Origin of the sequence: Rhizobium laguerreae, from assembly GCF_002008165.1 — a bacterium.
GTDB classification, from domain to species: Bacteria; Pseudomonadota; Alphaproteobacteria; order Rhizobiales; family Rhizobiaceae; genus Rhizobium; species Rhizobium laguerreae.
Genome location: NZ_MRDM01000020.1, coordinates 171,570 through 228,250, shown reverse-complemented (window position 1 = coordinate 228,250; position 56,681 = coordinate 171,570). Strand labels below are relative to the sequence as shown.

52 protein-coding genes and 2 pseudogenes (2 of these 54 cut by a window edge) are annotated in these 56,681 nt (G+C 62.8%); 26 read left to right on the top strand and 28 right to left on the bottom strand.

The window, feature by feature from the left end; all coding sequences use genetic code 11:
* The 5 genes and pseudogenes from BS630_RS26965 to BS630_RS26945 all read left to right on the top strand — a co-directional run.
* On the top strand, window positions 1–625 hold the final stretch of the coding sequence (locus tag BS630_RS26965; protein ID WP_077979828.1) for an amidase. The gene continues 788 nt to the left of window position 1, outside the view; 625 of the gene's 1,413 nt are visible here — the last part of the coding sequence; the start codon falls outside the window, past its left edge; its stop codon occupies window positions 623–625.
* Window positions 622–2,154 carry an ABC transporter ATP-binding protein gene (locus BS630_RS26960; RefSeq protein WP_077979827.1) on the top strand — a complete coding sequence of 511 codons (1,533 nt, stop codon included), beginning with the start codon at window positions 622–624 and terminating at the stop codon, window positions 2,152–2,154. The genes BS630_RS26965 and BS630_RS26960 overlap by 4 nt, the downstream gene beginning before the upstream one ends.
* Window positions 2,144–3,193, top strand: a complete 1,050-nt coding sequence (locus tag BS630_RS26955; protein WP_077979826.1) for an ABC transporter permease — start codon at window positions 2,144–2,146, stop codon at window positions 3,191–3,193. Before BS630_RS26960 ends, BS630_RS26955 begins: the two co-directional genes overlap by 11 nt.
* A pseudogene (locus BS630_RS26950) lies at window positions 3,190–4,133 on the top strand (ABC transporter permease). Before BS630_RS26955 ends, BS630_RS26950 begins: the two are co-directional and overlap by 4 nt.
* A 26-nt stretch (window positions 4,134–4,159) precedes the next feature.
* Complete coding sequence (locus tag BS630_RS26945) at window positions 4,160–5,449, top strand: amidohydrolase family protein (protein WP_077979825.1); 1,290 nt, start codon at window positions 4,160–4,162, stop codon at window positions 5,447–5,449.
* A gap of 61 nt (window positions 5,450–5,510) precedes the next feature.
* On the opposite strand, the gene BS630_RS26940 is transcribed toward BS630_RS26945, so the two are convergent.
* The gene (locus tag BS630_RS26940) at window positions 5,511–6,209 is read right to left on the bottom strand and encodes a ribonuclease activity regulator RraA (protein WP_077979824.1); all 699 of its coding nucleotides are present in this window, start codon (window positions 6,207–6,209) and stop codon (window positions 5,511–5,513) included.
* Between the two features lie 27 nt (window positions 6,210–6,236).
* Window positions 6,237–7,022 carry an SDR family oxidoreductase gene (locus tag BS630_RS26935; protein ID WP_077979823.1) on the bottom strand — a complete coding sequence of 262 codons (786 nt, stop codon included), beginning with the start codon at window positions 7,020–7,022 and terminating at the stop codon, window positions 6,237–6,239.
* 97 nt (window positions 7,023–7,119) lie between these two features.
* Here BS630_RS26935 and BS630_RS26930 point away from each other — a divergent pair, with 97 nt between their 5' ends.
* On the top strand, window positions 7,120–7,992 hold the full coding sequence (locus BS630_RS26930) for a LysR family transcriptional regulator (protein WP_077979822.1): 873 nt from the start codon (window positions 7,120–7,122) through the stop codon (window positions 7,990–7,992).
* Window positions 7,993–7,998: 6 nt separating this feature from the next.
* Here BS630_RS26930 and msrA read toward each other — a convergent pair whose 3' ends face one another.
* A complete protein-coding gene (gene msrA, locus BS630_RS26925; RefSeq protein WP_018448987.1) occupies window positions 7,999–8,508 on the bottom strand; it encodes a peptide-methionine (S)-S-oxide reductase MsrA in 510 nt (169 codons plus the stop codon).
* 185 nt (window positions 8,509–8,693) lie between these two features.
* Here msrA and BS630_RS26920 point away from each other — a divergent pair, with 185 nt between their 5' ends.
* The 4 genes from BS630_RS26920 to BS630_RS26905 are packed head-to-tail and all read left to right on the top strand — an operon-like array spanning window position 8,694 to window position 12,655.
* A complete protein-coding gene (locus BS630_RS26920) occupies window positions 8,694–9,839 on the top strand; it encodes an extracellular solute-binding protein (RefSeq protein WP_077979821.1) in 1,146 nt (381 codons plus the stop codon).
* Complete coding sequence (locus BS630_RS26915) at window positions 9,839–10,729, top strand: ABC transporter permease (protein WP_077979820.1); 891 nt, start codon at window positions 9,839–9,841, stop codon at window positions 10,727–10,729. Before BS630_RS26920 ends, BS630_RS26915 begins: the two co-directional genes overlap by 1 nt.
* Window positions 10,726–11,553 (top strand): ABC transporter permease, encoded by an 828-nt coding sequence (locus tag BS630_RS26910; RefSeq protein WP_025398571.1) that lies wholly within the window; start codon window positions 10,726–10,728, stop codon window positions 11,551–11,553. Before BS630_RS26915 ends, BS630_RS26910 begins: the two co-directional genes overlap by 4 nt.
* 25 nt (window positions 11,554–11,578) lie before the next feature.
* A complete protein-coding gene (locus BS630_RS26905; RefSeq protein WP_077979819.1) occupies window positions 11,579–12,655 on the top strand; it encodes an ABC transporter ATP-binding protein in 1,077 nt (358 codons plus the stop codon).
* Between the two features lie 28 nt (window positions 12,656–12,683).
* Here the strand turns inward: BS630_RS26905 and BS630_RS26900 are convergent, their stop codons facing one another.
* The 16 genes from BS630_RS26900 to pehA form a co-directional block, all read right to left on the bottom strand.
* Entirely contained in the window at window positions 12,684–13,517 is an 834-nt protein-coding gene (locus BS630_RS26900) for an inositol monophosphatase family protein (RefSeq protein WP_077979818.1), read from the bottom strand.
* A 104-nt stretch (window positions 13,518–13,621) separates the two neighbouring features.
* Complete coding sequence (locus tag BS630_RS26895; RefSeq protein ID WP_077979817.1) at window positions 13,622–14,515, bottom strand: ribokinase; 894 nt, start codon at window positions 14,513–14,515, stop codon at window positions 13,622–13,624.
* Window positions 14,516–14,642: 127 nt separating this feature from the next.
* Complete coding sequence (locus tag BS630_RS26890; RefSeq protein WP_077979816.1) at window positions 14,643–15,290, bottom strand: TenA family protein; 648 nt, start codon at window positions 15,288–15,290, stop codon at window positions 14,643–14,645.
* A 2-nt stretch (window positions 15,291–15,292) separates the two neighbouring features.
* Entirely contained in the window at window positions 15,293–16,135 is an 843-nt protein-coding gene (locus BS630_RS26885; RefSeq protein ID WP_077979815.1) for a BtpA/SgcQ family protein, read from the bottom strand.
* 34 nt (window positions 16,136–16,169) lie between these two features.
* Entirely contained in the window at window positions 16,170–16,943 is a 774-nt protein-coding gene (locus BS630_RS26880) for a glutamine amidotransferase (RefSeq protein WP_077979814.1), read from the bottom strand.
* Window positions 16,944–16,980: 37 nt separating this feature from the next.
* Window positions 16,981–18,060 (bottom strand): phosphotriesterase family protein, encoded by a 1,080-nt coding sequence (locus BS630_RS26875; RefSeq protein ID WP_077979813.1) that lies wholly within the window; start codon window positions 18,058–18,060, stop codon window positions 16,981–16,983.
* Between the two features lie 4 nt (window positions 18,061–18,064).
* Window positions 18,065–19,069 carry an ABC transporter permease gene (locus BS630_RS26870; RefSeq protein ID WP_077979812.1) on the bottom strand — a complete coding sequence of 335 codons (1,005 nt, stop codon included), beginning with the start codon at window positions 19,067–19,069 and terminating at the stop codon, window positions 18,065–18,067.
* Complete coding sequence (locus tag BS630_RS26865) at window positions 19,066–19,887, bottom strand: ATP-binding cassette domain-containing protein (protein WP_065284918.1); 822 nt, start codon at window positions 19,885–19,887, stop codon at window positions 19,066–19,068. Before BS630_RS26865 ends, BS630_RS26870 begins: the two co-directional genes overlap by 4 nt.
* Window positions 19,884–20,837, bottom strand: a complete 954-nt coding sequence (locus tag BS630_RS26860) for an ABC transporter substrate-binding protein (RefSeq protein WP_077979811.1) — start codon at window positions 20,835–20,837, stop codon at window positions 19,884–19,886. Before BS630_RS26860 ends, BS630_RS26865 begins: the two co-directional genes overlap by 4 nt.
* Window positions 20,838–20,874: 37 nt before the next feature.
* Window positions 20,875–21,897, bottom strand: a complete 1,023-nt coding sequence (locus BS630_RS26855; protein ID WP_077979810.1) for a LacI family DNA-binding transcriptional regulator — start codon at window positions 21,895–21,897, stop codon at window positions 20,875–20,877.
* 133 nt (window positions 21,898–22,030) lie between these two features.
* Entirely contained in the window at window positions 22,031–22,900 is an 870-nt protein-coding gene (locus BS630_RS26850) for an ABC transporter permease (protein WP_077979809.1), read from the bottom strand.
* 11 nt (window positions 22,901–22,911) lie between these two features.
* Window positions 22,912–23,841, bottom strand: coding sequence for an ABC transporter permease (locus tag BS630_RS26845; RefSeq protein WP_017957478.1), 930 nt, complete (start codon window positions 23,839–23,841; stop codon window positions 22,912–22,914).
* Between the two features lie 3 nt (window positions 23,842–23,844).
* Entirely contained in the window at window positions 23,845–24,846 is a 1,002-nt protein-coding gene (locus BS630_RS26840) for an ABC transporter ATP-binding protein (protein WP_077979808.1), read from the bottom strand.
* Complete coding sequence (locus BS630_RS26835) at window positions 24,837–25,844, bottom strand: ABC transporter ATP-binding protein (RefSeq protein WP_077979858.1); 1,008 nt, start codon at window positions 25,842–25,844, stop codon at window positions 24,837–24,839. Before BS630_RS26835 ends, BS630_RS26840 begins: the two co-directional genes overlap by 10 nt.
* 186 nt (window positions 25,845–26,030) lie before the next feature.
* Window positions 26,031–27,665 carry an ABC transporter substrate-binding protein gene (locus tag BS630_RS26830; RefSeq protein WP_077979807.1) on the bottom strand — a complete coding sequence of 545 codons (1,635 nt, stop codon included), beginning with the start codon at window positions 27,663–27,665 and terminating at the stop codon, window positions 26,031–26,033.
* Between the two features lie 34 nt (window positions 27,666–27,699).
* Window positions 27,700–29,244 (bottom strand): phosphoric/sulfuric ester hydrolase PehA, encoded by a 1,545-nt coding sequence (gene pehA, locus BS630_RS26825; protein WP_077979806.1) that lies wholly within the window; start codon window positions 29,242–29,244, stop codon window positions 27,700–27,702.
* 325 nt (window positions 29,245–29,569) lie between these two features.
* On the opposite strand from pehA, the gene BS630_RS26820 reads away from it, so the two are divergent.
* The 4 genes from BS630_RS26820 to BS630_RS26805 all read left to right on the top strand — a co-directional run bounded on the left by BS630_RS26820 (window position 29,570) and on the right by BS630_RS26805 (window position 32,500).
* On the top strand, window positions 29,570–30,319 hold the full coding sequence (locus BS630_RS26820; RefSeq protein WP_077979805.1) for an AraC family transcriptional regulator: 750 nt from the start codon (window positions 29,570–29,572) through the stop codon (window positions 30,317–30,319).
* Window positions 30,320–30,446: 127 nt separating this feature from the next.
* Window positions 30,447–31,409 (top strand): alpha/beta hydrolase, encoded by a 963-nt coding sequence (locus tag BS630_RS26815; RefSeq protein ID WP_077979804.1) that lies wholly within the window; start codon window positions 30,447–30,449, stop codon window positions 31,407–31,409.
* A gap of 20 nt (window positions 31,410–31,429) precedes the next feature.
* Window positions 31,430–31,954, top strand: a complete 525-nt coding sequence (locus BS630_RS26810) for a nuclear transport factor 2 family protein (protein WP_017957471.1) — start codon at window positions 31,430–31,432, stop codon at window positions 31,952–31,954.
* A gap of 45 nt (window positions 31,955–31,999) precedes the next feature.
* On the top strand, window positions 32,000–32,500 hold the full coding sequence (locus BS630_RS26805) for a nuclear transport factor 2 family protein (protein ID WP_017957470.1): 501 nt from the start codon (window positions 32,000–32,002) through the stop codon (window positions 32,498–32,500).
* Window positions 32,501–32,502: 2 nt separating this feature from the next.
* Here BS630_RS26805 and BS630_RS26800 read toward each other — a convergent pair whose 3' ends face one another.
* From BS630_RS26800 to BS630_RS26775, 6 genes are all read right to left on the bottom strand, one after another.
* A complete protein-coding gene (locus BS630_RS26800) occupies window positions 32,503–33,573 on the bottom strand; it encodes an ABC transporter ATP-binding protein (protein ID WP_077979803.1) in 1,071 nt (356 codons plus the stop codon).
* Window positions 33,570–34,397 (bottom strand): carbohydrate ABC transporter permease, encoded by an 828-nt coding sequence (locus BS630_RS26795; protein ID WP_020047677.1) that lies wholly within the window; start codon window positions 34,395–34,397, stop codon window positions 33,570–33,572. The genes BS630_RS26800 and BS630_RS26795 overlap by 4 nt, the downstream gene beginning before the upstream one ends.
* Window positions 34,394–35,296 carry a carbohydrate ABC transporter permease gene (locus BS630_RS26790; RefSeq protein WP_072642402.1) on the bottom strand — a complete coding sequence of 301 codons (903 nt, stop codon included), beginning with the start codon at window positions 35,294–35,296 and terminating at the stop codon, window positions 34,394–34,396. The genes BS630_RS26795 and BS630_RS26790 overlap by 4 nt, the downstream gene beginning before the upstream one ends.
* 305 nt (window positions 35,297–35,601) lie before the next feature.
* On the bottom strand, window positions 35,602–36,834 hold the full coding sequence (locus BS630_RS26785; protein ID WP_017957466.1) for an ABC transporter substrate-binding protein: 1,233 nt from the start codon (window positions 36,832–36,834) through the stop codon (window positions 35,602–35,604).
* A 62-nt stretch (window positions 36,835–36,896) separates the two neighbouring features.
* Window positions 36,897–37,799: a sugar phosphate isomerase/epimerase family protein gene (locus tag BS630_RS26780; protein ID WP_077979802.1), complete on the bottom strand. Its 903-nt coding sequence runs from the start codon at window positions 37,797–37,799 to the stop codon at window positions 36,897–36,899.
* Between the two features lie 11 nt (window positions 37,800–37,810).
* A complete protein-coding gene (locus BS630_RS26775) occupies window positions 37,811–38,845 on the bottom strand; it encodes a Gfo/Idh/MocA family protein (protein ID WP_077979801.1) in 1,035 nt (344 codons plus the stop codon).
* Between the two features lie 215 nt (window positions 38,846–39,060).
* Here BS630_RS26775 and BS630_RS26770 point away from each other — a divergent pair, with 215 nt between their 5' ends.
* Window positions 39,061–40,104, top strand: a complete 1,044-nt coding sequence (locus tag BS630_RS26770) for a substrate-binding domain-containing protein (protein ID WP_077979857.1) — start codon at window positions 39,061–39,063, stop codon at window positions 40,102–40,104.
* Between the two features lie 40 nt (window positions 40,105–40,144).
* Here the strand turns inward: BS630_RS26770 and BS630_RS26765 are convergent, their stop codons facing one another.
* On the bottom strand, window positions 40,145–41,479 hold the full coding sequence (locus BS630_RS26765; protein WP_077979800.1) for an LLM class flavin-dependent oxidoreductase: 1,335 nt from the start codon (window positions 41,477–41,479) through the stop codon (window positions 40,145–40,147).
* 319 nt (window positions 41,480–41,798) lie between these two features.
* Here BS630_RS26765 and BS630_RS26755 point away from each other — a divergent pair, with 319 nt between their 5' ends.
* Window positions 41,799–43,016: an SfnB family sulfur acquisition oxidoreductase gene (locus tag BS630_RS26755; RefSeq protein ID WP_077979799.1), complete on the top strand. Its 1,218-nt coding sequence runs from the start codon at window positions 41,799–41,801 to the stop codon at window positions 43,014–43,016.
* A gap of 79 nt (window positions 43,017–43,095) precedes the next feature.
* Here BS630_RS26755 and BS630_RS26750 read toward each other — a convergent pair.
* Window positions 43,096–44,303 (bottom strand): annotated as a pseudogene (locus BS630_RS26750) (acyl-CoA dehydrogenase family protein).
* 78 nt (window positions 44,304–44,381) lie between these two features.
* Window positions 44,382–45,428, bottom strand: coding sequence for a substrate-binding domain-containing protein (locus tag BS630_RS26745; RefSeq protein WP_077979798.1), 1,047 nt, complete (start codon window positions 45,426–45,428; stop codon window positions 44,382–44,384).
* Window positions 45,429–45,663: 235 nt separating this feature from the next.
* Here BS630_RS26745 and BS630_RS26740 point away from each other — a divergent pair, with 235 nt between their 5' ends.
* From BS630_RS26740 to BS630_RS26695, 10 genes are all read left to right on the top strand, one after another.
* Window positions 45,664–47,148, top strand: coding sequence for a sugar ABC transporter ATP-binding protein (locus BS630_RS26740; protein WP_025398548.1), 1,485 nt, complete (start codon window positions 45,664–45,666; stop codon window positions 47,146–47,148).
* A complete protein-coding gene (locus tag BS630_RS26735) occupies window positions 47,145–48,206 on the top strand; it encodes an ABC transporter permease (RefSeq protein ID WP_025398547.1) in 1,062 nt (353 codons plus the stop codon). Before BS630_RS26740 ends, BS630_RS26735 begins: the two co-directional genes overlap by 4 nt.
* Window positions 48,207–48,223: 17 nt before the next feature.
* Window positions 48,224–49,621 (top strand): LLM class flavin-dependent oxidoreductase, encoded by a 1,398-nt coding sequence (locus BS630_RS26730; protein WP_077979797.1) that lies wholly within the window; start codon window positions 48,224–48,226, stop codon window positions 49,619–49,621.
* Between the two features lie 217 nt (window positions 49,622–49,838).
* Complete coding sequence (locus BS630_RS26725; protein WP_077979796.1) at window positions 49,839–51,449, top strand: ABC transporter substrate-binding protein; 1,611 nt, start codon at window positions 49,839–49,841, stop codon at window positions 51,447–51,449.
* A 40-nt stretch (window positions 51,450–51,489) separates the two neighbouring features.
* Complete coding sequence (locus BS630_RS26720) at window positions 51,490–52,479, top strand: ABC transporter permease (RefSeq protein ID WP_025398544.1); 990 nt, start codon at window positions 51,490–51,492, stop codon at window positions 52,477–52,479.
* Entirely contained in the window at window positions 52,476–53,309 is an 834-nt protein-coding gene (locus BS630_RS26715) for an ABC transporter permease (RefSeq protein WP_025398543.1), read from the top strand. The genes BS630_RS26720 and BS630_RS26715 overlap by 4 nt, the downstream gene beginning before the upstream one ends.
* Complete coding sequence (locus tag BS630_RS26710; RefSeq protein WP_077979795.1) at window positions 53,306–54,097, top strand: ABC transporter ATP-binding protein; 792 nt, start codon at window positions 53,306–53,308, stop codon at window positions 54,095–54,097. Before BS630_RS26715 ends, BS630_RS26710 begins: the two co-directional genes overlap by 4 nt.
* Window positions 54,097–54,879, top strand: coding sequence for an ABC transporter ATP-binding protein (locus BS630_RS26705; protein ID WP_077979794.1), 783 nt, complete (start codon window positions 54,097–54,099; stop codon window positions 54,877–54,879). The genes BS630_RS26710 and BS630_RS26705 overlap by 1 nt, the downstream gene beginning before the upstream one ends.
* Window positions 54,880–54,890: 11 nt before the next feature.
* Window positions 54,891–55,985 carry an aminotransferase class V-fold PLP-dependent enzyme gene (locus BS630_RS26700; RefSeq protein ID WP_077979793.1) on the top strand — a complete coding sequence of 365 codons (1,095 nt, stop codon included), beginning with the start codon at window positions 54,891–54,893 and terminating at the stop codon, window positions 55,983–55,985.
* 71 nt (window positions 55,986–56,056) lie between these two features.
* Window positions 56,057–56,681: the 5' portion of a glycerophosphodiester phosphodiesterase gene (locus BS630_RS26695; RefSeq protein ID WP_170269305.1), read on the top strand. The gene runs 239 nt beyond the window's last position; 625 of the gene's 864 nt are visible here — the first part of the coding sequence; it begins with the start codon at window positions 56,057–56,059; its stop codon lies off the right edge, out of view.

The window sequence follows — 56,681 nt, the reverse complement described above, 5'->3', positions numbered from 1 at the left end:
CTATCCGACCGAGGGTGATCGGCTCGCAGCCGTCGAGGCTGCGGCCCGTACAATTGAGGGCGACGGACACGAGATCGTTCCGCTGAGCTGGGCCGACTTCGAATGGAGCGTCGCTGCTGGCGGCCGCGCCTTCGCCGATATCGTCTCCGTCAACCTTGCAGCACTCATCAAGGCGGCGGCACTTGATGAGAGCAAGGCCGAGCCTCTGACGCAGGCCTTCGCCGCACGCGGACGGGCGCTTCCAGCGACTTCGCTCTGGAACACGCTGAATGAGGCCGTTCTGGTGAGCCATAAGCTCTGGGCGCTGTTCGATAGGGTCGATTGCATCGTCATGCCGATGCTATCCTCCGCGCCTCTTGCGATCGGCTCCTTTCCATCAGATCATGCCAACACGGATCTGCATCTCGAGCGGATGACGGCATTTGCGCCGCTTGCCTGCTTCGCCAATATTTCGGGTTTTCCTGCTTTGACACTGCCTTTCGGACAGGATGAGCACGCCATGCCGCTGCCGGTGCAGATCATGGCGCCGATGGGGAACGAGCCGCGTCTGCTGTCGCTTGCCGCTCGCCTGGAGGCCGAGGGGCGGTGGCAGCATCGTTTTCCGGTCGCAGGACTGCCGTCATGACCGGGCCTGTGCTGGAAATTATCGGCGTCAGCAAGCGCTTCGGCGACAATCTCGCCAATGACGATATCTCCATGACGCTTGCAAAGGGGGAGGTCGTCGCCCTGCTCGGCGAAAACGGTGCCGGCAAGACTACGCTGATGAGTATCCTTTTCGGCCATTACATGCCGGATGCCGGCCGCATTCTGATCGAGGGCGCGGAGGTGCCGCAGGGCAAGCCGCGTGCGGCGATCCGCGCCGGCGTCGGCATGGTGCATCAGCATTTTTCGCTCGCACCCAATCTGAGCGTTCTCGAAAATGTCATGACCGGCACGGAAAGATTGTGGTCCTGGCGCTCGGGAACGTCGGCGGCGCGGAAGAAGCTGCTCACAATTTCCGAGCGCTTCGGCCTCAAGGTCGATCCGGATGCCCGCCTTGGCGACCTGTCGGTCGGCGAGCAGCAGCGCGTCGAGATCCTCAAGGCGCTCTACAACGACGCCCGCATCCTGATCCTCGACGAGCCGACGGCGGTATTGACCAATATCGAGGCCGAACGGCTGTTCACGACGCTGAGGGAAATGGCCCGCCAGGGCCTGTCGCTGATCTTCATCTCGCACAAGCTCGACGAGGTGATGGCAGCGGCCGACCGCATCGTGGTCTTACGCGGCGGCAAGATGGTTGCCGAACGCAAGGCGTCGGACAGCAGCAAGGCGGAACTCGCCGAACTGATGGTCGGGCGTCGCGTGACCAGACCCGTGCGCGAGCCGTCGACACCGGGTGCCGTTGCCCTTGAAGCGGCCGATGTGACGGTGCGTATCGGCGGCGTCGACCGGTTGAAATCGATCAGCTTCCGGCTTCACCAGGGCGAGATCCTCGGCATCATCGGCGTTTCCGGCAATGGCCAGGCGGCGCTGGCGCATCTTCTCTCCGGTATCCTGGCGCGCAGTGCCGGCGATCTCATGCTGTTTGGCGAAGCCGTCGGCAATCTCAGTGTCGAGGATGTTGTCGACGCCGGCATCGGCCGCATACCCGAGGACCGCAACGAAGAGGGCGTGATCGGCGAAATGGCGATCTGGGAAAACACCGTGCTGGAGCGCATCACCTCACCGGCCTTTTCGCGCCATGGTCTCGTGAACCGCAAGGCGGGCATGGCCTTCGCGAGCGAAATTATCGACGGCTTCGATGTCCGTGGCGGCGGCCCTGCCATTCGCACCCGGCTGCTCTCCGGCGGCAATATGCAAAAGCTCATTCTCGGCCGCAACTTGCATCGGCGGCCGCGCATCCTGATCGCCGCGCAGCCGGCGCGCGGTCTCGACGAAGGGGCCGTGGCGGCCGTGTACGCACGCCTGCTCGAAGCCCGCCGGCAGGGTACCGCCGTGCTGCTGATCTCGGAGGACCTCGACGAGGTGATCGCGCTTGCCGATCGCATACAGGCAATCGTCGGCGGCCGCCTGTCGCCGCCTGTCGCGGCCGAAGACGCCGACGCCCGCAGGCTGGGGCTGATGATGGCCGGTGAATGGCAGGAAAGCCCAGAGGCCGGCCATGCGATTTGAGCGCCGCGAGCACCGTCCGCTTTACCTGCTGATCGTCACGCCTGTGATCGCGGTGATCGCAGCGCTGGCGTTGGCCGGCATCCTGATATCAATCGCCGGCGCGCCAGTGCTCGATGCCTATTGGCGCATCCTGACCGGTGCTTTCGGCTCGCGGCTGTCGGCGACGGAGACGCTGACGCGAGCAACGCCGCTGATGCTGACGGGGCTTGCCGCCGCCGTCGCTTTCCGGGCGCGGCTCTGGAATATCGGTGCTGAGGGCCAGTTCTACCTCGGCGCCATCGCCGTTGCGGCGGCAAGCTCGAAACTGTTCGGCAATCTTCCCGCCCCTATCCTCATTCCGCTGCTGCTGCTGGTCGGCGCCATTGCCGGCATGGTGCTGATCCTGATCCCGCTCTGGCTCAGGCTGCGCTTCTCGGTCGATGAAGTCGTCACCAGCCTGCTGCTGAATTTCATCGCCGTGCTCTTCGTCTCGATGCTGATCGATGGCATCCTCAAGGATCCGCTGGCCTTCGGCTGGCCGCAGTCGCAATCCGTCAGCGATCACGCCATGCTGCCGAAGCTGATCGCCCGCTCGCGCCTGCATATCGGTTTTGCGATCGCGATCGCACTGGCTGTCGTCGTCCATTTCATCCAGTCCCGCACCGTGTTCGGTGTGCAGTCGCGCGCCGCGGGCCTCAATCCCGGCGGTGCAGTCTTTGCCGGCGTTCCACTCGGCAGAACGTTGGTGAAGGTCGCCTGTCTCTCGGGTGGGCTTGCAGGGTTGGCGGGAGCGATCGAGGTGATGGGCGTCAAGGGTTATGTGACGACCGACCTGTCGCCGGGCTTCGGCTATGCCGGCATCGTCGTCGCCATGCTCGCCAACCTCAATCCACTCGGCGTCGTCTTCGCCGCCATTTTCACCGCCACCATGTTCGTGGGCGCGGACGGCATGAGCCGGGGTCTCGGCATCCCGACCTATATCGCCGATGTCACGGTGGCGCTGTCGCTGCTGACGATGCTGATTGCCTTGTTCTTTACCCAATACAGGATCCGGCGATGATGCAGCTGTTCGACATCATCGCTTCCGCCGGGCTCTGGGCGGCAATCCTGCGGATCGCCACGCCGCTGATTTTCGGCACGCTCGGCGCCTTGCTCTGCGAACGGGCCGGCGTGCTCAATCTCGGCATCGAGGGCATCATGACCTTCGGCGCGATGATCGGCTGGCTTTCCGTGTATCATGGGGCCGATCTCTGGACCGGCCTGTTGATCGCGGCAATCGCCGGCGGCGTCTTCGGTCTGCTGCATGCAGGCCTGACGGTGACGCTCGGTCTCTCCCAGCACGTCTCCGGTCTCGGCGTCACGCTCTTTGCCTCCAGCTTCAGCTATTATGTCTTCCGGCTGATCGTGCCGCTTGCCAATACTCCGCCCACCATCGTGCCGTTCCAGCCGATCACCATTCCCGGTCTCTCGACATTGCCCTTCATCGGGCCAGCCTTCTCACGCAGACGGCGCCGACCTATCTCGCGATCATGATCGCCCTGCTGATGGCCTACATCATCTTCCGCACGCCCGTGGGGCTTGCAATCCGCATGACCGGCGAGAATCCGCATGCGGCGGAGGCCCAGGGCGTCAATCCGATGAAAGTGCGCTACGGCGCGGTCATCGCAGGAAGCGCGCTGATGGGAATGGGCGGCGCCTTCCTGACATTGTCGGCGTTCAACAGCTTTTTCCCGACCATGGTGCAGGGGCGTGGCTGGATCTGCATCGCGCTTGTCGTCTTCGCCTCCTGGCGGCCGGGCCGCGCGCTGTTCGGCGCCCTGCTCTTTGCCTTCTTCGATGCCTTTCAGCTTCGGCTGCAAACCGCGCTGAGCGGGCTTTTGCCCTATCAGCTGTTTCTGATGACACCCTATATCCTTTCCATTGCCGCCCTTGCCGTCATGGCCCGCCGCGCCCGCGTTCCACAGGCGCTGATGCAGCCCTATCGCCGCGGCGAACGCTGAAACCGCCCACATCCAATGAGGCTCCGATGTTCGATCTGATCGTCAGAAATGCAAATCTCCCCGATGGCCGAAAGGGTATCGATATCGGCATCCAGGGCGGCAAGATCATCGCTCTTGAGCGCAATCTCCCGGCGCAGGCGGGGGAAGAAATCGACGCAACCGGCCGGCTGGCCAGTCCGCCCTTCGTCGATCCGCATTTCCATATGGACGCCGCCCTGTCGCTCGGCCTGCCGCGCATGAACGTCTCCGGCACCCTGCTAGAAGGCATCGCGCTCTGGGGAGAGCTGCGCCCGATCGTGACGAAGGAGGAACTGGTCGATCGCGCGCTGCGCTATTGCGATCTGGCGGTGACGCAAGGGCTGCTCTTCATCCGCAGCCATGTCGATACCAGCGATCCCAGGCTTGTGACCGTCGAGGCGCTGATCGAGGTTCGGGAAAAGATCGCGCCCTATATCGATCTGCAGCTGGTCGCCTTCCCCCAGGACGGCTACTACCGCTCGCCGGGCGCGATTGATGCACTCAACCGCGCCCTCGACATGGGCGTCGATATCGTCGGCGGCATTCCCCATTTTGAACGGACGATGGGCGAAGGCACGGCGTCGGTCGAGGCGCTCTGCCGCATCGCCGCCGATCGCGGTCTGCCTGTCGATATCCATTGCGACGAAACCGATGATCCGCTCTCGCGCCATATCGAAACGCTGGCTGCGGAAACCATCCGCTTCGGCCTACAGGGACGCGTCGCCGGCTCGCATCTGACTTCGATGCATTCGATGGACAATTATTATGTTTCCAAGCTTATTCCGCTGATGGCGGAGGCCGAGATCAACGTCATTCCCAATCCGCTGATCAACATCATGCTGCAGGGCCGGCACGACACCTATCCGAAACGCCGCGGCATGACCCGCGTCAGGGAATTGATGGATGCGGGGCTCAATGTTTCCTTCGGGCACGATTGCGTCATGGACCCCTGGTATTCGATGGGATCGGGCGACATGCTCGAGGTCGGCCATATGGCAATCCATGTCGCGCAGATGGCCGGCATCGACGACAAGAAGAGGATCTTCGATGCGCTGACCGTCAACTCGGCAAAGACGATGGGACTTGCAGGCTACGGCCTCGAAAAGGGATGCAATGCCGACCTCGTCATCCTCCAGGCCAGCGACACGCTGGAAGCGCTGAGGCTGAAACCCAACCGGCTGGCGGTGATCCGCCGCGGCAAAGTCATCGCCAGATCGGCGCCGCGCATCGGCGAGCTTTTCCTCGACGGACGCCCGGCACGGATCGACGGCGGGTTGGATTATACACCTCGGTATTGAGGTGCGGTGAAAGCAAAAGGGCCGCGAAGCCGCGACCTCCTCAATCCGCTTGGCCTGGAGCCTACTTCTTCGAGGCCTCGTAGAGCGCCTTTGTTTCCGCGTTCATCGGGTAGAGGCCGGGCAGCGGTACGCCCTCATCGATCCTGGTCATGATCCAGGCTTCCATGCGCTCCTGTTCCGGCGCTTCGGCCAGCACCACCTCGAGCAGATCGGCTGGGATCAGCACCGCGCCGTCCTGGTCGACGACGATAATGTCGTCAGGGAAAACAGCCACGCCGCCGCAGCCGATCGGCTGCTGCCAGGCGACGAAGATGAGGCCGGCGACCGACGGCGGTGCTGCGACGCCACGGCACCAGACCGGCAGGTTGGTGTCAAGCACGCCGGCAAGGTCGCGTACGACGCCGTCGGTGACGAGGGCGGCAACGCCTCTCTTCTGCATGCGGGCGCAGAGGATATCGCCGAAGATGCCGGCATCGGTAACGCCCATCGCGTCGACGACGGCGACACAGCCTTCCGGCATCGCTTCGATCGCGGCGCGCGTTGAGATCGGCGAGGCCCAGGATGCCGGCGTCGCCAGATCTTCGCGAGCCGGAACGAAGCGCAGGGTGAAGGCCGGGCCGACGATGCGCGGCTGGCCGGGCTTCAGCGGAACGGCGCCGCGGATCCAGACGTTCCGCAGGCCCTTCTTCAGAAGAACGGTCGTCAGGGTCGCCGTCGAGACGGTCTTGAGAATTGCTATCGCTTCAGCGCTGAGGGCCATCGGTGTTCGGTTCCAATTCGGTTTCTGTCAGATGCTCTGGATCATGCCGCCATCGACGCGGATCACCGATCCGGTCAGATAGGAGGCAGGCTCGCTCGCCAGGAAGGTGACGACATTGCCATATTCTTCCGGCCGGCCATAGCGGCCGAGCGGAATGCTGCCGGTGCTCTCAGTGACGACGTCATCGATGGAGCGGTTTTCGCGTTTGGCCTTCTGCTCGTCGAGGAAGGTGATGCGGCCGGTGGCGATCCGGCCGGGCAGGACGATGTTGACCGTGATGCCGTCGCGCCCGACCTCGCGCGCCAGCGTTTTCGACCAGCCGACCAATGACAGACGCAGCGCGTTGGAGATGCCGAGATTGGGGATCGGCGCGACCACGCCCGACGAGGTCGAGGTTACGATGCGTCCCCATTTGCGCGCCCGCATCTGAGGCAGCACGCGATCGGTAATCGCGATGACAGAAAGCACCATGCTCTGGAAATACTGGTTCCAGATCGTCGGATCCTGGCCGGAGACGGTGGTCGGCGGCGGACCGCCGGTATTGTTGACGAGGATGTCGACCGGTCCGAACTGGCGCTCGATTGCAGCGACATGCGCATCGATCGAACCGAGATTGGAAAGATCCCATTGCAGTGCCAGCGCCTTGCCGCCTTCGGATTCGATCGCAGCCGTGGTCTTCTCAGCGGCGGCGAGATCGATATCAGCCGCGGCAATTCTGGCGCCTTCGCGCGCAAGCTTGACGGCAATCGCGCTGCCCAGTCCGCCACCGGCGCCAAGCACCAGGGCCGTCTTGTCCTTCAAGCCGAAATCCATTTCATTCATCTCCTCATAGGGTCGGGCCATCTTTCGGAGCAATGGATCGTAAATAAAATATCGCTTTTGCTTCGTTCAGGAGATAGAAAAACTATCGATGGACACCCGCTTTCTCGAAACCTTTATTGTCGTTGCCGAGCGGCACTCGCTGGCGGAGGCCGCCCAGCGGCTGAACCTCACGCCTGCGGCCGTTGCCCAGCGCATCCGCGCATTGGAGGCCGAGCTCGGGGTGCGGCTGCTGGTGCGCTCCGGCCGCGTCATGCGGCCGACGGAGGCGGGTTTTGCCATTCTCGAACGCTGCAGGGATCTGGTTCGCGATACACGCGACCTGAAGGCGATGGCCGGCACCGCGACGATTTCGGGCGAGATGCGGATCGGGGCGATCAATACGGCGCTGACCGGTCTCGTTCCCGACATTCTCCACCGTCTCGCCCAGGACTATCCGCTGATCGAGATCTTCCTCAAGCCGGGCGCGTCGATGGACCTCTATGCCGAGGTTTTGAACGGCGGGCTGGATGCGGCCTTCATCATCGAACCGCGATTTCCGATGCAGAAGACGCTAACCTTCAACAAGCTGCGCCAGGAACCCCTGGTGTTGATCGCGCCGCGGGACCGTGAGGGGGCGGATCCGCTCCAACTGTTGAAGACCCTGCCCTTCATCCGCTACGACCGCAACCAGTGGGGTGGTCACATCGCCGACGAATATCTGCGCGAGACCGGCATCCATCCGGTCGAGCGTTATGAGCTCGACGCGCTGGAGGCGATCGCGGTGATGGTAGACCGCGGTCTCGGAATCTCGATCGTGCCGGATTGGGCGCCGCCCTGGCCAGCGGGACTAGATGTCGTCAAGCTGCCCCTGCCCCGCTCGTCCGCTGTGCGCACCGTAGGCATCGTGGTGACGCGATCCTCGCCACGGGCAAACCTCGTCGCCGCGCTTCTGGAAACCAGCCGCGCGGCGATGGGAGCCTGATCAATTTCAGGCGATCTTCTGACGAACCGGCAGTTTCCAGCCGGGCCGGACAAAGTGGCAGGTATAGCCGTTTGGAATCCGCTCCAGATAATCCTGGTGCTCGGGTTCCGCCTCCCAGAAATCGCTAACCGGCACGACTTCGGTGACGACCTTGCCGGGCCACAGGCCTGATGCGTCGACATCGGCGATCGTGTCTTTGGCGACGCGCTCCTGCTCAGGGGTGACGTAGAAGATTGCCGAGCGGTAGCTCAAGCCAACGTCGTTGCCCTGGCGGTTGCGCGTGCTCGGGTCGTGGATCTGGAAGAAGAATTCGAGGATTTCCCGATAGCTGATCCTTGAGGGGTCGAAGATGATCTCGATCGCCTCGGCATGGGTTCCGTGGTTGCGATAGGTGGCATTCGGCACATCGCCGCCGGTATAGCCGACGCGGGTCGAGATCACGCCCTTGTATCGGCGGATAAGGTCTTGCATGCCCCAGAAGCAACCGCCGGCGAGGACTGCACGTTCTTCGGTCATTGGATATCTCCTTTTCCGCAAGAGATAGTATTTCCTGCCGCCGATTTCCACAGGGTGCAAAGAGCACAGCTGTGCAATTTCCCCCAGATACGCCCGATCTGTCATGTCGATGTTACGCGCCGGCGCTAGCAAGGCCTCAGACAATCCTGCGGAGGCTGAGCCTCGACACCTGATGGAGACGGGTTATGAATAGACGCGAATTTCTGATCACATCGTCAGCTGCAGCCGGTCTGCTGGCGCTTCCGCGTTTCGCATCGGCTGCGGCCGGCACGATCGACCTCTACAGCGGTTCCGATGCCAATATCGTCGACCTCTGGAACAACGTCATCCGCCCGGCCTTCGAAAAGGCACATCCCGCCGTCGCCCTGAAGGTGACCGATGCCGGCGACAATAATGGTCTGCGCGCCATCGCCGACCGTGCGCTCGCCGCGCTGAAGACGAAGACCGATCCGCAAGCCGACCTTTTCGAGCAGTTCGATCCGCGCCTGCCATCCGGCGGCATCGATGCCGGCCTCTGGGTGAAATTCTCCGCCGAGAACATCGAGGGCTATGACCATATCAACCCGCTTGCCTTCGATACCCCCTTCTCCCTTCCCTATCGCGGTTCGCAGGTCCTTCTCGCCTACGACACGACCAAGCTTGATCCGAAGGATGTGCCGAAAAGCTGGGATCAGCTAACCGCCTGGATCAAGGCCAATCCGGGCCAGTTCATCTACAACCGTCCCGACAAGGGCGGTTCGGGCGGAAATTTCGTGCGCCGCGCGATCCATGAAGCGAACGGCCGCGATCCGAAGAAGTTCAAGATCGACAATTTCACCGCCGATTTCGCCATTGAAACGCTGACGCCGGCCTGGAAGATCCTCAACGACCTCGCGCCTGCGCTCTACGACAAGGGCGCCTATACGGCTGGCAACACCCAGTCGATCCAACTGCTCGCCCAGGGCGTCGTCACCATGGTGCCGGTCTGGTCGGACCAGGTGCTGCAGGCAATCTCCCAGGGCGTACTGCCTGACACGACCGGCCTCGTGCAGCTTAGCGATCTTGCCCTTTGCGGCGGCTTCTCCAGCATCACCGTCTTCTCGAACGGCGCCAACAAGGATGCGGCCCTGAAGCTTGCCGCATTCATGCTGACGAAGGAAATGCAGGAAGCGATCATCACCAATATCGGCGGCTTCCCTGCCGTCTCCTGGGATCACATCTCCGACGATCTCCGCAAGAAATATGCCGACGTCATTCCGTCAACCATTCCGACCTTTCCGGGCGGCGACTGGGAAAAGGCGATCGCCGACGGCTGGTACCGCAACGTCGCGCCAAGCATCAGCCGCACCTGATGTCCACTGACACTGCGCCGGCGGTTCTGCGCCGTCACCGGTCCATCAACAGGGGGAGCTCTATCGGGCTCCTCCTCGTTGCCCTGCCGGTCCTCCTGCTCGCATGGCTGATCGTCTTTCCGATCTTTTCGGCGGTCGTCGGCACGATCTTCGTTCGAGGCCCTGACGGCGCGACGGAATTCTCGCTTGCCTCCTACCGCTTCTTCTTCACCGACAGCTACAGCCTCGGCAATTTGTGGCTGACGCTCTGGACCACCGCCGTCTGCGGCATTCTGCTTCTAGCGATCGGCCTTCCGATCGCGCTTTACCTGCGGTTCTCGCAAGGGCGTCTTGCCGCCTATGTGCAGGCTCTTGCGATCTTCCCGATGTTCGTGCCGTCGATCATCCTTGCCTATGCACTGATCAGGACGATCGGGCCGAACGGCACCGTCGACCTGTTGCTGAACGCTGTCAGCCTGCCGAAGCTGCGCACGCCCTATCTGACGCCGTGGGGACCGGTCATCGGCCTCGTCTGGGACAATCTTCCCCTGACGGTGCTGATGCTGACGGCCGGGCTCTCCTCCGTTTCGAACAGCGCTATCGAGGCCGCCCGCGATGTCGGCGCAGGCCCGCTCCGGGTGTTCATCTCGATCATCCTGCCGCGCATGGGCAATTCCATGCTGGTGACCGCGTCCTTCGCCGTGCTCGGCATCTTCTCCGCCTTCACCCTGCCCTATGTGCTCGGCTCGGCATCGCCGGAGATGATGGGGCCGTTCATGCAGCGCACTTTCGCCGACATGAACGACCCGCTAAACGCCATGACCCAGGCCGTCATCACCTTCGGCTTCTGCCTGGTCTTCGGTATCTTCTATATCAGGTCGATCGCCCGCAACCGCGAGGCCCAGCCATGAGTGCCGGCAGATCGGGCACGGATCTTCGCTTCGACTGGATCGGCATGCTCTTCGCCTGCCTGCTGACGCTGTTCATCGCGCTGCCGCTGATCGTCGTCGGAACATGGGCTTTCACCGAGGTCTGGCGTTATCCATCGGTGATCCCGCAGCAGTTCGGCCTGCGTTTCTGGGGCCAGACGCTGGCGCGTCCGGATGTCTGGGACGCGCTCTTCCTCAGCCTGCGGCTGACGACGACGGTCACCATTCTTTCCGCCGTGATCTGCCTTCCCGCGGCTTACGCCTTCGCGCGCATGCGCTTTCCCGGCAGGAACATCCTGTTCCTGTCGTTCCTCGCATCGCATGCCTTCCCGAAATTCGGCCTGCTCGTCGCCATTGCCGGCATCTTCCTGCAGCTCGGCCTGATCAGCACGTTCTGGGGCGTCGTGCTGATCCAGCTTGTCGGCACGCTGATGCTGATGATCTGGATTCCGGTCGCAGCCTTCCAGAATGTCGACCGGCGCATGGAAGAGGCGGCGCGCGATGCGGGCGCCACGCCGCTGCGCGTCTTCTGGTCGATCACCCTGCCGCAGGCTGGACCCACGATCGCCGCCGCACTGCTTTTGACTTTCGTCGGCACCTTCTACGAGACCGAAGGCGCCTGGTTGATCGGCGCGCCTCAGGTTCGCACCATGCCGGTGCTGATGATCAGCTTCATCAACAACCAGATCGTCGTGCAATACGGTGCCGTACTGTCAGTCATGCTGTGGGTGCCGTCCTTCATCGCGCTGATGTTTGCGCGCCGCGTAATCGGCACCGGCGCATTCGCACGAGGCTTCGGCGCGTGAGGTTAATTCAGGGAAGGGTTTGAGAATGGCACATCTTTCGATCGAGGGCGTTTCGAAGCTGTTCGGGACGACCTTTGCCGTTCGCGACTTCTCGCTCGAAGTCGGCGACGGCGAGCTGGTCTGCCTGCTCGGCCCATCCGGCTCCGGCAAGTCGACGCTTCTCAGGATGATCGGCGGCTTCGAGCGACCGAGCGGCGGAACCATCCGCATCGATGCGAAGGATGTGACGACGCTGCCGCCCGAGCGGCGCCCGACCGGCATGGTGTTCCAGAGCCATGCGCTCTGGACGCACATGGACGTCTTCAACAATATCGCTTTTGGCCTGAAGCTTCGCCGGCTGCCGAAAGCGGAAATCCGTGAGCGTGTCGAGGCTGCACTTAATCTGGTCGGCCTCGCTGATTACGGACGCCGGATGACGACGCAACTGTCAGGCGGCCAGCAGCAGCGTGTCGCCCTTGCCCGCTCGCTCGTGCTCGAGCCGAAGATCCTTCTTCTCGACGAGCCCTTCGCCAGCCTCGACCAGCATCTGCGCGAGAGGCTGCGGGAGGAGGTGCGCGATATCCAGCAGCGCCTCGGCATCACCACGCTCTTCGTTACCCATGGGCAGGATGAGGCCTTAGCGCTCGCCGACCGCATCGTCGTCATGCGCGACGGGTGCACCGAACAGATCGCGCCGCCGAGCACCATCTACCGGCAACCGCAGACGGCTTTCGTCGCAGGCTTCATCGGCTCGATGAATTTCGTCCAGAGTCATACCAGGAACGGTGTCTGCGAGCATCCGCTCTTTTCGCTTGCGGTTCCGGTCGAGGATGGGCCGGTGACGCTGGCCGCCCGCCCGGAAGCGCTGACGATCCGTCCCTCGGATCGGGCGGATGCCGCGACAGTCCATCGCACCGTCGATTTCGGCACCCACAAGATGGTCGATGTCGATCTTGCCGACGGCGCCCGCCTGAAGGCGATGGTGGCGCCGGACGATCGCACCCGGACCGGGATGAGGGTCGAGCCGAGCTTCGCTGGCTTTTTCGTCTTCCGCGACAACGAGCTCGTCCATCAGTCGATGCCGGCAAAGGGCGATACCGAGGTCGAGCTGTTGCCAGTCTAGGCAGCCGGATTCTATCGGGCGCGCCCGTTCACGCCTTGCTCCGAAAACCTTCCAGCAGCCAGGGATGCAGCGCCTTGCTGGCGGCCAGGATATCGCTCTTTCCGACAACCGCAGCGCCGGAAAAACGGGTGACGATGCCGCCCGCCTCTTCGACCATCAGCGCCGAGGCGCCGAAATCATGGATCGCGAGCCCGTCTTCGAAGAATCCGTCCAGGCGGCCGCAAGCGACGTAGGCGATCGACAGGGCTGCCGAGCCGAGGCGGCGCACACCCGCCGTATTCGCCATCAGGCGTTTGACGGCTTCGAAATAGGTCTCTTCCGCAACCGCCGTGACCTGGCCGGGGATCGGCAGACCGGCGCCGACAAGTACGTTCTCGATGTCGCCGACATCGGCGCAGCGGATACGCTCGCCGTTCAGATAGGCGCCGCCACCGATCTCGGCGCTGAACAGCTCGTCCTGCATGGCATCATAGACGACGCCCATGACGAGCCTGCCGCTTTCGACGATCGAGATCGTCATGCCGAAATGCGGAATGCCCCAGGCGTAATTGGTCGTGCCGTCGATCGGGTCGATGTAGATAACAGGCGTTTCCGGACCCGCCGTGCGGTTGCCGACGGCTTCCTCGCCCTGGATGGCATAGTCCGGGAAGGCCTTCGCCATCTCGTCGACGATGATCCGCTCGACGGCGACATCGATTTCGGTCTGATAATCGCGCGGCGCCTTGGCTAGCATTTCTGCCGACGTTCGTCGCCGCAGGGAGCCGCGGGCAGTTTCGCCCGCCTTCAATACCGTTTCGGCAAGCACGACGAGGCGGGACGATGCGGTCGGGGAAAGACGCGCGGAAATCGGGGAAGATGTCATGAGAAAAGTCCGGATGCTGCTGATATGACGGGATGAATCGCGAAGAGCCCATCCCTTCGCAGAGGCCGATGATGATTTTATGAAGCGCGCCCATGCCGAGCGGATTATCTCAGGATCGCTTCAAGCTCGGAAATGGTCGGAAATGCCTTTCTTGTTCCATGTCTTGAGACGGTGATGGCTGCGGCTGCAACTGCGTGTTCGATGGCTAGCCTGTCCAGGCGCTGCCCGCGCAGCGCGCAGGATGCCAGTGCTGCGGCCATGAAGGTATCGCCTGCGCCCGTTGTATCCACAACCTCGCAGACCTGGGCGGGCACTTCGATGCTATCGTGCCGGTTCACGAGCGTCGCGCCGTCGCCGCCCAGCGTCAGGACGATTTCACGCAGGCCTCGGCTCAGCAGATATTCGGCAGCATCCCTGCCCGTCGTTCCCGTCAGGGCCTGCGCCTCGCCCTTGTTGAGGAAGGCGATGTCGATCAGATCCCAGAGATCGGAGAAATAGGAGCGCACCGGTGAGGGATTGAAAGCGGTGACCATGCCGATCGCTCTCGCATGCTCGAGAATGTCGCGCGTCGTCCGGTCGGAGAGGTTGCCTTGTAGTATCATCAGATCGCCGGAACCGGCCGTCGACAGGATCCGCCTGACATCGGACAGGGACAGGCTCTGCGCCGATTCCGTCGTCGTGACGATGGCATTCTCGCCGCCCGGCAGCCGGAAGATGATCGAGACGTCGCTCGATGCATCTTCCATTTCGATCAGTTCGCTTTGAAGCGGTTCGTCCGCGAGGTAATGGCGAATGGTATCGGCTCTCGCATCCCTGCCGACGGGCGCCACCAGCGTTGTCGGAACGCCGCAGCGGGCCATGACGACCGCCTGGTTCGTGCCCTTGCCGCCGAGATCGCTGCCCCCGGCTTTGCCCAGGATGGAGGCACCGATGAGGGGAAGTTCGGAAACCGCGATGGTTTCGTCGATGGCGACGTTACCGATTATGTAGGCGCGCATGCATCCGCTTTCGCAAGGTGGAGCTTAGAACGGTTCAGCTTTTCGTGAAAGCGCAGAACCGTTCTAACCTTTTGTTTTTACGCAATTCCGGACGGAAAAACCGCTTCGCACTTTTCCTGGAATTGCTCTAGAGGTAAGGCGCATCGTGAAAATCGATCTCGAGCTGCATCGCCCGGCCGAAGATCGCGCTGAGCCGCGCTTTTTCATCCTCTTCCAGCGTTTCTCCTGTCATGTCGAGTTCATTCTTCAGCCATTGCGCCTGGGCGGCGAAATTCGGATCAACATGCAGGTCGACCCATTCCTTCAAGAGCGGATCGCTGATTGAACGGGTCGCCGCTTCCTTCGACCAGGTCCAATACATCCACTCGGCCGCAAACATCGCCGCAACCGTGTCAAGGAAGCCGCCCTGGCGGGCGATCTCCAACATGCCGGCGCGAAAGGCCTCGACCTCGGCGATGCCGGTATCGAAGGACGAGGGATCGATGCCGCGGCTGGCGAAGGTACGCTCGAAATAGGCGATCTGCTCGTTGGCAAGCGCATCGAGAACCGCGATCACCCAGCGCTTCTGCGGCATCGTCTCAGCGGTCGCCGCCGCATAGGCAAAGATCGAGATAGCGCTGTCGACGAAGGCGCCTTCATAGACGAGATAACGCTCGAAAGCCTCCTTGCTCAGCCTGTCGTTCTTGACGTCCTCGACGAAGCGGTGGCTCAGCATCGTCCGGAAGACGGCGTCGTTCTCGCGCAGGATGCGGTCTGAAAGGCTCTCTTCTGCCATGCTCAACCCTCCAGTCCAGGTTCGGCCGCGGCCCGGAAGGCGCGCACCCGCTCGATATCGACGGGGTTCCACCAGACGCCGCCATGCTTCAGCGAGGAAGCGACGATGACGCCATTGGTGCGGCTCAGAATATCGACGATATTGTCCTTGTTGACGCCGGAGCCGACGAGCAGCGGCAGGTGCGTCGCCGCGCCGATTTCCTCGATCTCCTCCATCGTTGCCGAATTGCCGGTCCGCTGGCCGGTGGCGATGACGCCATCGGCATCGAAGAAGGCGAGATCGCGCGTCAGCTCCTGGATCGAGCGGTCAGCGACGATGGCGTGGCTGCCATGCTTGACGTGGCTGTCAGCAAAGACCTTGATGTGTTCGGCCCTCAGCAGCGAGCGGTAGCGCATGGCTTCGGCGGCCCTGCCCTCCATGAAACCTTCATTGGCGACATAGGCATTGGCCCATTGATTGACGCGGATGAACTTGGCGCCACCCGCCATGGCGATGGCGAAGGCCGGGATCGGCGCGTTGGCCAGCACGTTGACGCCAAGCGGAATGCCGGCCGCGCGCGCGATCCGGTCGGTGACGACAGACATGAAGCCGGTCGTCTCGGGGCCGATCTCCTCGGGCTTCGAAAACGGCACGTCGCCGTGATTTTCGATGATCAGGCCATGCAGGCCGCCTTCCACGCAAGCTTCGGCGTCGCGCATGCAGGCGTCGTAAATCGCATCCATCGCAGCCCCCCGGTAGCGCGGCGCGCCCGGAAAGGCCGGGCAATGGATCATGCCGATCAGAACCTTGTCCCTGCCGAAAATATCCCTGATGGCGTTGGACGGCCTGTCCGAAATTTCCTGCATGTCATTCCCTTTCCAATTCTTGCCGGCGCTGACATCACGCCTGCTTTTCCGTGAGCCAGCCGAGGATGTTCTTCCAGAGCCGTCCATAACCCTCCCATTCGCAGAAAGCGGGTGAGAGCCAGTGCGGGCCGATATCCGACGTCCAGGCTGCCGTCCGGCCAACGCCATGCGTGCCGACGACGAGCAGCGGGTGGCCGCCCTGATTCTCGGGCAAGCGGGCGACGATCTCGACATTGGCACGATCTCGCACTTCGACCTCATTGACGCCGAGAAGCACCGGCCAGGCGCCTTCGAGACCCTGCATCGTCGGATGATCAGGCTTCACCACCTCGGCAACGGTGCCCTCAGGGATTTCGACGCGGTCGTCATAAGGCAGGCATGTCACCGGCAGCGTGTCTTCGACGGCTGTACGCCGCCAGCGCGCCTTGCCGTCGATGCCCTGGAAGGAGAAATAGCCGCCGACCATCAGCAGACCGCCGCCCTTCTCCACCCAGGCCTTCAAAAGCTTCAGCCGGTTCGGCACGGTGCGCGAATGCAGCCACACATCCGGCGGCAGCAGCAGCGAGTTGGCGCCGATATCGGAGAGGATGATGGCGTCATAGGCATCGAGCCCCGCCATATGGAAGGGGAATTTCTCCACCGCCTCATGCGCCGGCATATAGGTGAGTTCGAAGGCGCTGCCGGCGAGCGCCTTGACCAGCGGTTCGGCGCCGAGATGGAAGGTGACGCTGCCGAACTGGTCGAAGCCTTTGTAGTGGGTGGCGGAGCTGACCCAGCTCTCGCCGACAAGGAGGATTTTCTTGGTCATGGTCTGCGGTTACCTGTGATCGATTGAATTGATGGGGTTAGGCTTCGGCATGAAAGACGCGGCGCGGATTGCTGCGCATCATTTCGTCGAGAACTGTCCTGTCGAGGCCGTGCCGCCCCAGACGGGGAAGGAAGTGGCGGAGGATGTAGGCGTAGCCGTTGCCGCCGTAATGCGTCAGCATCATCTTCAGAAACACGTCGTGCGACAGAAGAATCCGGTCGAGACAACCGGCCTCGACGAGACGCACGATCGCGCGCGCTGCCTCCTCGTCGCTCGGGCACTGCACCTGCTGGTCGGCATAGAAGAAATCCATGCCGATCATGTCGTATTCGATGAAGGCGCCGCGCGCCGCCAACTCGCTCTGATAGGTAATGTCGTCATGCGACGGGTTCATATGGCAAAGCACGGTGTGCCTGAGATCCGCCCCCTCTTCGGCCACCACGTCGAGCACGCGATGGCCGAGACGGAACCAACCCGGCAGATGTACCATCAGGGGAAGCCCGGTCAGCACTTGCGCCCTGGCAGCGCCGCGCAGCGATTTTTCTTCCTCGGCGGTGAAATCTGCGGAGACGCCGATCTCGCCGATCAGGCCGATCCTGACGCCGGTGCCGTCGACGCCTTCTCTTGCCTCGCGGACGATCTCCCGTGCGATGTCATCGACGCTCATTGCCGCGACGCCTTCCGGATGTGAAGAGCCGAGGTAATACCCCGCCCCCATCACGACGTTGAGACCGGATGCTTTCGAGATGCGCTGCAGCGCCAAGGGATCACGGCCGATGCCCTTGCAGGTCGGCTCCACCACCGTGCGACCGCCTTCTGCTGCGAAATCCTGGAGTTCGGAGATCGCCAGATGTTCGTCGTCGAGCGTGATATTGTGCTTGTTGACGAAGGGATCCTGCCTGAGTTCGCCGAGGATCTCCATGCAGACGAAGCTTTCGGCGAGATATTGCCGTTCCGGCGTCTTCGGCGCATGCCACCAGCAGCGGCAGTCGTTGAGGATATGCTCGTGCATCAGCGTCACGCCGAGTGCATCCGCCGAAACGGGGCCGGTAACGGTCATCACCTTGCCGGATCGGACATGCGCTTCGGACAGGCTTTCTGCTGTCTGTTCGCTCATCGCTTCATCCTTTCCTGCCCAGCCGGAAATGGAAATTGGCCGTGAAGATGCGCGTGTTCAGCCAGATGGCGACGAGGATGATGGCGCCGGTGACGATCTGGGTGAAGAACGGCGATATATGCATCAGGATCAGGCCGTTGCCGATGACGGCGATGGTCAGCGTGCCGAGCACGGTGCCGAGGATGGTGCCGCGTCCGCCCATCAGCGACGTTCCGCCGAGTACCACGGCCGCAATCACCTGCAGCTCGAAACCGACGGCGGCATTGGACGAGCCGGAACCGAGGCGGGCGGCGATCAGCAGCCCGGCGACCGCGCAGGCGATACCGGAGATGATATAGACCGAGGCGATGATCCATTTGGCGGGCATGCCGACGCGCCGCGCCGCCTCCGCATTGGAGCCGACCGCCACGACCTGCCGGCCATATTTGGTCGCGGTGATGACGACATAACCGAGAATGGCGATGATGACGGCGATGATCGCCGGGATCGGGAAGCTGAGGATTTCGCCCCGGCCGAGCGCGAAGAAGCCCGGTGCATCCTTGATCGGGATGGAATAGCCCTGGGTCAGATAGAGCGCCAGGCCGCGCAGGATCGACAGGCCGGCAAGCGTGACGATGAAGGCCGGAATACCCTGATAGGCGGTAAACCAGCCCTGGACCAGGCCCATAAAGGCGCCGAGCACGAGCATGCCGATGACCACCAACGGCCAGGGAACGCCCATCGCCATAACGATCGCCGCGACCGCATTGACGAGGGCGACCTGCGAGCCGACTGACAGATCGATGCCGCCGGTGATGATGACGAAGGTCATGGCAATGGCGACGATCAGGATGGGGGCCGCCTGCCTGATGATGTTCAGGATGTTGCCGAGCGTGAAGAAGGTTTCGCTGCCGATCGAGAAGAAGATCATGCAGGCCAGGAAGAAAATGGCGATCGACAGCACCTGTGCGTGTTCGCCGAAGAAATCGGCGACGCGCGAGCCGTGACCACGTTCGGTATAAGCCGTCATTGTCTGGCTCCTTCACCAACGATCAGCCTGACGAGATCTTCGAGGTTGGTGCTGCCGATCTGCCGTTCTGCCACCTTCGTGCCCTCGTACATCACCGCGATACGGTCGCAGACCCGGAAGAGATCCTGCAGCCGGTGGGTGATGAGGATCACCGAAACCCCATTTGCCTTGACGCGGTTGATCAGGGCTAGAACCGCCTCGACCTCGGCGACGGCAAGTGCAGACGTCGGCTCGTCCATGATCAGCACCTTCGGCTTGAAGGAGGCGGCGCGTGCAATGGCGATCGCCTGACGCTGCCCGCCGGAGAGCTGGGCCACCTTGCCGGTCAGCCTGGGTATGCGGATCTCAAGCGAATCCAGCATCTTGCGTGCTTCGGCCAACATCGTCCTGGTGTCGAGAAACGGTCCGCGGCTGAGTTCGCGGCCGAGGAAGAGATTGCCGACGACATCGATATGATCGCAGAGGCTGAGATCCTGGAAGACCATTTCGATGTTACGCCCACGCGCATCCGCGGGGCCGGAGAAGCGAACCTCTTCGCCTTCCATGGTGATGGTGCCGGCATCGGGAATGTAGGTTCCAGAGATGATTTTCGTCAGCGTCGATTTGCCGGCGGCGTTATCGCCGACAAGGCCCAGGCATTCGCCAGGGAAGATGTCGAGATCGACGCCGCGCAGCGCCTGGTGCGAGCCGAACGACTTGCGGATGCCGCGCAGCGAGATACGCGGGTCGGATCGGGTGCCGCCGGATGTTCCGGTTCCGGAGGATGCGACCCCTCCGGAACCGGCGGCAGCGATGTCACGCTGGCCGCTTTCGATCATTTGAAGACGGCCCGGTATGGCTCGACATTCTCCTTGGTCACGATGGTGATCGGCACCGAGATTGTCTTGGTGACGGCTTCGCCGGCCGAGGCCTTGACGAGCGCGTCGACGGCGGCACCGCCCATTGCGGCCGGATCCTGCTGGACGACGGCGACAACGAAGCCGGCATCGATGCCGGCAATGGCTTCGGCGGTCAGATCCCAGCCGAACACCTTGATCTTATCCTGCTTGCCCTGGCTCTGTACGGCAGCGATCGCCCCCATCAGGGCCGGCTCGCCGGTGGCGTAGATCGCCGTCAGGTCAGGATTGGCGGTGATCAGGTTTTCAGCCGCCGCAAGGGCGTTGTCCTGGATGTTCTGGCCGTCGACGACGCCGGCCATTTCAATGCCGTCGACGCCTTTCAGGGTCTTCTCGAAGCCCTCCTGGCGGATGTTCTGGATGAACGAGTTCAGCGCGCCGACAACGCCGAGCTTGGCTTTGCCGCCCATGTTCGCCTTGACGTAGTCGAGGAAGTATTTGCCCATATCGGCGCCGGCCGCGGCATTGTCGACGCCGATCTGCGCCTTCTGCGGGCCATCCGGCAGGATGGCGTCGATGGCAACGACCGGAATGCCGGCATCGGCCGCCTGCTTGACCGCCGGCATGATGCCGTTGACGTCGATCGCCACCACGGCAAGGCCGGAGACTTTTTCCTGGACGTAGGTTTCGATCGCGCTGTTCTGCGCGGTCGTCTCGTTGTTGGCGTTGAAGATCACCAGCTTGACGCCGGCGGCATCGGCCGCCTTCTGAGCGCCCTCATTCATCTGATTGAAGAAAAGCGCCTGCTGGTTGATCTGCACCAGCGCGATGGTCTTCTTTTCCTGTGCCGCAGCGCTGGAGAGGCCGATGAAGGTCAATGCCGTGAAGCCGGCGGCTGCGATCATCGTTCGTCTTGTCAAATTCCGTGTCATGTTCTCATCCTCTTTTGGTTTTTGACGTTGCTGATTGTTATTTCGCAGGCGGCGCAACGGAGTTCCGCACCACGATTTCGACAGGCACCAGTTCCTCCGAAGCGGATGGTTTCCACTCGTGCCAATTGGTTTCCAGAAGCAGCTCCAGCGACCGTCTTCCGATTTGGCGCACCGGCTGACGGATGGCGGTCAGCGGCGGCGCAAAGAGATGAAGCGGACCGACGTCGTCGAAGCCGATGACCGAGATGTCAGCAGGGATCGAGACGCCTTGGCTTCTGAAGACCTCGACCAGCCCGATGGCGATCTCGTCGGAGCTGGCAAAGATCGCCGTCGCCTTTCGCTCTCCGGAGAGATAGTCGAGCGCCGCCGCACGGCCGTATTCGATGGTATATTCGCCGGCATAACGATCGGCCCGGGCCTCGTCGCCATGCCGTTCCCTCAGCGCTTTCAACAGGCCGTCATAACGCCTGCGGGCGCTGATCATGCGTTCGTCGCCGCCGATGAAGAGGACATGACGATGGCCTTGCTCGGCCAGATGCTGGCCGGCGAGATAACCGCCCTGCTCATTGTCGCAGAACAGCTTCGGCGCCTTCGAATCGGGAATGTCCTCATCGACGATGATGACCTTGCCGCTGCCGTTGATGAGTGCGGCAAGCGCGCCGTCGTCGGGGTGGTTGGTGACGAAGATCAGGCCGTCGACGTGATTGCGCTCGATCAGCTGCAGATATTCGATCTCGCGCCCCGGCCGGTTGAGCGTCGCGTGCAACGAGACCGCGAGCTTCTTTTCATCGGCCGCCTGCTCGACGGCGGCGACGAGAGTCGCGAAGAAAGGGTTGGCGATATCGGGCACGACGAGGCCGATCGTGTCCGAGCGCCCCCTGCTTAACCGGCGCGCATGCGGGTTCGGCCGGTAGTTCAGCGTCTTGATCGCATCCTCAATGCGTTTCTTGGTCTGAAAGGGAAGGTCGAGGCTGCCGTTGACGAAGCGCGACACGGTGGTGACCGACACGCCGGCGGCGGCCGCAACATCCTTCAAGCTTGGTGGCGTTCCCTTGGCCATTGACTGGACCTATTGTAAAGCGGTTTAGTAAAACGCTTTACAAGACAATATTGATTGCTCACCGTTGTCAACAGCGGTGAACGCAGAGGATCTGTTTTTCTTGCCAGCCGATCGAAGCTCGACCGGTGGGCAGTCAGCCGATCGTCGGGTCGAGCTTGTCGCGCAGCCAGTCGCCGGTGATGCTGATGGACAGCGTCGTCAGCATGATGACGAAGGACGGTGCCAGCATGATCCAGGGCGCGCGGGTCAGATATTCGCGCCCGTAGCCGACCATGTTGCCGAGGCTGGTCATCGGCGGCTGGACGCCGAGGCCGAGGAAGGAAAGGCTGCTTTCCATCAGGATGATCTCAGGAAAAGTCAGCGTCATCGAGACGATCAGCGTCGAGGCGATGTTCGGCAGGATATGCTTGAGATAGACATGGGCCGGCTTGGCGCCGAGTTGCGTGACGGCGGCGGCATAACCCTGGCCACTGGCGGCGATGGCAAGGCCGCGGGCGATGCGCGCATAGCGTTCCCAGCCGTAGAAGCCCATCAGGCAGATAAGCAGCGGCAGTGAACTGCCGAAGAAGGCGAGCACAGCAAGTGCCATGATGAGGAAGGGCATGGCCGCCTGGAAATCGGCAAGCATGACGACGAGCTGCTCGACAACGCCACGGAAATAAGCGGCGAGAAAGCCGAGCGTCGTGCCGACGAAGGCTGAGATCAGCGTTGCCCCGAAGGCGATCAGCAGCGAGATGCGGATCGACACGATGAGGCGGGAGAGAACGTCGCGGCCGAGTTCGTCGGTTCCAAGCCAATGCGCGGCATTGCCGGGCAATGACAGGCGGTTCTTCAGGTCGAAGGCGGTGATATTGTAGGGCCGGATCCAATCGGCCGTCAGCGCGATCAGGATCACGACGGCGATCCAGGCGAAGCCGATGATCACGAAAACGGGCACGCCGCGTTTCTTCTTCGCGCGCACTTCGTGGATGACGGTCGCCGGTTGAGCAGAGATATTTGTCATGATTCCGCTCCTTAATGCCTTGCCTGATTGCTGCGCAGACGCGGGTCGAGATAGCCGTAAAGGATGTCGACGACGAAATTCGAAAACACCATGGTTGCTGCCACCAGCAGCAGGATGCACTGGACGACGGCGAGATCGCGGTTGGAGACGGCAACGACGAGAAGCCGGCCGACGCCCGGCCAGGAGAACAGCGATTCCACCACCACGGCGCCGGCGATTAGCGTGCCGACCATGAAGCCGGCGATCGTCACGATCGGGATCGCCGCATTCGGCAGCGCATGGCCCCAGACGACGTTTCGCCAAGCAGTGCCTTTGGCGCTAGCCGTACGGATATAGGGCTGGCCAAGCACCTCGATCATCGCGCTTCGGGCAAAGCGGGCAAGAATGCCGGCACCGCCGATACTCATGGTGATGATCGGCAGAATGGCATGCATCCAACTGTCCTGGCCGCCCGACGGCAGCAGGCCGAGCGTGACGGAGAAGATCAGCACCAGCACGAGGCCGAGCACGAAGCTCGGCATGGTGAAGCCGACCACCGCGCTCGCCATGACGGCGCGGTCGGTCGAGCTGTCGCGGTGGAGGGCGGCGTAGACGCCGGCCGGAATGCCGATCACCAGCTTAAGGATGAGGGCCGGGATCGTCAGCTCCAGCGTTGCCGGAATGCGGTCGAGCACGAGCTGGATTGCCGATTGGCCGTCGCGCATCGAAATGCCGAGATCACCGCGGGCGATCGCGCCGAAATAGCGCAGATACTGCACCCAGATCGGCTGATCGAGACCCCAGGCGGCACGGAAGGCGCGGATCGCTTCCGGCGGCGCTTCCGGACCCATGATCGTCAGGGCCGGGTCGCCGGAAAGGCGCAGGACGACGAAGGCGAAAGTCACCACCAGCACGATGGTCATCAGCGCGCGGAACGCCCTTATCAGGAAGAAACGGATCATGGCTCAGCTCTCCATGAGCGTTGAGACGGATGCGGGCGCAACCAGGTGGCAAGCAGCCTTTCGGCCCGCCTCGATGGTGACGAGTTCGGGCGTCTCGACGCGGCAGCGCTCGATCGCATGGCCGCAGCGGGGATGAAAGGCGCAGCCGGCAGGCCGGGCAGCGGGATTCGGCGGTTCTCCCTGCAGGATGATACGGTCGCGCAGCGCCGTGCCGGGAACCGGAACGCTGGAGACCAGTGCCTGCGTATAGGGATGCAACGGGCTGCGGAAAATATCCTCCGAGGCTGCTTCCTCGACGATCCGGCCGAGATACATCACCGCGACGCGATCGGCGATGTTGCGCACGACCTTCAGATCATGGCTGATGAAGGCCATGGCGATGCCGCGTTTTTCCTGCAGGTCGCGCAACAGGTTGATCACCTGCGCCTGGATCGAGACGTCGAGAGCCGAGACCGGCTCGTCGCAGACCAGAAGCTCCGGATTGGTGGCGATGGCGCGTGCAATGACGACGCGCTGGCGCTGGCCGCCCGAAAGCTCGTGCGGATAACGCTCCGCCTGATCGCGCCGAAGACCGACGGCGACGAGCAGTTCATCGACACGTTCGCGCCGCCCCTCTTCGCTTCCGACGGCATGGATGGCAAGCGGTTCGCCGATCTGCGCGCCGATCGAGATGCGCCGGTCAAGGGCTGCCAGCGGATCCTGGAAGACGAGCTGCATGCGTGCCCTCAGGCTACGCCAGCGCGGCGTTCTGAGTGCCGGCATCGCCTCCCCGTCGAAGCGGACGCTGCCTTCTGTCGGAGCTTCGAGCCCGAGCAGCAGCCGGCCCATCGTCGATTTTCCTGAGCCGGATTCGCCGACGATGCCGAGCGTCGTCTTCGGCGCGACCGACAGCGAAACGCCGTCGACCGCCCGGACATGGCTCGGCTTTCCGAAGACGCCGCGGCGCATCGTATAGGTCTTGACGAGGTCGTTCGCTTCGATCAGCTGAGGTTCGCTCATGCCCATGCCACTCCCTGCTGGACCTGCATGAGGTTCGGCTTCGATGCGGTGGCGCCGTCACTGAGCGGATGGAAGCAGGCGGTCGCACGGTCGTCGTCAAGCGCGAGGAGCGGCGGCACCTTGTTATGACAGAGTTCCGAGGCATGGCCGCAACGCGGCGCAAAGGCGCAGCCGCCGGGCATCCGGCCGGGCTGCGGCACGGTGCCGGGGATCGGTACCAGCCGGTCGCGGCCGGCATCGATACGCGGAATGGCATCGAATAGCCCGCGCGTATAGGGATGGCGTGGCGACCGGAACAACGATTCCGTCGGGCATTTCTCGACGATGTTGCCGGCATACATGACGCAGACGCGTTCGCAGATCTGCGACACCGCGCCGAGATCATGACTGATGAAGACGATCGCCATGCCGGTTTCCTCGCGGATCGAAATCAGCAGATCGAGGATCTGCGCCTGGATCGTCGCGTCCAGCGCCGTCGTCGGCTCATCGGCTATCAGCAGATCAGGATTGCCGGCGAGCGCCATGGCGATCATCAACCGCTGGTTCTGGCCACCGGAAAATTCATGCGGGAAATTGTCGAAACGGCGCACGGCGTCGGGAATGCGGACCATTTCCATCAGGCGGACGGCCTCGTTGCGGGCGGCCCTACCGGTCAGGCCGCGGTGCAGTTCGACGGCTTCGGCGATCTGGCGCCCGGCGTGGATGACCGGGTTGAGCGAGCTCGACGGATCCTGGAAGATCATGGCGATGCGGCCGCCGCGAATGCTTTCGAGCTTCGTACGCGACGCGCCGATCAGCTGATCGCTGCCGAGACGCACGCTGCCTGAGACGGAAGCCTTTCCAGGCAGGAGCCCGAGTGCCGCCAGCCAGGTGACCGACTTGCCGCAGCCGGATTCGCCGACGAGACCCACCGCCTCGCCCTTCTCGATCGCCAGATCGACGCCGTGCAGGACTTCGATACCGCTGAAAGCGACCTTCAAATTGGAAATTTCGACCAATGGCATTTCAGCCTCTCTTTCTTGCATTCCCGCCGGCAGCCAGATCCGAATGAGAGCATGATGCCGAAAACCGCTCACACTTTTCGGCATCATGCTCGTGCCTGTCGGGCTTGCCTTGTTTCCGGGTAGCCGGTGCACCAAATGGCAGCGAGCCAGGGTTTCCCCCGGCTCGCTGATGTCGTCAGGTCTTGATCAGGACCAGTTGCCCTGGCGGAAGTCCATGGCGAAGGCCGATGCGGCCTTCCAATTGATCGACTTCGACTTGGCGGTGAAGACGGCGTTCTGGTGGAGAACGGTATAGGCGGGGTCTTCGCGCTCGCAGATCTGCAGCATGCGGGCGAAAGCGTCATGACGCTTGGCGCGATCGGTGCTGGTCTCGAGGAAGGTCGACAGCGTGTTCATCTCGGCGTTGGTCCATTCGCCAACCTGCTGCTGCTGGCCGTTCGGACCGTGCTGGGCGACGATCGAGGAAACCGGATCGGGGAAACTTGCGGAGTTCGACCAGTCGCGGACGGCACGCGTCGGCGTCTTTTCGAGGATCTGCTGCCAGTTTTCCTTCATCTCGATCTGCACGTTGAGGCCGACCTGCGCCCACATTTCGACGAGGATCTGCGCCGTCGGGGTCTGGTTGGTATAGTAGTTGTTGAGCAGGCGATACGGGATCGGATCGCCCTTGTAGTTGGCTTCCTTAAGGAGCTGGCGGGCGAGATCAGGATTATATTCCGGCACGGTCCAATCCTTGACCAGCATGTCGCCATAGAAATCCCACTGCAGCCCGGCCGGAACGCGGGTGCGGCCTGCCCAGAGCGAGTCGACGATCGCCTGTCGGTCGATGGCATGCGTGAAGGCGCGGCGCACCAGCGGGTTGCCGAGCTGGGCATGGGTCTTATCGAACACAGTCAGGCGGTGGTTGGTGATGATGCCGCCCTGGACTTCGAAGGCCGCGTTCTTTTCAATGCCTTCGATCTGGTCCGGCGGGATGTCGCTGGCGAGGTGATATTCGCCAGACAGCAGGCCGTTGACGCGCGAGGCGACTTCCGGAACTTCGACGAAGCGGATCTGCTTTACCGGAGGACGGCCGCCCCAATACTCGTCATGCGCTTCGTAGATCAGGTAGGTATCCGGCTTGAATTCGGCGACGCGGTAGGGACCGGTGGTGATCGGTGCGCGGCCCCAGTCGAGATAGCTCTTGGCCTCATCCCAGCTGCGGCGGTTGGCGATGGCGCTGGCGGCAACGGAGATGCGGCCTTCCATCGTCACGTCAGGCGAACCGTTGACGAAGCGGACGGTGTATTTGTCGACGATTTCGATGCCGAGCAGGGCCGGCCAGATACGGCGGGCGACGGCCGGAATTTCGACCGGCAGTTCCTTGCTTTCGCGGCCGAGCGGGTTCTTTTCGGTGACGAAGATCGTCTTGCCGGCGCTCGGCTGCGTATCGCCGAACATGCGTTCCTTGCTGAAGGAGAAGGCGACGTCTTCGGCAGTCATCTCGTCGCCATTGTGGAATTTGACGCCCTGGCGCAGTTTCAGCTCGACGGTCTTGTCGTCGATACGGCGCCATTCGGTGGCGAGCGACGGAACGGTCGAGAGGTTGCCGAGCCAGTCGAGGCCGATCAGGCTTTCCCAGAGCGACGAATTGAAGATGCGCTGGCCGACATTCGACTGTTCGCGCAAGGTATCCAGCGTGTTCGAGTTCGAGATCTTCTGTACGGCGATGGTGATTGAAGGACGATTGTCGGCCTGGGCGATGGAAAAGCGCGGCAGGATCAGCGAGCTGGCGACGCCGGTGGCAAGGCCGAGAGCACCGCGACGGGTGAAGGTGACCATGGGAATATCTCCTTGGGTTCTCTGGTGGATCGGATCAATGGCTGCGTTCGCTCAGGCCCTCTGGGCCGGAGCGATAATGGGTCAGGGTTCTGTCGGCATGTTTCAGGCGCCAGGAGAGCGCCTTCTGCGCATAGTCCCGCACGAGCGCGGCATAGGCCGGGTCGTCGGCGAGATTGGTGAATTCGTTCGGATCGTGCTGCAGATCGAAGAACAGCGGCGGTAGCGCTGCGAAATGAACGTATTTGTATCGCTCGTCCTGGATGACGCAGAGGCTGCAATTATTCATGCCGAGGCCGAGAAAACTTTGCGGCTCGGAATAATAGACGTCGCGGAAGTCGTACTCGTAGTGCAATTCGGTGCGCCAATCCTGCGGCCGGCCCTCGCTCAGGAAAGGCAGCAGCGACAGGCCGTCACAGGCGTGCGGGATCTTTCCGCCGAGCCAGTCGAGAATGGTCGGCATGACGTCGATGCTCTCGGTGAAGCCGCTTTCGATCGCGCCGGCGCGGGCATTTTCGCCGGCGTCCTTGATGACGAGCGGAATGCGGAAGCTCGGATCGTTGTAGCCGATCTTGCCGAGCAGGTGATGATCGCCGAGCTGCTCGCCGTGGTCGCTGGTGAAGATGATCAGCGTATCGTCCCACTGTCCGGTGTCGTCGAGATAGTCGAAGACTCGGCCAAGGCAATCGTCGACCTCGGTGATCAGGCCGCAATAGGTCGCCCGCATCTGGCGCAGTTCCGCTTCGTCGAGCGTTGCGCCCGACCCTTCGGCGCCTTGGAAGAAGGAGCCGCGGCGGATGCTGTCGACATAGAATTTCATCAGCGGATGTTGTGCAGCCTCGATATCCGGGCTGGCCGCGCGGATCGGCGCCGGCATGTCTTCCGGCCGGTACATGGCGTGATAGGGAGCGGAGGCGACGAAGGGCGGATGCGGCCGGTAATAACCGAGATGCAGGAAGAAGGGCTTGCCGTCGCGACCCTTGAGATAGGTCAGCGCCCGCTCGGTGAAGAAGGTCGAGTCCGAAAATTCCTTTGGGATGCGTGACGGACGGTCGGTGGCGCCGGCAACGGCGTCCTCGCCCTCGGGCAGCCAGATATCAGGACGATGCTCCGGCAGCTCAAAGCCGTTCTGTGCCACCCAGCCGAAATAACCCTCCATATTAGGCTCGAAGGCGCCGACCGAACGGAAACCGTCCATCATGTCGCCGAGCACCGTGAAGCGCGGATCGTTCGGCGAAGTGGTGCGCGGATCCGGCACCGTCGTCGTATAGCCGATCAGCGCCGGATCGTAGCCGACGCCGCGCAACGCCTTGCCGAGGTTGAAGTGGCGCTGGTCGAGCGGCACCGTGTTCTGCACGGCGCGATGGTTCATCAGATAGAGGCCGGTAAGCAGGCTCGCGCGGGCCGGACCGCAGGGAACGCAGGTCGTCACATGGTTCCTGAAGGTCACGCCCTCGCGGCAGAGCCGGTCGAGATTAGGCGTCTTCAGGAAATCGATTTTCCCGTCGTCACGCAGAACGTGCGGAACGAAATCGGCTCGCCATTGGTCAACGACGATGAGTAGAACGTTTTTCTTTCGCATGGAGCCCCCACTTGTGCGGGGCTGTTTGAACCGCGATTATTTCAGCGCGATGACCACTTTTTCAAAGTTCCATGACATTAAACGGATCGTGGCTTTCTTCGCTTTTATTCCATGAGCGTCATAAGATTGTAATACTTGCGACACAACAGCCGTTCACCGCGTGAGGCGGCTCCCCGGCTCTCGCTATCGGGCTTTCTTCGTCTTCCGGCTAATAACAGTTGCTTTCCGACGCCAAGACAGCCGAAATCTGCATGGTTGAATTCCCGGCGTGACAAATTAGATTTGTCCCATGAGCGGACCGCGAGGAGTTTCGAGCGGAGACTGGTTGACGGCGGGCAGGCTGGATCTGCCTGCTGGCGGTGGTGCGTTCGCGATTCCCCGGCTGGCCATCGGCTTATTTCTGGTTGATCAGGACCGGCACCGCATCGCCGTCGGTTCCGATCGTAAGCGGGTCGTGCCGCTGCGTGCCGGCGACGGCTGGATTCTGCCGGCCGGTTCGTCGGGCACCTGCGAATATGACGATGAGCTCTCGTTTCTGAGGGTGGATCTGTCGGATGCCTTGCTCAAGGATGTCGGTTTCGACAGGGCCGTCTTCAATCCCGTCGTCGGCAGCCTCGATCCGCTGCTGGTTCAATTCGTTCGTCACGCGGCCTCTCTTCGGGATGCACCGCAATCCCTCTATCGCGATACGATGAACCTTGCGGTTGCAGCACATTTGGCCCAGCTGCTCTCGCCTGCCCCGCTGTCATCCATTGGGGTCGAGGACCGGCGGCTGCGCCGTGCACTGGCATATATCCACGACAATCTCACCGAGGATCTTTCCCTTGACGACATGGCTTCCGAGGCGGCAATGAGCCGGTTCCATTTCGTGCGCATCTTCACCGCTGCGCTCGGCACGTCGCCGCTACAATATGTCATCCGTGAGCGAATGGAACGGGCCAAGGTGCTGCTCAGGACCACGGGCGTTCCGGTTGCTGCCGTCGCCATCCGCGTGGGTTATGACGACGTGTCCCGCTTCGGTCGGCATTTCAGGCGCAGTACAGGGCTCACGCCGGCAGCGTTTCGCAGAAGATAGCGCTCCGACCCAGAATGACAATAAACACATAACAAATGCCAAGTATCGCTCCGGCGCCTGCGCGCCGATGCTGCGAAACTCCTCCTCGTACCTCATGAAACTGGCGATGACGGCGAGGAGACCTTCGATGAGACTATCGACCCTTTCTGCAATTGGAGCAGCCCTGCTCCATTCGACGGCCTTTGCGGCTGGCATCGAGACGCGTCCCGTCTCCTTCCAGAACGAGGGAGTGACGCTTGCCGGCACGCTCTATCTCCCGGTCGACTACAAGCCGGGCGAAAAGCGCCCCGGCGTTCTGGTGACTGGCGCCTGGACCTCGATCAAGGAGCAGATGTCCGGCCTTTACGCGGAGGAGATGGCCGAGCGCGGCTTCATTGCCCTCGCCTTCGATTTCCGCGGCTGGGGCCAGTCCGGCGGCAATATCCGCTTCAAGGAGGATCCGGCGGCCAAGACCGACGATATCGTAGCGGCGGCCGACTACATGACGACGCTGCCGGAAATCGACGCCGGCAAGATCGCCGGTCTCGGCATCTGCGCCTCCGCCGGTTATATGGCGGCGGCGGCTTCGGGCAATCCCGATTTCACCGCCATATCGCTGGTTGCGCCGTGGCTGCATGACAAGGCGATCGTCGAGCGGATCTATGGCGGTGCGGACGGTGTCTCCAGGCTGATCGCCATATCCCGCGAGGCTGAGGAAGCCGAGCGCAACGGCCAGCCCCGGATGATCGTTGCCGCAAGCGCCAATGACAGCACGGCGCTGATGTACCAGATCCCCTATTATACCGAGCCCACTCGCGGCCTCATCCCGCAATATGACAACAAGTTCAATCTCGCCTCCTGGGAGCCATGGCTGACCTATGATTCGGTTGCCACCGGTGACCGCCTCGACAAACCGACGCTGATCGTCCACTCGGAAGCGGCCGCCGTTCCGCAAGGCACACATGCCTTTTTGGCGCGCCTTCATGGTGATGCATCCGAGATCTGGCTCGACGGCGTCACCCAGTTCGACTTCTACGACAATCCCCAGCATGTCACGCGGGCGACCGATGCCGCGGCTGCGCATTTCGAACGGATCAACAAAGGCTCCTGATACCTGACAAGGAGATGACCATGAAAACCCTCATGCTCACAGCTGCCGCCGGCGTCTTGCTGGCGTCATTCACCGCCAGTGCCGAATCGATCGGTGCCGACGACCGCGCGGCCATCATCGATACCATTACCGACATTGCCGCTGGCGCCGACCGCCACCAGTGGGACCGCGTGCGCGGCGCCTTCGCCGACACGGTGACGCTGGATTATACCGGCCTCTGGGGCGGCGAGCCGACCACCCAGCCGGCCGAAGCCGTCATCCGGCAATGGTCTGCCTTTCTGCCGGGCTTCGATCGCACGCTGCATCTCGTCAGCAACCACGCCATCATCGAAAGTGCCGGCCCGACAGCGGTGGCCGAGGCCGATTTCCAGGCAGTCCATCGGATCGGCGCGGAGAGCTGGGTACTGATGGGACATTATCGATATGACCTCACCAAGATCGACGGCACCTGGAAAGTCTCCCGGCTGGTGATGACGCCCGCCCACGAGACCGGCGACCGGGCTCTGGTCAACAGGGCCGCGGAACGCGCCGGGCAGCCGGGCTGATCCGGCCTGCCACTCTCATTCCAATATACCTTCAAGGAGATCCGCATGCGCAGACCATCGCTCGTTCGAGCACTCTTCGTTTCAGTCGCACTCTTTTCCGGAGGAACCGTCATAGCCGCAAGCCCGGAAGAAAACCGCAAGGTCATCACCGACTACTACGCCGCCTACGGCAGCGGCGACATGAGCCGTGTCGCCGCGTTCTTCGCCGACGATATCGAATGGCACATTCCCGGCCATCATCCGCTGGCCGGCGTCAAACGCGGCAAGGAAGAAGTGGCGGCATTCTTCCAGCAGCTGGGCAAGGCCGGTTTCCGCGCCGAGCTGATCGCGTTGACGGCCGACGAGTACTGGGTGATCGACATGCATCGCGGCTGGTCGGGACGAGACGGCCTGGCCAATGTCGACACCATCTGGGTGCTCGCCTTCCGCATCGAGAACGGCAAGATCAAAGAGGCGCGCAACTTCTCCTATGATCAGGCGGCGGCCGATACCTTCTTCTGGCAGGCCTACCCGCTGAAACCCCTGCCCGACCGGCTGCTCGAATGAGCTTATACCAGGTGATTCGTCGACGCGTCGAAGAGATGGATCTGGCCCGGATCGATCGAAAGTCCGATCATGTCTCCCGCTTTGACCCTGTCGCGCCGCGTCTCGACGATCGTCAGCTCCGGCTCCGTCGCCGCGACGATGAAGGTTGACGAGCCGGTCGATTCGACGAAGGCGATCGGTACATCGAAGCTGCCATGCCCGGGCTCGACGACGCCGATATGCTCCGGCCGGATGCCGGCGATGAGCTTCCGCCCGGGTTCGATGGCGCGTGATATCGCAAGCGTCTGCTTCACAGCGCCGAAATCCAGGACAAGGCTCTTGCCGTCTTCCGCGGCGATCGCGGGAATGAAATTCATGGCCGGCGAACCGATGAAACCGGCAACGAACCGGTTCGCCGGCCGGTCGTAGAGATCCAGCGGCGCGCCCTGCTGTTCGATGACGCCGTCGCGCATCACCACCACATGGTCGGCCATCGTCATCGCTTCGACCTGGTCGTGTGTGACGTAGACGAAGGTTGCGTGCAGCCGGTCGTGCAGCGACCGGATTTCCTTGCGCATGTGGACGCGCAGCGCAGCATCGAGGTTGGACAGCGGCTCGTCGAACAGGAAGGCCTTGGGGTGGCGGATGATGGCGCGGCTCATGGCGACGCGCTGGCGCTGGCCGCCGGAAAGCTCGCGCGGATAGCGCTTCAGGAGATGCGAAAGACCTGTCGTCGCCGCCACGTCCTCGGCGGCCTTCTTGGCCTCGGCCTTGGCGATGCCGCGGATGCGCAGGCTGTAGGTCAGGTTTTCCTCGACTGTCATATGCGGATAGAGCGCATATGACTGGAACACCATGGCGACATCGCGCTTGCGCGGCGGCACGCCGTTCATCAGCTCGCCGGCGATCCTGAGATCGCCCGAGGAAATGCTTTCGAGGCCGGCAAGCGAGCGCAGCAGCGTGGACTTGCCGCAGCCGGACGGACCGACGAGCGCAACGAAGGTGCCCTTGGCGATCGAGAGGTCGATATTCTTCAGGGCGTGGAAGGCGCCGTAATATTTGTTGACGCCTCTGAGCTCGATCTGTGTGGTCATTTGAGGGCTCCAGAGGTGAGGCCGGATACGATGCGGCGCTGCAAGAGAACGAAGATGGCGAGGATCGGCGTCACATACATCGTGGCGTAGGCCATGATGTTGTTCCACTCGTTGGTGTTCGGCCCCATGAAGGAATTGAGGCCGACGCTTGCCGGCTGAAGTTCGGCCGCCTGGATCATCGACTTCGAATAGACGAATTCGCCGAAGGCCTGCATGAAGATCAGGATGGCGCTGACGAGGATGCCGTTGCGGGCAAGCGGCAGCACGATGTTGAAGAAGGCGCCGACGCGCGAATTGCCGTCGACGAGTGCCGCCTCCTCCAGCTCCTGGGGAACGCTCATGAAGGTGGCGCGCACCAGGATGACGAAGAAAGGCATGCTCTTTGCCGCGACCGCGATGATGACGGCAAGGCGCGGAGTGGAAAGCAGGCCGATCTGCGAGAAGCCGACGAAGATCGGTGTGATCATCAGCGAGGCCGGCAGGACCTGCAGCATCAGGATCAGGAACAGGCCGATATCCACCCAGACGTTGCGGTATCTGGCGAGCACATAGGCGCAGCCGACGCCAAGCAGGGTGATCAGCGCCACGGAACCAAGAGCGATGACCAGTGAGTTCCAGAGGTAGCGGCCCATGTTGCGGCTTTCCCAGACCGCGGCATAGGTGCCCCATTGCGGCGAGGTCGGCCAGAAGCTCGGCGGCGTCGCGAACATCTCCGAGCCGCTTTTCAGCGCGGTGATGTACATCCAGTAGAGCGGGAACAGATAGATCGCCGCCATGACGATCGATATCGCGAGCATCAGGCGGTCGCGGTTCGTCGTATTCATCCGCGCACCTCGTGGCGTGTGGACCGGACATAGACGACGGACGCGAACATGACGAAGACGATCATGATGACGGAGATCGTTGCGCCCTTGGCGAAGTCGTATTGGCGGAAGGACAGATCCCAGGCCCAGTATTGCGTGACATTCGACGAATTGTTCGGCCCGCCCGACGTGATCGCGGCGAAAAGATCGAACTGCTGCAAGGTGAAGATCAGGCCGAGTGCGATGATGGCGCCGATGGTCGAGCGCATCATTGGCAGCGTGATCGTCCAGAAGCGCTGCCAGACATTGGCGCCGTCGAGTTCGGCGGCTTCGTAGAGGTCGGCCGGAATGCCGGCAAGGCCGACGGAAAGCAGGATCATGTTGAACGAGGTGCCGAGCCAGACATTGGCGATAATGACGGCATAGAGCGAATATTGCGGGTCCGAGCGCCAGAAGATGTTGCCGGAGATGATGCCGCTTTCCTTGAGAATGAAATTCAGCACGCCGAAATCGCCCGACAGAATCCAGTTCCAGATGGCGCCGACGACGAGGCCGGGCATCACCCAGGAGACTAGGAACAAGCCGCGCATCCATGAGGCGCCGGGAAAATTGACCCAGAAGAACAGCGCCAGGCCGAAGCCGATCAGGAACTGGCCGGCGATGGAGCCGACGACGAAGATGACGGTGTTGTAGAGGATCGGCAGCGTTTCCGGCTGCGCGAAGAGGTCGGTATAATTCTTGAAGCCGACGAAGGGACGCGAGAAGGTCCCCAGGCTGAACATGTCGACCTCCTGGAAGCTCATCACGACATTGTAGATCAGCGGCAGCCCCGCCATCAGGAACAGAAAACCGAGCGGGAAAGCGACCAGTACGATATCGAAACCGCGGCCGTCCCTGACGCTCATCAGGATCCTCTTCATGGGTCCTCCGATACTCCCAACGGGGCCGCCTGGCGCATGATGCGGAAGACGGCCCCTGCCGGGAGGAAATGGTTGAGTTATCCCTTCTCCCCAGCGGGGAGAAGGTGGCCCGAAGGGTCGGATGAGGGGGCGGGGCGGCACATACTGCCCTTCGCTTGTCGCTCAGGGCGTTCGTCGCTTTTGCTCCTCACCCCCTCATCTGCCCGTTGGGCATCTTTGCCTGGGTCGAGCCACCGGTCTCGCCCCGTCCTTCGGACCCCCGCTGGGGAGAAGAGGGAGGGAGCGAGCGGCTGGCTCGACGCCAACTAGCCTAATACTGCCTTGATCTTGTCGGCTGCCTGGTCGAGAGCGTCTTTCGGGCTCATCTGGCCGGTCAGTGCTGCCTGAATAGCGTCCTGGATCGCCTTGGAGATCTTCGGCCATTGCGGATGCGGGCCGCGCGGCTTGGCGTATTTCAGCTGTTCGAGGAAGACCTTGAGGGCGGCATCCTTCAGCGGCTGACCGGTTTCCGGGATCGAAATGTCGGAGCGAGCCGGAAGCTGGCCGAAATTCTTGAACATCTTGTCGTCTTGCGAGGCGAAATACTCGAGCGCCTTGAAGGCTTCGGCCGGATGTTTGCTGGTGGAGAAGATCGCCCAGTTGAAGTCGCCCATGGCCGAGGAGCGTTCAGCGCCTTCCTTCGGAACCGGAAGCAATGTGACGCCCCAGTCGAACTTCGCCTCCTGGCTCATGCGGTCGAGCTCCCACGGACCCGAGATCGCCATTGCCGCATTGCCTGAGTTGAAGGTGCCGGTGGAATCCCACTGGCCGCGTGTCAGCGTATCCGGAGAAGCGAGCTTCTCGTCCATGATCGTCTTCCAGACCTCAAGCGCCTTCACCGCGCCTTCGGCGTTGATGTTCTCATAGCTGCCGCCGCCCATCTGAGCCCAGGGAAGGAACTGGAAGGTGCCCTCCTCATTGGCCTTGGCCGAGAAAGCGAGACCGTAGACGTTCTTGGCGGGGTCGGTCAGCTTGCGCGCATCCTCGACGAGCTCGTCCCAGGTCTGCGGTGGCTTGTTCGGATCGAGGCCCTTCGCCTTGAACATGTCCTTGTTGTAGTAGAGCGCGATCGTGTTCGTCGCCTTCGGCACGCCAAAATACTTGCCGTCCCACTCCACGGATTTCAGCGGTCCGGGGAAATAGTTTGCCGGCTTTATGACCGTCGACTTGGAGATCATGTCGGTGAGGTCGAGGAAGGCGCCGCGCGACGAGAACAGCGCATGCTCCGGATTGTCGACGGCGATGATGTCGGGCGCCTGGCCGGTCGCATAGGCGCGCATGGCCTCGGTGACGACGTCGTCGAACTGGATCAGCCGGTATTCGATCTTGATGCCGTTGTTCTGGGCGTTGAATTCCTTGACGAGGTTCGGCGCCGGCTGGATGTCCCTGTCCAGCGACCAGAGCGTCAGCGTGACGTCTTCGGCCCTGGCCGAAAGGCCGGTGAGCGAGATGCCTGCGAGCGCGAGAGCGCCCAGAATTGCATATTTGCGGATAGCCATGATTCTCCTCCTTTGTGGTTATCCCCGTTTCCGGCAATTCCTCCTTGCCGGAAACGATATCATCAGATGGGATCGACGACGAATTCGCCGCCCCGGGCATGCTTGAGGTGGTTGAGCGCATAGACCTGGCCGGTCATTTCAAGCGCGTCGCGATAGACCGGGTCGTGCCAGCCTTCGATATCGATGGAGCCCGACCAGCCGGCAAGGCGCAGCTCGGAAATGATGTCGGTCCAGTTGCTGTCGCCAAAGCCCGGCGTGCGCATGAAGACGAACTTCTCCTTGCCGAAGATGCCGTGTTCCTTGATGACCTCCCAGCGGATGGTCGCGTCTTTGCCGTGGACGTGGAAGAACTTATGCGCCCATTTGCGGATCTGCGGCAAAGGGTCGATCAGATAGACCATCTGGTGGCACGGTTCCCACTCCAGCCCGATATTTTCGTCAGGCGTCTCGTTGAAGATCAGTTCCCAGGCATCGGGATTGTGGGCGATGTTCCAGTCGCCGCTAGCCCAGTTGCCATCCATGGCGCAATTCTCGAAGGCAATCTTGACGCCCTTGTCGGCGGCGCGCTTGGCAAGCTCGCTCCAGATCTGCTTGTAGCGAGGCAGGCTATCTGTCAGCGGCTTGCCGCGGATGCGGCCGGTGAAGCCGGCAACGCAGGTGGCTCCGAAGTGATGGGCATTGTCGATGCAGTTCTTCCAACCCTGCAGCGTCTCGAGGTCGATCGCGGTCTCTTCCAGCGGATTGCCGAACATACCGAGCGTCGAGATGGTGATATCGCGGTCGCCGATCGCATCGAGGCAGCGCTTGCCGAGCTCGGCAAGGTCCTGGCCCTTCGTCGTCTGCCAGAAGAAGGGTTCGAAGCTCTCGAAGCCCAAGTCGGCTATCTCGCCGATGCGGGTTGCGGCATTGCCCTTGTTGCCGCTGACCATGGTGCCGATACGAATGGATTTTGCAGGGTTGCTCACGTCACGTCATCCTATGCTGAAATTTCGATGCGCCTGCCCGTCTTGGCGCTTTCGATCGCGCCGAAGACCATGGCAAGGCTTCGAATATTATCGGAATTGACCGTCTCGGGCCGTTTGCCGGTGCCGATCGCCGCGATAAAGTCGGCGATGACGCTGGCGTGGCCATGGGTTTCTTTGTCATGTTCCGGACCGGGAACGTTTACGGCAGCAGCGCCGCGTAGAAGGCCGGGCTCTTCGCCGGCAATGGTCGCCTTGAAATTCTCTTCGCCATCCCAGGTGAGCATTCCCTTCGAGCCGACGAGGCGCCACTGGCTTTCCCAGCTTGTCCGCTCGCCCTCGGCGCACCAGGAGCCGCGATAGGTGAAGACGATGTCGTCGGAAAATTCGAAGATGGCATTGGCCGAGGCGCCGTGCCGGTACCAGGAACCCTTCGGATTGCGCTCGACGCAATAGACGGCAAGCGGCTTCGTGTCGGCGACGTAGCGGGCCGCATCGAAGGTGTGGATCGCCATGTCGAGAAGCAGGACGTTGTCCATCTCTTCGCGGAAGCCGCCGAAATGCGGTGCGATGAAGAAGTCGCAATGGATGCCGGTAAGTTCGCCGATCGCGCCGCTTTCGACGAAGCGGCGAAGGCGCCTGACGCCTGATATGAAGCGGCGGTTCTGGATGACGGCGTGGATGCGGCCGGTCTCGGCGGCAAGATCGATCAGCGCGGCGCCCTCTGCAAGCGAGGCCGCCATCGGCTTTTCGCTGAGCACATGGCAGCCGGCCTTGAGTGCGGTGGAAACGACGTCGTAGCGCGCGGCCGGAATGACGATGTCGAAGACCAGGTCGGCCTTTGTGGCCGCGATGACCTCGGACAGATCCGAACCGATGACGGCGCCTTCAAGGCCGAACTCCGAGGCAAGCTTTTCCGCCGTCTCCCGGTTCAGGTCGACGAGGCCGACGATGGTGATGGAGTCGGCCAGCAGAGGGTTGGAAGCGATGGCGCGCAACCAACCTTTGGACATAGCTCCGCACCCGCACAGAATGGCACTGAATTTCACGATTTCCTCCAGGGGAACGGTGTCAACTCTCCTCGTGACACGCACTCCGTAAACGTTTACGACTGTAGGCGAAAACATTTTGCGGTGTCAATAGACGCCAAATGGGAAATTACGGGCCCAGATCCGGACGGATCTGAATTAAAGAAATGGAGCATGATGTCGTCCGAAAACCGCGCACACCTTTCGGCATCATGCTCCCGGGAAAATCGTCAGCGATGAAGGGGATTCGCCAGCTTGCCGAACATTTGAATATCTCGATCGGCACGGTCTCCCGCGCGCTGAACGGCAAGCCCGATGTCAATCAGGAAACCCGCCGGCGCGTGTTGGCGGCGGCCGAGGAACTCGGCTATGTCGCCAACCAGTCTGGACGGAGCCTGAGGCAGGGGGAGACGAAGGTCATCGGGTTGATGATCGAATCCAGCAAGGAGACGGTCGAGAACGCCGACAACTTCTTCCTTGGCGTCACCAGCGGCCTGCAGAGCGTCTTTGCCCGCCACAAACTCGACCTCATCATGTTGCCCTGCCCGAGCGACGAGGACCCGCACGAATATCTGAAGCGGATGGTGGCGCGGCGCATCGTCGATGCGATGATCATCTCGGACACGCAGCGCGTCGACCGGCGCATCGACTTTCTCTCACGGGCGAAGATCCCCTTCGTCGCACTCGGCCGCAGCCTTTCGGCCAGCAATTTCCCCTGGATCGATCTCGATTTCGAGGGCGTGGCCGACCATGCCGTCGAGCGGCTGATCGCGCTGGGCCACCGCCGGATCGCGATCACCGCGCCGTCGAGCGAGGCCAACCTCGGCTATCTCTTTATCGACAGCTATCGCCGGGCGCTCGAGCGGCACGACATTGCCTTCGACTCCTCACTCGTCATCCGCGTCAGGTCGAGCGAAGAGGGCGGCTATCAGGCGGCCCATGAGCTGTTGCTGCTCGAAGAGCGGCCGACGGCGGTGATCCTGATCTACGAGCTGATGGCGATCGGCCTTTACCGCCGCCTGATGGAATCGGGCGTCATGCCCGGCCGCGACCTTGCGGTGATCGGCTTCCGCGACGCTCCGCGCGCACGGTTCCTGCAGCCGTCGCTGAGCTGCTTCCGCATCTCGCTCTACGATCTCGGTGCAGCGCTCGGCCGGATGCTTCTCGCCAACATGCCGATCTATCGGGAGTTCTATCCAGGCGATGGGGGCAACATCATCTGGCCGCTCGAACTGATGGCGGGTGAAAGCGACGCGTTTCGGGTTGGGGTCATGGCCTGAGCGCGATCGGTTTGCTTCCGGAATGCAGAAGCGAACCCCCTCATGCACCTGATGCAAAGAACCGGTTCTCCGGCCGCGGCAATCCGAGATGTTCGCGCAGCGTCGTGCCCTGATATTCGCTGCGGAACAGACCGCGGCGCTGCAGCTCGGGAACCAGCCGGTCGGTGACGTCGAGGAGACCCTGCGGCAGATAGGGGAAGACGACGTTGAAACCATCCGAGCCTTCCTCATCAAGCCAGCGTTCCATCTCGTCGGCGATGCTTGCCGGCGTGCCGACGAAGGCAAGGCCGGCATAGCCGCCATAGCGCTGTGCGAGCTGGCGCACCGTCAGTTTCTCTTCGGCGGCAAGTTTCAGAACCTGCGCGCGGCCGGTCTTGCTGGCATTGGTGTCGGGAATGTCTGATGGTAGCGGTGCGTCGGGATCGAAGCCCGAAGCGTCATGGCCGAGCGCGATCGAAAGCGAGGCGATGGCGCTGTCGTAATGCACCAGACTGTCGAGCGTGGCGCGTTTGGCGCGCGCCTCCTCGATGCTGTCGCCGACGATGACGAAGGCGGCGGGCAGGATCTTCAGGTGGTCGCGGTTACGGCCGATGGCTTCCATGCGGCCCTTGATATCGGCATAAAGCGCCCTGCCCGCGGCAAGATCGCGCGGCGAACAGAAGACCATCTCGGCGGTTTCCGCGGCAAGCTGGCGGCCGGGGTCCGACTGGCCGGCCTGGACGATGACGGGCCAACCCTGCGGCGGCCGGGCGATATTGAGTGGCCCGCGCACGCTCAGTTCCTCGCCCTTGTGGCCCAGCACATGCATCTTTGCCGGATCGAAGAACAGGCCGCTTTCCCGATCGCGGATGAAGGCATCGTCGGAGAAGCTGTCCCAGAGCCCGGTTACCACGTCGTAGAATTCCCGGGCGCGATGATACCGCTCGCCATGCTCCACGTGTTCGTCGAGGCCGAAATTGAGCGCGGCATCAGGGTTCGACGTCGTGACGATGTTCCAGCCGGCGCGGCCGCCGCTGATATGGTCGAGCGAGGCGAAACGCCGGGCAATGTGATAGGGCTCGTCGAAGGTGGTGGAGGCCGTGGCGACGAGGCCGATGCGCTCCGTCACCGCTGCCAGCGCCGAGAGCAGCGTGAAGGGCTCGAAGGAGGTCACGGTGTGGCTGCGCCTCAGCGCCTCGACCGGCATATTCAGCACGGCAAGATGATCGGCCATGAAGAAGGCGTCGAATTTCGCCCGTTCCAGCGCCTGCGCGAAGGATTTCAGATGCGCGAAATTGAAGTTGGCGTCGGGATAAGAACCGGGATAGCGCCAGGCGCCAGTATGCAGGCTGACGGGACGCATGAAGGCGCCGAGGCGCAACTGCCGTGGGGTCATGACTTTCCTCATGGATCGGGCAAGGCGGCCGCCTGCCCCGCATTGGGCGTTCTGTCTGAAGCCGCTGCAGCGACGCATCGGATATCGGTTACGTAGGAACTCGACGAATTCAAATCGAGGCCGGCTCCGCTAATTTCCGGTAGCGCTTTCGGCGCTTTCGGCCACGTTTTCGCAGAACCGCCCGACTGAGACACTAATCGCGGCAGCCAGAAGCCGGTAAGCAAACACTTTTCATTTTCTACCAGATCTATAGAATTTCTAATCTTATCTCGGCGCGCGATTTCTTTCACCGATAGGGCCGTCAGAAATGGAGACATCGATGAACACCGTGCTGAGGCAAGCAGATCAGATCCGGCCCGTGGCCGACCGTATCGGCAGCGATGATGAGGCGATCGCCACCGCCCGCAGACTGGCGGCGCAATTTGCCGCACGCGCCGCCGAGCGCGATGCCGACAGGATCCTGCCTTTTAGCGAACTCGATCTTCTCGCCCAGTCCGGCCTTCTGGCGATCACCGTGCCGGCGCAATATGGCGGCCTCGACGTCTCCAACGCCGTGCTTGCCGAGATCACCGCGATCCTGTCGGAGGCGGATGGCTCGATCGGCCAGATCCCGCAAAACCATTTCTATATTCTCGAGGCGCTTAGAACCGACGGCGGCGAGGAGCAGCAGCGTTATTTCTTCGGCCGGGTGCTCGCCGGCGATCGTTTCGGCAATGCGCTATCCGAGCGCGGCACCAAGACAGTCGGCCACTACAATACGCGCATCACCCGCGACGGTCCGGGTTACCGGATCAATGGTCGCAAATTCTATTCGACCGGCGTCCTCTTCGCCGATTGGATCACCATCTTTGCGCTCGATCCGGAGGATCGGCTGACCATGGCCTTCGTGCCGAAGGGCACCGAAGGCGTCGAGGTCATCGACGACTGGGACGGCTTCGGCCAGCGCACCACCGGCAGCGGCACGACGATCCTCGAGAATGTCTATGTCAGCGCCGATTCCGTGGTCTTCCATCACAAGGGTTTCGAGCGGCCGACGACGATCGGCTCCGTTGGCCAGATCATCCATGCCGGCGTCGATCTCGGTATCGCGCGGGCGGCCTTTGCAGAAACGCTGGAGTTCGTCAGGACGAAATCACGCCCCTGGATGGATAGCGGCCTTGACCGTGCCTCAGACGATCCGCTGACGATCGCCAAAGTCGGCCAGATCGCCATCCGGCTGGAAGCCGCAACGGCTCTGGTGGAGCGCGCCGGGCACAAGGTCGATGCCGCGCAGGTCGAGACGACAGAGGAAAAGGTGGTCGCGGCGACGCTTGCGGTTGCCGCCGCCAAGGTGCTGACCACCGAAGTGGCGCTCGAGGCCTCAAACACGCTTTTCGAGCTTGCCGGGACCTCGTCGGTGCAGGCTGGCCTCAACCTCGACCGCCACTGGCGCAATGCCCGCACCCATACGCTGCACGATCCAGTGCGCTGGAAATACCACGTCGTCGGCAACTACCATTTGAACGGCGTAACGCCGCCGAAGAACGGCGCGCTCTGAAATCTCCCCGTCTTCCAACCGAAAACTCCACCGCCGGTGCCGGCAGTGGAGATTTTGCGTTTGATGAAAGATGGCCGCCTCAGCTATAGAGGCTGACCTCCGGTATCTTGTCGTTCAGCACGAATTCACCGACTTCCTTCGCCTTGTAGAAGACAGGATCGTGCAGCGTGTGAGTGCGGACATTGCGCCAGAACCGGTCGAAACGGTATTTGTCGGCCGTCGAGCGCGCGCCCGTCAGCTCGAAGACGCGCGAGGTGATGTCGAGCGAGACATGGGTGGCGTGGACCTTGGCGGCATAGGCTTCCGCCGCCGCCTCGCCGCGCTCACGCGCGGTGACGTCGCGGCCGCGGGCAAAGCCCGCCTGCACGGCGGCTGCCGCACTGTCGGCAAGGGCCGCCGAAGCCTTCAGCGCGGCGGTGAATTCGCCGACGCGTTCGAGGATATAGGGATCATCGGCAGCCCGCTCGACACCGGAGGTGATCCACGGCCGGGTCGTGTTGCGGACGTAATCGACCGCCGCCTTGAGCGCGCCTTCCGCTGTGCCGAGATAGAAATTGACGAAGACCAGCTGGATGAACGGCGTATTGAAAGTCGACAGCACCGGAGGTGCTGCGTCGGGTGCAGCCGGCGCGCCGACGAAATCCTCCTCGTAGACGGGGAAGTCGCGAAACTCGACGCTGCCGCTGTCCGACAGGCGCTGGCCGATATTGTCCCAGTCGTCGTTGGCGACGTAACCTTGACGATTGGTCGGCACGGCGAAGCTGGCGATCTTGTCGTCGAGCGTCGCGTTGGCATTGATATAGTCGGAGACCCGAGCCGCCGTGGAGAAGGACTTGCGTCCGTTCAGCACATAGCCGTTGCCGCGACGGGTGAGCACCAGCCCGGGATCGCGCGGATTGACGGACGCCCCCAATAGAGGTTCCTGGCGACCGTATCGCTGCCCAGCGCATGAGCGCGCGCCGCATCAAGCGCCCAATAGATGTACTGGCTGTTGACGTAGTGGTAGCCGAGCAGCTGGCCGATCGAGCTCTCGCCACGGGCGAGAATGCGCACCAGCCTCAGCCCGTTGACCCAATCGAGGCCACCGCCACCGATTTGCGTGGGATGCAGCGCATTGAGCAGCCCGGCATTCTTCAATTTGACGATCTCGGCGAGCGGCGGACGGCCTTCGCGGTCGAGGTCTGCGGCGCGCCGCGACAGGTCGGCAGAGATCTCCTCGGCACGGGCAAAGAGTTCTTCGCGCGTCGGATTTCGGCTGGCCGCGAAGATGACATTGGATTGGCTCATGGGCGGAACTCCAATTCTCCAAAAAGATGATCCGGCGGGAGCCGCACGCTTCCGCCGGAAGGATCGAAGTGCGAGTTCTCAGAACAGCTTGTCCGGGATCCAGCTGGCGGTCGCCGCATCGCTCGTGCTGAAGGCCGGGATCCTTTCGGCCAGCTCCTCGATCGTCTTGACGCCGGCTGCGCGCAGGCTTTCTTGCGTCAGAAGCGTCGGCTTCACGGTGATTTGGTGGGGAACCGTCTGCCCGGCAATTTCGAGTGCTGCGGCGCGAATGGAGACGGCGCCGACGACGGCAGGATTGGTCGCGACGGTCGCGACCCAAGGGCTGCCTTCCTCGGTGATTTCCTGGATATCGGCCGTCGAGACGTCGGCCGAATAGATCTTGAGCTTGCTTGCTATGCCGAGATCGTTGGCGGCGAGCTTCACGCCGCGGGCGAACTCGTCATAGGGGGCGAAGACGACCGATATATCGGGATTGGCGGTCAGCACGGCCTTCGCCTGATCGGCGGTCGAAGTCGCCGTCGTGTCGCTGACATTGCCGAAACGGGCCTTTTCGACCACGCCTTTATTGTCCGACTTGAACTTGTCCCAGACTTCGTTGCGGCGGTCGAGCGGCGCAAAGCCCGCGACATAGACATAACCGGCGCTGAAGCTGTTGCCGTTGTCCTTCACCACCTGCTCGAGCGCCAGTGACGCGAGTTCGTGATCGCTCTGCTCCACCTGCGGAATCTTGGGGTTGTTGAGGTTGACGTCGAAGGCCACGACCTTGATGCCCTTGTCGAGCGCCTGCTGCACGACGTCGCCGAGCGATTCCGGCAGACCGTGGTCGATGACGATGCCGGAGACGCCGAGATTGATCGCCTGCAGGATCTGCTCGCGCTGCTCGGCGGCATCCTGCCGGCCGGGGAAGATGCGCAGGTCGATAGCCAGCGCCTTGGCCTGGGCTTCAGCCCCCGCCTGATAGGCCTGGAAGAAGTCACCGGCCGAGATGTAGCTGATCAGTGCTACTTTAACGCCGCCCTTGTCGAAAGGGGCGGGAGCGCCGGACAGACCGTCGGCTTTTGCGCCTTGAATGAAAATGAACGGAATGACGGCGGCAGACAGTGCGAGCCGTGCGAGGGATTTCATCGTCGCGTTCCTTTTAGCAATCGGGAGCGTCGTCTGACAGGTCTGGCAGCCCTCGCGACGCATCGGATTATTAGATATAATATCTATGTTTTTAATAGATTAAATGATCCGATTTTATGGGCTGTGGGAGATTCTTTGTTTCCCGAGGGCAGTTCGAGGGGGAAAGGCGTGCCTGGAGTTCGACCGCCCAGACAGGGCACACTCCGGCTTCGATTGCAGTCCCGGACCTTTATCGATGCCGCTTCTTCACATTGACAATATCGCCCGCAGTTTCGGGTCGACGCGGGCGCTTGCCGGCGCTGATTTTTCTATGGAACGCGGCGAGATCGTGGCGCTTATGGGCGCAAACGGCGCGGGCAAATCGACGCTGGTCAAGATCCTTTCCGGCGTGCTTCCGGCCGATGGCGGCATGGTCAGACTCGATGGCCGCGACTTTGCGCCGCGTAGCCCGGCCGAAGCGGCAAGGGCCGGTGTCGTCACGGTGCATCAGTCGACGGATCTCGTCGGCGCGGCCGGTCTGTCCGTTGCCGACGCGCTGCTGCTCAATCGCCTCGCCGACCGCAGCACACCTTTCTTCGTCTCGCGTGCCGGCATCCGCCGTGCCGCGCAGTCCATGCTCGATGCCGCCGGCTTTAGCCTGCCGCTGGACCGTGATTTCGGGGACCTCGCCAGCGCCGATCGGCAGCTGGTGGCGATCGCCCGGGCGCTTGCCAACCGTGCCGACCTCCTCATCCTCGATGAGCCGACGGCGAGCCTTTCCGGAGAGGAAAGCCGCCGCCTCTTCGATATTCTGCTGAAGCTTCGCAAGCGGGGCCTGGCGATCCTCTATATCTCGCACCGCACCGCCGATCTCGAAGCCATCGCCGACCGCGCGCTCGTCATGCGCGGCGGCCGCGTCGTCGGCACCTTCTCGCGGCCGATCGATTTTTCGAGCGCCATCGAGACGATGATCGGCCGCAGACTAGATGCGGCCCGGCCGGATGCGCGGCCTGCGATTGGTCCGGCGATTTTCGAGATGCGCAATGCCCGCTTGCTCTCTGAGGCCGCATCCTTCGATCTGTCATTGCATGAGGGCGAGGTGGTGGCGGTGACCGGTGTGCTCGGCGCCGGCAAGAGCCGGCTGCTGTCGGCGATCTTCGGGGTGGCGGCGCTTGCCGGCGGTGCGATGTTCCTCGGCGGTCGGCCCTACCGGCCGAAAGGTCCGGCCGAGGCGATCGCCGCAGGTGTGGCGATGGCGGCCGAAGACCGTCATCGTTCTTCGCTGATGCCGCCGGCATGGCCCGGCCATTCGCTGTCGGCGACGATCAGCCTGCCGCATCTTGGCAAATGGTATCCGCGCGGTTTCCTTGTCGGCGGCCGTGAACGACGCGAGGCCGAACAGGCGATCACTCGTCTCGGTATCAAGGCCCCGGGCCCGCTCGCCTCGGTCTGGTCGCTCTCCGGCGGCAACCAGCAGAAGGCGGTGATCGCCCGCTGGGAGGCGGAACCGAGCCGGCTGCTGCTGCTCGACGAACCTTTCCAGGGTGTCGACGTCGGCGCCCGTCATGACATCATCCGGGCAATCCGCGCCCGCAGGGATCGGGCGACGCTGATTGCGACCTCCGACCCGGAGGAAGCCTATGAGGTGGCAGATCGCATCCTCGTCATCGACCGCCACGTGTTGAGGCCCGCGGCAGAGGGGGCCGCTCTTGCCTCCGCCATTCAGGGAATATCCGCATGACGACGATCGACGACGACACTCTTCCACAGGCAAGTGCCCGGCCAAAGGCGTCGCCGCAAGCCGATAGCGGTCGTCTTGCAGCACTCGGGGCGTTCCTCCGGGCGGGCGCGGTGTTCATCCTGCTTGCGCTGCTCGTCGTCGGTTTCACCGTCGCCGAGCCCGCCTTCATCAATATCGCCAATCTGATGAGCATCCTGCAGGCGGTGTCCGTCGTCGCCATTCTCGGCGCCGGAGTCACCGTCACGCTGGCGGTCGGCGGTTTCGACCTGTCGATCGGCGCAGTCGCCGCATCCAGCGTGATGGCGGCCAGCTATGCGATGATCGTCTGGCATCTTGATGCCTATGCGACGGTACCGCTGGTGCTCGCCTTTGGCGCTCTGGTCGGCCTCGTCAACGCCTTCCTCATCGTGCGCCTGAAGGTGCCGGATCTTTTGGCGACGCTGGCGATGATGTTCCTGCTTTCCGGCCTGCAGCTGATCCCGACCGCCGGCCGGTCGATTTCGGCCGGCCTCACCCTGCCCGACGGCTCGAAGGCGACCGGCGCTTTCGACCCCGCCTTTTTGCTGATCGGCCGCTACAGCATCCTCGGCACCCTGCCAGTTGCCGTGGTGCTGATGGCGGTGGTCGCCATCGCACTCTTCATTCTCACCGAACGCACCCGCATCGGCCGGCTGCTGTTTGCGACCGGCGGCAACGAGGTCGCGACCCGGCTTGCCGGCGCCTCGACGGTGCGGCTGAAGACGCTCGCCTATGTCCTATCGGGCACGCTGGCCTCGCTCGGCGGCGTTGTCATCGCCGCCCGCGTCGGGCGTGGTGACATCTCGTCCGGCGGCTCGTTGCTGATGGATTCGGTCGCCGCCGCGTTGATCGGCTTTGCCGTCTTCAATCTCAGGCGTCCTAACGTGCTCGGCACCATCGCCGGCGCCGTCTTCGTCGGCGTGCTGCTGAACGGCCTCACCATGCTGAACGCTCCCTATTACACCCAGGATTTCGTCAAGGGCGCCGTGCTCGTCGGCGCGTTGGCGCTGACCTACGGCCTCGGCCGCAGCAATCCCTAATTCCAAGGAAGAAAGACATGACCCGCGAAATCAGGCTGAACGCCTTCGATATGAATTGCGTCGGACACCAGTCGCCGGGGCTCTGGCGCCATCCGCGCGACAAGTCCTCAACCTACAAGGATCTCGACTACTGGGTGCATCTGGCAAAGACGCTGGAGCGCGGCAAGTTCGACGGGCTGTTCATCGCCGACGTGCTCGGCGTCTACGATGTGCTGAACGGCAACGTCGATGCTGCACTTCGCCATTCGGCGCAGGTGCCGGTCAACGACCCGCTGCAGCTCATCCCCACCATGGCCTACGAGACCGAGCATCTCGGCTTCGGCCTGACGGCGTCGCTCTCCTTCGAGCATCCCTATACCTTCGCCCGCCGCATCTCGACGCTCGACCATCTGACCAAGGGGCGCGTCGGCTGGAATATTGTCACCTCCTACCTCAACAGCGGTGCGCTCAATATCGGCCAGCCGGCGCAGACGAAGCATGACGATCGCTACGACCTCGCCGAGGAATATCTCGAGGTCTGCTACAAGCTCTGGGAGGGAAGCTGGGAAGACGGCGCCGTCGTCCGCGACCGGGAAAGCGGCATCTTCACCCATCCTGACAAGGTCCACCCGATCCGCCATTCCGGCAAGCATTTCAACGTGCCCGGCATTCACTTGAGCGAACCCTCGCCGCAGCGCACGCCGGTGCTCTACCAGGCCGGCGCCTCCAGCCGCGGCAAGGATTTCGCCGGCGCCCATGCCGAGTGCATCTTCGTCGCCTCCCCGTCGAAACCGGTGCTGAAGCGTTACGTCGCCAATGTCCGCGAGGCGGCCGAACGCGTCGGCCGCAACCCGCGAGAAATCCTTGCCTTCAATTTGCAGACCGTCATCCTCGGCGAAATGGATGCGGAGGCGCAGCGGAAGTTCAACGAATACCGCAAATACGCCTCCTTCGAAGGAGCGCTGACGCTGATTTCCGGCTGGACCGGCATCGATTTCGGCCAGTTCGGGCCGGACGAGGTGCTGCGGCACCGCCATACCAATGCGGTGCAATCGGCCGTCGAGACCTTCACGACCATCGATCCCACCAAGGAATGGACGGTGCGCGAAATGGCCGAGTGGGTCGGCATCGGCGGTTTCGGCCCGGTTTTCGTCGGCTCGCCGCAAACGGTCGCCGATCTGATGCAGGAATGGATCGAGGACACCGATGTCGACGGCTTCAACCTCGCCTATGCCGTGACACCCGAGAGTTTCGAGGATGCCGTCGATCTGCTGGTGCCGGAACTGCAAAAGCGCGGCGTCTACAAGACCGACTACGCCAAGGGAACGCTGCGGGAAAAACTCGGGGGAGCGGGGCCGCGGCTCGTCGCGCCGCATCCGGGGGCGGCCTATCGCAACCTCGCCGGAGAACCGGTCAGGCTTGCCGCCGGCGGCTGACCGGCAGTGATTGATTACAGCGTCGCGCGTCTTTTTAGACGCGCAAAGGTCGCTGTAACACTTTGAATTGCTGCATAATTCTTTGAATTATGCAGTGGCGAATGCGCACAGGGCAGAAAAATATCTCGCCCGGCTCGCGCGTTTGAATTTAATATCCGTCGCAATGATCTTTTCGCTTCGAATATAGTCTGGCGAATTGTTCCGACCAGGAGGGGGCATGACCGTACCATCTATCTCGCGGCGCACGCTGATGAAGGGCACTGCCCTGCTGCTTGCCTCGACGGCCCTCGCCCGGCAGGCGCTTGCGCAGACCGCGTCTGGCGGCGGCCGGCTGATCGTTGCGGCCGATTCCGAGCCGAAGAACCTCAACCCTGCCATCGTCGCCTCGAACGGTGTCTTCTTTGTCGCAAGCAAGGTGATCGAGCCGCTCGCCGAAGCGTCGTTTGACGGCAAGGACGGGCTTTCCCCGCGCCTCGCCACCTCCTGGGAGGGCTCGGATGACGGCCTCTCGGTCACCTTCAAACTCCGCGACGGCGTCACCTGGCACGATGGCAAGCCGTTTACCTCAGTCGATGTCGCCTTCTCCGCGCTCAACATCTGGAAGCCGCTGCAGAATCTTGGCCGCCTGGTTTTCGCCAATCTCGAAGCCGTCGACACACCTGACGATTACACCGCCATCTTCCGCTTCTCCAAGCCGACGCCGTTCCAGCTGATCCGCAACGCCCTGCCTGTCGTGACCAGCGTCGTTGCCAAACATATTTTCGACGGTACCGATATCGCCACCAACCCGGCTAACAATACACTGATCGGCACCGGTCCGTTCAAGTTCGCCGAACACAAGCCCGGCGAATATTACCGGCTGACGCGCAACGAGAATTACTGGGACAAGGAACAGCCGAAACTCGACGAGATCATCTTCCGGGTGCTGCCCGATCGCGAGTCGGCGGGTGCAGCACTCGAAGCAGAGGAAATCCAGCTTGCCGCCTTCTCCGCGGTGCCGCTCGCCGATCTCGACCGTATTTCGAAGGTCGCCGGCATCAAGGTGATCTCGAAGGGCTATGAGGCCCTGACCTACCAGCTCGTCGTCGAGATCAATCATCGCCGCAAGGAACTGGCCGACCTCAGGGTGCGGCAGGCGATCGCCCAGGCGATCGACAAGAAATTCGTGGTCGACACGATCTTCCTCGGTTATGCCGCCGCCTCGACCGGCCCGGTGCCGAAGAATGCGCCGGAGTTCTATACACCCGATGTCGCGACCTATGCGTTCGACCCTGCGGCCGCCAACGACATTCTCGACAAGGCAGGATACAAACAAGGGCCAGACGGCAACCGCTTTACGCTGAAGCTTCGCCCCGCGCCCTATTTCAACGAGACCCGGCAGTTCGGCGATTACCTTCGCCAGGCGCTCGCGGTGATCGGCATCAATGCGGAGATCGTCAATGCCGATGCGGCCGCGCACCAGAAAGCGGTCTATACCGACCACGACTTCGACCTCGCCGTCGGTCCGCCGGTCTTCCGCGGTGATCCGGCGATCTCCACCACCATTCTCGTCCAGTCCGGCACGCCAGCCGGCGTGCCCTTCTCCAATCAGGGCGGCTACGTCAATCCGGAGCTCGACAAGATCATCAAGCAGGCATCGGAGACTGTCGACACGGCGGCGCGCACCGATCTCTACCGCAAGTTCCAGCAGCTCGTCGCAGCCGACCTGCCGCTGATCAACGTTGCGGAGTGGGGCTTCATCACCGTTGCGCGCGACAGCGTGCTCAACGTCGCGGACAATCCGCGCTGGGCCGTCTCGAACTGGGGCGATACCGCGTTGCAATCGTGATAGGATCGGCGGCAATTCCCTTCCAGAGGCCCTGTCAGGCGTGAAACGAGCCATCATCCTCCTGAGGCGCAGGGCGATCAGCAGCATTCCAGTGCTGCTGATCGTGGTGGTCTTCACCTTTTTCCTGCTTGAGTCAGCCTCGGGCGATGCTGTCGACGCCTATCTCGGCTCGATCGGCGGCGGCGATGCCGCACTTAGGCAGTCGCTGCGCGAGAGCTACGGCCTCGACCAATCGATGTTCGCGCGCCTCTGGCTCTATTTTTCCTCACTCGCACGCTTCGATCTCGGCTGGTCGGTCGCCTTCGGCCGGCCGGTCGGTGCGCTCATTGCCGAACGCCTGCCTAATACGCTGCTGCTGATGGGCAGTGCGACGGCGCTATCCTTCGGCCTCGGCTCGGCGCTCGGCATCCTTGCCGGGGCGCGGCCGGGCGGCCTGCGGGATCGGCTGCTGTCGATCGGCTCGCTGATCGTCTATGCCATTCCGAGCTTCTGGCTTGGCCTGGTCCTGAGCATCGCCTTTTCGGTGAAGCTGCGCTGGTTTCCGATCGCCGGCGTCGAGACGATTGCTTCCGGCAAGACAGGATTTTCGCGGGCGCTCGATATCGCCGATCATCTGGTTCTGCCGGTCGGCGCGCTGGCGCTGATCTATCTTGCCTTGTTTCTGCGGGTGATGCGCAGCGGCATGGCCGAGGTCTGGAAGCTCGATTTCGTGCTCTTCGCCCGAGCCAAGGGGCTGTCGCGGAGCCGGATCGTGCTGCGCCATGTCGCGCGCAATGCTCTGCTGCCGCTCGTCACCATGCTCGGGCTGCAATTGGCGGCCATGCTCGGCGGCAGCGTGGTGATCGAGAGCATCTTTGCAATCCCGGGCTTCGGGCGGCTGGCGCAGGAGGCGGTCAACGGCCGCGACGCGCCGTTGTTGATGGGCATCATCGTAACCAGCGCCGTCCTGGTCATCTCCGTCAATTTCCTCGTCGATCTCGTCTATGCCGCACTCGACCCGCGCATCGGCGCATCGGAGGGCGGCGCATGAGCTGGCTGCGGCGACTGCTGCGCACGCCGGAAGGTGCGGCAGGATTTGCGATCCTTCTCGTTCTGCTTGTGGCCGGGCTGCTCGCTCCCGTCATTTCGCCGGGCGATCCGCTGAAAATTGCCGGCCACGCCCTGCTGGCGCCGTTCGCCGATCCGGCTTTCCCGCTCGGCACCGACCGTCTCGGCCGCGACGTGTTGGCGGGCCTGCTCTATGGTGCCAGGACCTCGCTTGCCGTTGGCCTCGCGGCGGCGTTTGCGGCCATGGTGCTTGGGCTCTGCGTCGGCCTTGCGGCCGGTTTTGCCGGCGGGCTCGTCGACGAGGCGCTGATGCGCGTGGTCGACGCCTTCCAGATCGTGCCGGCTTTCCTGCTCGCCCTCGCTTTCGTCAGCACCATCGGCGTGTCGACGCCCATTGTCGTCCTTGCCATCGCACTCGGCACCTGGGCCGATCCGGCGCGGTTGACGAGAGCGCAGGTGCTTGCGATCCGAGAGCAGGATTATGTCGCTTCGGCAAGGGTGATCGGCATGCATCCCGCTGAGATCGCCTTCCGCGAAATCCTGCCGAACGCATTGCCGCCGGTGCTGGCGCTTTCGGCCACCATCGTCGCCGGTGCGATCCTCACCGAGGCAGCGCTTTCCTTCCTGGGTCTCGGCAATCCCAATATCGCCACCTGGGGTTCGATGATCGCAGAGGGCCGCAGCGTGTTGCGTTCGGCATCCTATCTCTCGGTCATACCGGGTGCTGCACTCGCCGTGACCGTGCTCGGCGTCCATCTCTTCAGCGAAGGTCTGGGCAAGGCGCTTGGCGAGAATGGCGTGAGGGCGGCATGACCGGCATTTTTTTGAGCCTGCGACAGCTTTCAGTCACCTATGGGCGCGGCAGCAGCGGTGCGGCCGCGCTAGACGATATCGATCTTGATATCGTCGCCGGCGAAAGGCTGGCGATCATCGGCGAAAGCGGCTCCGGCAAGAGCACGCTTGCCCGCGCGCTTGCCGGTCTGCTGCCGGAGGGAACGAAGGTCGGCGGCGAGATACTTTGGCCCGGCCTTGGCCATCCGCCCCGCCCAGGCCGCGATTTCGGCTTCGTCTTCCAGGATCCAGGCTCCAGCCTCAATCCCGTTTTGACGATCGGCGAGCAGATCGCCGAGGGCGCCAGGCGCCATCTCGGCCTCAGCTGGAAACAGGCCTATGCCAGGGCTGAGGGACTGCTCGGGCGGGTACGGATACCGCAGCCCGACAAGGCGATGCGGTCCTTTCCGCATCAGCTCTCCGGCGGCCAGCGCCAGCGCGTGGCGATTGCCGCGGCCATTGCCGCGAGGCCGGCACTGCTGATCGCCGACGAGGCGACCAGTGCGCTCGACGTCGTCGTCCAGGCCGAGATCGTCCGCCTGCTCGACGGGCTGGTGCGCGAGGATGGCATGACGCTGCTCTTCATCACCCACGACATCGCGCTGGCCTCGGGCTTCGTCGATCGCATCGCCGTTTTCCGCAATGCGAGGCTGGTCGAGGCAGGTCCCGTCCGCTCGGTGCTTTCGGCGCCTGAGAGCGACTATACCGCCGCCCTCATCGCCAGCCATCGCGATCTCGCGACGCCGCCGCTGATCGCGGAGGTGCCGTGATGAACGACAGGCTGCTTTCCATCGAAAACCTGTCAAAAGGTTTTTCGTCTGCGGGACGCCGGATTACTGCTCTCGATAATGTGTCGCTTATCATCGCGGCCGGAGAAACGCTCGGTCTCGTCGGCGCCTCCGGCAGTGGAAAATCGACGCTATCGCGTATCCTGCTACGGCTTGTTGCTGCCGATGCCGGCTCGATTCGCTTCGAGGGAGAGGATTGGCTCGCGCTGAATGGTGCGCCTTTGCGCCACCGGCGGGCGCGTATGCAGATGGTGTTTCAGGATCCGCTCGCCGCCTTCAATCCGTTGGCGAGCGTTGGTGCAGTGCTCGACGATCCGCTTCGCATCCACGGCATCGCCGGCAAGGATCGGCGCCCCGGCGAGATCATCATGCTACTCGAGCGTGTCGGCCTCACCGCAGATCATGCCGCCCGTCCGGTGCGGGCACTCTCCGGCGGCCAGCGGCAGCGTGTGGCGATTGCGCGGGCGATCGCGACACGGCCCTCGCTGCTGGTGCTCGATGAGGCGGTCTCGGCGCTCGATGTGACCGTGCGCGGCAGGATCCTGGAGCTTCTGGTCGATCTGCAGAAAGAACAGGGCATTGCCTGTCTGTTCATTTCGCACGATCTTGCCGTGGTGCGCGCCGTCTCCCACCGCATCGCCGTTATGGATGGCGGACGGATCGTCGAGACCGGACCGGCAGCGGCGGTCGTTGCCGCGCCGCAATCGGCGGCCGCCCGCGCACTCGTTGCCGCCGTCCCCCGTCTCGTGACCGATCCTTGCTGAAGGAAGTATCCATGTCCGATCTTGATTGGAATCCCCTGCATGGCGTGCCCTCCTATCCCGCCGGGCGCTACGCCGTCCTTGCCGACAGGATTGGCGGTATCTTGCACAGCCGCAACGACATAGTGCTGGTGCAGGCCGAGGCGGTGGTGGCGCTGGAGGCGGCGGCGGCCAGCCTTGCGCGCCCCGGCCTTTCAGCGCTCAACATCATCACCAGCCCCTATGGTGGCTGGTTCGGGCAATGGCTGCGCCAGGGTGGCGCGACGGTTGAGGATGTTGTCGCCGAACCGGGCCTGCCGATTGAGATCGAATCCGTTGCAAACGCGCTCGACGCCGGTGCTCACATCGATGTCCTGGCGCTGGTCCATGCCGAATCCGCAAGCGGCATTCTCAACCCCCTGCCCGAGATACTGGCGCTTGCCCGAGCTCGCAACATCGTCACCGTCGTCGACGCGGTCGCCTCGGTCGGCGGCCATCAGCTCGACGTCGACGATCTCGGCATTGACATCGCGGTGATCGGGCCACAGAAGGCGCTCGGCGGCCCGGCCGGCGTGTCCGCAATTTCGGTCAGCGGCCGCGCCTGGGATCTGATCCTCAGAGACGGCGCCCCGCGCGAGTCGATCTTGTCTTTGGCCGATCTGAAGAGCTGGATCGACGGCGGCCGGCGTAGCCTGCCGGGAACACCGGCGCCGCTGGAATTCTTCGCGCTGGAGACGGCGCTCGACCGCATCGAGGCTGAAGGCCTGGAGAATGTCGTCGCCCGCCATGCCCTGGCGGCATCGGCGACACGGGCAGGGCTTGCCGCACTCGGAGCCTCGGCCTGGGTACCGGCAGCAAAGGCTTCGAACCTGGTGACGTCGGTACCAGTGCCGCAGACACTGGAGCCTGCCGCGCTGATCGCAACCGCCGGGCAGCTCGGGGTCGAGCTGAGCGAAGGCGTCGGAACCGCACCGGCCCGTCTCGTGCGGCTGAACCACACTGGTCCGCGCGCCGGATTCCAGATGGTGCTTTCGAATGTCGTGGCGTATGGCGCGGCCCTCAGGCAGGCCGGGCATCCCTCGGACATAGCAGCCGCTTCGGAGGCGATATCCTCGGCCTATAGCCGATGAAAACCGTATTCGGCTCTTGATCATCACGGTTCGTCAGGGCAGGAATGTGGCATCGCGGAGACTTGGTGCAGATGACGAGATTGCTGGATGCGCAGGGGCTGGAGATTTCGCATGAGGGGCATCGCACCCGCCTGAAATGGCACCGCCTGCGCAAGCGGTTTTCCGACCCGCTGTTCTCAGCCGAAGTGATGGCGGAGGGCTTTGCGGCGGGCGCCTCGATGGAGCTCGATCTGCGCGTGCGCGCCGACGGCGGTTTCGTCGTGCTGCACGACAAGGAACTCGAAGGCGAGACGACAGGACATGGACCGGTCGCCGAAAAGAGCGTCAGTGACCTCAGCGATATCAGGATGCAGGAGGGCGACCGGCCGCTGATCCTCAGCGAGGATCTCGCTGCCATGATGCAATCGGCGCATCCAGCCGCATTGCTGCAATTCGACATGAAGGACGACTACGAAGCGATCGGCGCCAGGGGCGTCGCGCATCTGACCACGCATTTCCGCGATATCACAGCCTCGGTGATCGTCAGTGGCGACAGTCTCGACCTCATCGTCGCGGTCAAGGAGAAGCTTCCCCATCTCCTGCGCGGCATCGATCCGACCAACAAGCTCTACGATATCAGGATGGCCAACGGCTGGAAGGCGGTCGAGACGGAACTGCGCGCCGACCTCAGCGGCCCGACCGAACCGGACACGATCT

Excerpts from the sequence above, each read along its gene's own strand:
- BS630_RS26960 (WP_077979827.1), top strand. The coding sequence starts at position 622 with ATGACCGGGCCTGTGCTGGAAATTATCGGCGTCAGCAAGCGCTTCGGC.
- BS630_RS26955 (WP_077979826.1), top strand. The coding sequence starts at position 2,144 with ATGCGATTTGAGCGCCGCGAGCACCGTCCGCTTTACCTGCTGATCGTC.
- BS630_RS26945 (WP_077979825.1), top strand. The coding sequence starts at position 4,160 with ATGTTCGATCTGATCGTCAGAAATGCAAATCTCCCCGATGGCCGAAAG.
- BS630_RS26940 (WP_077979824.1), bottom strand. The coding sequence starts at position 6,209 with ATGGCCCTCAGCGCTGAAGCGATAGCAATTCTCAAGACCGTCTCGACG.
- BS630_RS26935 (WP_077979823.1), bottom strand. The coding sequence starts at position 7,022 with ATGGATTTCGGCTTGAAGGACAAGACGGCCCTGGTGCTTGGCGCCGGT.
- BS630_RS26930 (WP_077979822.1), top strand. The coding sequence starts at position 7,120 with ATGGACACCCGCTTTCTCGAAACCTTTATTGTCGTTGCCGAGCGGCAC.
- msrA (WP_018448987.1), bottom strand. The coding sequence starts at position 8,508 with ATGACCGAAGAACGTGCAGTCCTCGCCGGCGGTTGCTTCTGGGGCATG.
- BS630_RS26920 (WP_077979821.1), top strand. The coding sequence starts at position 8,694 with ATGAATAGACGCGAATTTCTGATCACATCGTCAGCTGCAGCCGGTCTG.
- BS630_RS26915 (WP_077979820.1), top strand. The coding sequence starts at position 9,839 with ATGTCCACTGACACTGCGCCGGCGGTTCTGCGCCGTCACCGGTCCATC.
- BS630_RS26910 (WP_025398571.1), top strand. The coding sequence starts at position 10,726 with ATGAGTGCCGGCAGATCGGGCACGGATCTTCGCTTCGACTGGATCGGC.
- BS630_RS26905 (WP_077979819.1), top strand. The coding sequence starts at position 11,579 with ATGGCACATCTTTCGATCGAGGGCGTTTCGAAGCTGTTCGGGACGACC.
- BS630_RS26900 (WP_077979818.1), bottom strand. The coding sequence starts at position 13,517 with ATGACATCTTCCCCGATTTCCGCGCGTCTTTCCCCGACCGCATCGTCC.
- BS630_RS26895 (WP_077979817.1), bottom strand. The coding sequence starts at position 14,515 with ATGCGCGCCTACATAATCGGTAACGTCGCCATCGACGAAACCATCGCG.
- BS630_RS26890 (WP_077979816.1), bottom strand. The coding sequence starts at position 15,290 with ATGGCAGAAGAGAGCCTTTCAGACCGCATCCTGCGCGAGAACGACGCC.
- BS630_RS26885 (WP_077979815.1), bottom strand. The coding sequence starts at position 16,135 with ATGCAGGAAATTTCGGACAGGCCGTCCAACGCCATCAGGGATATTTTC.
- BS630_RS26880 (WP_077979814.1), bottom strand. The coding sequence starts at position 16,943 with ATGACCAAGAAAATCCTCCTTGTCGGCGAGAGCTGGGTCAGCTCCGCC.
- BS630_RS26875 (WP_077979813.1), bottom strand. The coding sequence starts at position 18,060 with ATGAGCGAACAGACAGCAGAAAGCCTGTCCGAAGCGCATGTCCGATCC.
- BS630_RS26870 (WP_077979812.1), bottom strand. The coding sequence starts at position 19,069 with ATGACGGCTTATACCGAACGTGGTCACGGCTCGCGCGTCGCCGATTTC.
- BS630_RS26865 (WP_065284918.1), bottom strand. The coding sequence starts at position 19,887 with ATGATCGAAAGCGGCCAGCGTGACATCGCTGCCGCCGGTTCCGGAGGG.
- BS630_RS26860 (WP_077979811.1), bottom strand. The coding sequence starts at position 20,837 with ATGACACGGAATTTGACAAGACGAACGATGATCGCAGCCGCCGGCTTC.
- BS630_RS26855 (WP_077979810.1), bottom strand. The coding sequence starts at position 21,897 with ATGGCCAAGGGAACGCCACCAAGCTTGAAGGATGTTGCGGCCGCCGCC.
- BS630_RS26850 (WP_077979809.1), bottom strand. The coding sequence starts at position 22,900 with ATGACAAATATCTCTGCTCAACCGGCGACCGTCATCCACGAAGTGCGC.
- BS630_RS26845 (WP_017957478.1), bottom strand. The coding sequence starts at position 23,841 with ATGATCCGTTTCTTCCTGATAAGGGCGTTCCGCGCGCTGATGACCATC.
- BS630_RS26840 (WP_077979808.1), bottom strand. The coding sequence starts at position 24,846 with ATGGGCATGAGCGAACCTCAGCTGATCGAAGCGAACGACCTCGTCAAG.
- BS630_RS26835 (WP_077979858.1), bottom strand. The coding sequence starts at position 25,844 with ATGCCATTGGTCGAAATTTCCAATTTGAAGGTCGCTTTCAGCGGTATC.
- BS630_RS26830 (WP_077979807.1), bottom strand. The coding sequence starts at position 27,665 with ATGGTCACCTTCACCCGTCGCGGTGCTCTCGGCCTTGCCACCGGCGTC.
- pehA (WP_077979806.1), bottom strand. The coding sequence starts at position 29,244 with ATGCGAAAGAAAAACGTTCTACTCATCGTCGTTGACCAATGGCGAGCC.
- BS630_RS26815 (WP_077979804.1), top strand. The coding sequence starts at position 30,447 with ATGAGACTATCGACCCTTTCTGCAATTGGAGCAGCCCTGCTCCATTCG.
- BS630_RS26810 (WP_017957471.1), top strand. The coding sequence starts at position 31,430 with ATGAAAACCCTCATGCTCACAGCTGCCGCCGGCGTCTTGCTGGCGTCA.
- BS630_RS26805 (WP_017957470.1), top strand. The coding sequence starts at position 32,000 with ATGCGCAGACCATCGCTCGTTCGAGCACTCTTCGTTTCAGTCGCACTC.
- BS630_RS26800 (WP_077979803.1), bottom strand. The coding sequence starts at position 33,573 with ATGACCACACAGATCGAGCTCAGAGGCGTCAACAAATATTACGGCGCC.
- BS630_RS26795 (WP_020047677.1), bottom strand. The coding sequence starts at position 34,397 with ATGAATACGACGAACCGCGACCGCCTGATGCTCGCGATATCGATCGTC.
- BS630_RS26790 (WP_072642402.1), bottom strand. The coding sequence starts at position 35,296 with ATGAAGAGGATCCTGATGAGCGTCAGGGACGGCCGCGGTTTCGATATC.
- BS630_RS26785 (WP_017957466.1), bottom strand. The coding sequence starts at position 36,834 with ATGGCTATCCGCAAATATGCAATTCTGGGCGCTCTCGCGCTCGCAGGC.
- BS630_RS26770 (WP_077979857.1), top strand. The coding sequence starts at position 39,061 with ATGAAGGGGATTCGCCAGCTTGCCGAACATTTGAATATCTCGATCGGC.
- BS630_RS26765 (WP_077979800.1), bottom strand. The coding sequence starts at position 41,479 with ATGACCCCACGGCAGTTGCGCCTCGGCGCCTTCATGCGTCCCGTCAGC.
- BS630_RS26755 (WP_077979799.1), top strand. The coding sequence starts at position 41,799 with ATGAACACCGTGCTGAGGCAAGCAGATCAGATCCGGCCCGTGGCCGAC.
- BS630_RS26745 (WP_077979798.1), bottom strand. The coding sequence starts at position 45,428 with ATGAAATCCCTCGCACGGCTCGCACTGTCTGCCGCCGTCATTCCGTTC.
- BS630_RS26740 (WP_025398548.1), top strand. The coding sequence starts at position 45,664 with ATGCCGCTTCTTCACATTGACAATATCGCCCGCAGTTTCGGGTCGACG.
- BS630_RS26735 (WP_025398547.1), top strand. The coding sequence starts at position 47,145 with ATGACGACGATCGACGACGACACTCTTCCACAGGCAAGTGCCCGGCCA.
- BS630_RS26730 (WP_077979797.1), top strand. The coding sequence starts at position 48,224 with ATGACCCGCGAAATCAGGCTGAACGCCTTCGATATGAATTGCGTCGGA.
- BS630_RS26725 (WP_077979796.1), top strand. The coding sequence starts at position 49,839 with ATGACCGTACCATCTATCTCGCGGCGCACGCTGATGAAGGGCACTGCC.
- BS630_RS26715 (WP_025398543.1), top strand. The coding sequence starts at position 52,476 with ATGAGCTGGCTGCGGCGACTGCTGCGCACGCCGGAAGGTGCGGCAGGA.
- BS630_RS26710 (WP_077979795.1), top strand. The coding sequence starts at position 53,306 with ATGACCGGCATTTTTTTGAGCCTGCGACAGCTTTCAGTCACCTATGGG.
- BS630_RS26705 (WP_077979794.1), top strand. The coding sequence starts at position 54,097 with ATGAACGACAGGCTGCTTTCCATCGAAAACCTGTCAAAAGGTTTTTCG.
- BS630_RS26700 (WP_077979793.1), top strand. The coding sequence starts at position 54,891 with ATGTCCGATCTTGATTGGAATCCCCTGCATGGCGTGCCCTCCTATCCC.